This is a genomic window from Acinetobacter sp. UBA5984 (assembly GCF_002429925.1).
GTDB classification, from domain to species: Bacteria; Pseudomonadota; Gammaproteobacteria; order Pseudomonadales; family Moraxellaceae; genus Acinetobacter; species Acinetobacter variabilis.
The window spans coordinates 121,357-170,821 of sequence record NZ_DJBE01000083.1 but is presented as its reverse complement, the minus strand read 5'-3'; the positions used below and the strand labels follow the sequence as shown (position 1 = coordinate 170,821).

The window sequence follows — 49,465 nt, the reverse complement described above, 5'->3', positions numbered from 1 at the left end:
TTACCACTTGGCGATACCCCTATTGAACCTTGAAATGACGTAAGGGCGATTCTTGCAGACTGTTCACCAGATAAGATTTACATGGTGCATTCTCAAGAATGTCGGTCACATTCATATCATCAGTCACTTCGATAAAAACACAAGCACCTGTACCTGTAAGCTTTGCAACACCGAATTGATCGAGATATTGCATCGCCTCATCGACTTCTGGATATAGGCTTCGTGCCACTGGCTCAAAGTTATTTCCGAAATCAGATGGCTTTATCTGATAGGCGCAAAATTTAGAGGGCTTCGTGTCTCTTGTCAACGTTTTTTGTGAAAAAAGCTGTTGAGTGCTGATAAAACAGTCAGGTTTTAACACAATGAACTGTTTTTGATCTAAGCCTATGAATGTTAAGTGTTCACCAATACCTTCAGCCCAGGCATTGCGACCATGAACAAAAATGGGCACATCCGCGCCCAGTTTGACACCGAGCTCTGCCAGTTGCTCGGAATTTAAGCCACAATACCATAACTGATTCAGCACAATCAGGGTTGTTGCGGCATTGGATGAGCCACCACCAAGACCTGCACCCATAGGAATATTTTTCTCCAGTCGAATGATCAGACCAGAAGGCGCTTTGGCATAAGGCTGCAAAATCTGCGCTGCACGATAGATGAGATTCTGTTCCAGATCGACTGAGGACAAACCTTCAATCTGGATCTGCTGATCATCTGTTTGCTCAAACTCTAGCCAGTCACACAAATCTATCAACTGAAAGATACTTTGCAGCTCGTGATAACCATTCGGACGGCGACCGGTGATATGGAGAAACAAATTCAGTTTTGCAGGTGAAGGAACACGAATCATCATAGGCTTGCATCAGACCAGTTAACGGTTTTGAATTACCATTGTAATACGGTTTTCACCCCCATTCTCAAGTGACTGCTTTAAAATCAAGCGGTTTGGAAAAGTTGCCTGCTGGTTATAACTGAGATCTACCGTCCAGCCTTGTTCAATAATCTGGCTGATACGCTGTGAGCTGTCTTTCTGGATCTGGGCAGATTGTGTCGCGGGACGTGCCTGTACCCAATCGACTAAATGGCTAATCGGAGCTTGCCAGCCGGTTGCACGTTGCAGTAATTCTTCTGCTGTTGCTGCCTTGATCAGGCCGGTTTTGGCACTATTCAAAGTTACCTGACCAGGAGTACCTGAAATCTGGGTTTTTCCGGCACCTAAAATACCAGTCAGTTCAATATCAAACTCTTCCTGCTGCTGAACCCAGGTAAAAAAGGCACTGCCGCTTTGCTGAGGTGTTCGTACCCCGATTTTACCTTGCAGCTGGAACTGGTTTTTAGCCTGTACCGATGGCGTGACAGGAGCTTTTTGCTGAACCATCTGCTGACAGCCACTCATGAGTAGGGCAGTAGAAGTAAGGAAACAGCAGCCTAAAGTACTTATGTTGCGCATAAAAGAATGGACTCGTTCAGGATTGTGGTGCTAACAATAGCGAATTAAGTTGGTTTAATTCTGGGTCATTTGGATGGTTTTGTTGTAATTGTTGTAACACTTGATGGAATTGTTGTAGATCGCCTTTCATATAAAGCGAACGTGCATAACGGACACCAATTTTCGCACTTGGATTTAGTTCATAGGCTTTAAGCAGCACCTGGGCAGCTGTGGCAAAGTCATTCTGCAGGTAACAGATGTAGCCATAGGTATCCAGAATAGAAGCCTGTTCTGGTGCGTATTCCAGTGCCTGTTCAGCATAGCGCCGTGCTTCATCCAGACGACGATTTTGACGAGCCAGCGTATAGGCATAAGCATTCAGATAGGTTGGACTATTCGGCTCGATTTTAAGCAGGGTTTTTAACAGCTGATCCAGTTGATCACGATCTTCATGTGGATCTAACAATAAGACTTGAGCATAGACCAGTTCCGGATCATCCGGCAGGTTTTTGCTGGCTTCTTCCAGAATCCGGATCGCTGCGTTCTTATTATTCATGCGTTTCAAAATATCCGCCTGAGCCAGATACAGGAAACTGGCATGTTGCGGATAATTGACCCGTTCCTGAGTCAGAAAGCGCAGCGCATCATGCAGTTTATCCTGCTCGGCAAAGATAGCAATGATATTGCGTCGTGAGACCGTATACAGGCTGCCATCCACCAGGCGGTAATAAGCCTTGGCAGTTTCATAATGTTGTTTGCGTTCTGCATTGACCGCCAGATAGTAATAGGCTTCATTCTGGTACTGAGCCGAATAACGGAGCTCAACCAGATATTTTTCGGCCCGTTCATATTGCTGCAGGTCAATACTGGTTAAGCCGGCAATAAACAACGCTTCTTCGTGTTGTGGTGATTTTTTCAGGATCGCTTCTAGTTTTTGTAAGGCCTTTTCAGCTTCATTCAGCTTGATCAGGTATTTAACCTCAGCCAGACGAATATCCATGTTGTTGCGATGTTTGCGACTGGCTTTCTCGTACCATTTTAAAGTTTCCGCATCATCACCCAATGCCGCCAACAGATTGGCTTTCATCAGGATATAGCCAGTCGACTTTGGACGTTTTTTTAAGGCGCGGTTGATGGTATTGAGAGCCTGTTCTAGCTGACCTTTTTGTGCTTCCAGACCGGCGACCAGCACCAGAATCGAAGGATTGTCTTTGGCTTTGCTAGTACTTAGAGCCTGAATTAAATATTCACGGTCATCTGGCTCATCCGGGGCAATCCCGGCCAGAATTTCTTCCAGATCGGCGTTATCATCAATTTTCAGGATCTTCTCTAGCGTTTCTGCCGCCAGTTCGTACTCATGCGCTTTTAAAGCAATATGTGCCAGATAGAATAATGCCGGAACATCTTGCGGTTCTTGGACGACCCAGTGGGTAGAAATATCCAGCGCTGCATTCAGGTCTTCATGTTCGAGGGCGATATTGAGTGCGCGCTGTTTAACCGCGGTGGAATTGCTTTTAATGGCCAGCACAGTATAGTTGTGTAAAGCGTTTGGAATATCGCGATAGGCGAGTGCGAACTCGGCTATCATACTTTGTTTTATCGCATCATAATTTTGATTTGCATGGTAAACTGCTTCTGCTGCATAAAGATGAGCAGTTGAAGCCATGCTAACCACCAGCAAGAATGTGGTAGAATATTGCTTAATGGTAGGGCCGTTTATACGGCTAGTTGTTAGACGCAATTTTTCTTTATCCAAGTAATGCTTTTTATGACACCGATGTTGCACAATAGCATAAATTTAGTGAAATGATGACCTGATATGTCTTTCTTTGCATTGGGTGTCAACCATCAAACTGCCTCTGTAGAGCTGCGCGAAAAGATTGCTTTTAACCCTGAAAAGTTAAGCATTTTACTTGCCGAGCAAAGCCAGCACCCTGTACTGAATGATATGGTGGTGGTGTCTACATGTAACCGGACCGAAGTTTACGCTATGTCGGACAATGTCGACATGGTGCTGAACTGGCTCGCCCAGACCAATAGTATTGATCCCAAGCAATTGCAGAATCACGTTTATCGCTATGAGAATGCGCAAGCCGTCACTCATCTGATGCGTGTCGCCAGTGGTCTCGACTCCCTGATGCTTGGTGAACCGCAGATTCTGGGACAGGTCAAGACTGCACTTTCCCTTGCCAAAGAATCCAAGACCGTTTCGCAAAACCTGAATCGTATCTTTGAATATGCCTTTTATGCGGCCAAGCGTGTGCGCTCGGAAACAGCGGTCGGCAGTCATGCAGTATCAATGGGTTATGCAGTCGCACAATTAGCATTGCAAGTATTTAGCCGACCTGAGCAATTGACTGTGATGGTGGTAGCCGCCGGGGAAATGAACACTCTGGTGGCCAAACATCTGGCAGAAATGGGCGTTGGAAAAATCATTATCTGTAACCGGACTCGTGCTCGTGCAGAGAATCTGGCGCAGGAAATCGCGCATCGTGCAGATGTAGAAATTATTGATTTTGATCAGCTGGCAGCAAACCTGCATCGTGCAGATGTGATTTCTAGTTGTACTGGTAGTTTGCATCAAGTCATTCACTATCCGGATGTTAAAGCCGCTTTAAAGAAGCGCCGTTACCAGCAAATGCTGTTGGTCGATCTGGCTGTCCCACGTGATATTGATCCAAAAGTTGAAAAGCTGGATGGAGTTTATCTCTACGGCGTAGACGATCTGCAAAGCGTGATCGATGAAAACCTGGCGCAGCGTCGTCAGGCAGCGGTCGAAGCGGAAGTCATGGTTAATCAACTGGCGACCGAGTTGATCACCCAGCAGAAGCTGCGTAAGGCGGGTAGTACGATTCATGCTTATCGGGATTATGGGGAAAGCCTGTGTCAGGAAGAACTGGCAACTGCTATGCAACGTATTGCCAAAGGTGAAAGTGCTGAAACAGTATTGGCCGAATTTTCGCATCGTTTGACCCGAAAACTTCTGCATCCCACCTCAATCATGCTGCGTGAAGCTGCCAAAGCTGAAGATCCAAGCTATTTTGAAATGCTACAGAACAGTTTACAGGACGTGGTACAGCATCGCCGTAAGGTTAAACATTAAGATGATCTTGAGTTAACTTCCCGATATTTAAAAGGCGTTTAAAATAAACGCCTTTTTTATTTCTTGGTTTTTAATCTTCGAGCAAGGTCATGGAACGTTTTTTATCAATTTCATAAATCCGCATCTTGAGATTTTTCATCTCCGCAATACTACTAAACTTTTTCGATTTTAATTTGTGTTGTAGACACTGATATTGCAGCTTGATCGAGAAGTCTGCCGCCAGTTTGTCTGCCTGCTCGGGAGAAGAGGTGTAATCGCTGACATTGGCGTGTTGCAAGATATGCTGTAACTCATGATGATGTGCAGCACAGGCACCGAGTACATAATAGGTCGACAGTTCCGGATCATCCGGCAATTCATCGAAAATCACATTAAATATATTCAGGATCTTGAATAGCAATTGATCTTCACTGACTAATGCGCGTAATGGTTCAAAATGGATATACAGATATGGATGATTCAACAGAATCGCAATGACATATTCTTCGGCATCAATTTTAGTACTGAAGCTTAGAGATGCATCATTATTGACTTTGGGTTGCCATTTGCGGCTAAAACCGAGTTTTTCCCGAAAGAACTGTTGCAGCAGATAACGAAATGAGCCAGCTTTGGGTAACAATTCGGTTAGCTGACGTAGTTCTCCCATCACCTGACTTTTACCTTCAGGCGTTGCAATATCGTGATTTTGGGTGAGATGGGCAAAGACAAAGTCAGAGAGCAACGGTGCCTGATCCAGCAGACGTCGGAAATTTTCAATGCCTTCACGACGGATTAGGGAGTCTGGATCATGATCATTCGGCAGGATAAAGAATTTTAACTCACGTCCATCGTTCAGTAAGGGTAGAGCAATTTCTAAAGTACGGCGTGCCGCTTTTTGTCCAGCCGCATCACCATCAAAAGCAATGGTAATCCGGTGATTCTGCTTGAATAGAATATTTAGGTGATCAGTATTACTTGCTGTTCCCAAGGTGGCCACTGCACCATGAATGCCGTATTGCTGCAAGGCAATGACATCCATATAGCCTTCCACCATCAGCCAGTCTTGAGCTTTCTGCTTGCGACCTTCATACAGGCCATACAATAACTGGTTTTTATGGAAAACTTCTGAATCGGGTGAGTTGATGTATTTCGGTTTGATCTCGTCATTCAGTGCACGACCACCAAAACCAACCACGCGACCTTTGCTATCACGAATCGGGAAGATGACCCGATCACGGAGCAGGTCAAAATCCCGGCCACTATCGCTAGTACGAATCAGGCCTAAAAGTTTGAGACCTTCAATATCCTGCGGAAAGGCTTTTTCCAGATGTTGCCAGTCTTCCGGTGCATACCCGAGTCGCCAGTAGGCAATCGTTTCTGCGGTCAGACCACGCTGTTTAAAATACTGCTGGGCACTTGGACTATTGGGTAATTGGCGCTCATAAAACTGCGCGATATTCTCCAGCAGGTCGTATAAGTTGCCATCTGCTTGTGCATCTGCTGCAGGCATTTGCTCAAAAGCAGCAAAAGGGTCATCTGTATAAAATTCAGCTTCAGGTGCCTGAATTTCAGCAAATGGATCAAAATAAGCAGACTGTTCAGGCGTCGGATTTGTAGATGTATCCGCAGTTTTTGCTGGTGGTGCTGCAACCGGTTTCGGTTTGGCTTCGCGTTTGTATTTTAAGCGGTTGGAATCTTTATTATCTTTAGGCAGTTCAATTCCGGTCTGGCTAGACAGGTCTTTCATCACTTCAATGAAATTGCGGCTGCCAATATCCATTAAAAAGCGGATAGCATTACCATTGGCCTGACAGCCAAAGCAGTGGAAATACTGCTTGTCACGATAGACGTGAAAAGAAGGCGATTTTTCCTGATGGAAAGGGCAACAACCCGAATAGGTACGGCCAGTTTTTTTTAGTTTCACGTATTGACCAATCACATCGACAATATCGGTGCGATCGAGAATCTGATCAATCGTATGCTGAGGAATGGCCATGGTTTGCTAAGCTTCTCGTGCTGCGTTATTTAGGTGTTAAATCATTGAAAATTAAGAGTAGGATGATTCATCCAACACTATAAATGAATTAATTGGTATAACCTGTTTGCACAATTTGTTCAAGCATTGCTCAGAAAATGCAAAAGGGCAAGTATGATAACTTGCCCTTTGCAAAAATGCACCTGTAACAGTTGGCTTATTCAGCAGTCGGTTCAGGTAGCTCAGTTTCATTAGTTTTAGGACGATCGAGTAGGCCAAACGTCATACGATTGGTCAGACTGCGTTTTTCTGCCTGGGCTTCAGACGACTGGCTAGACGTATCGGTCACGGTTTTGGCTTCTTTACCGAAAATACCCAAAGTTGCACGGTTGAAGAAGCTGCCTTCACTACGTGCTGCACGCAGGTTCACAGTACCATCAGCATTCACCAGACCTGGATAGTTTAGTTTCAGTACTTCGATATATTGCTGTGCTGTGGCTTTGTCACCTAGCTTGTCATAGCCGTAAGCAACGGTTGCCAGCGCTTCTGGAATCTGTGGCGTTTGTGGATAGTGTTCAATCACCCATAAGCCACGTTCAACAGCAGCCAGATATGCTTTACGCTTAATATTGAAACGGGCTGCATTCATTTCGCTTTCTGCCAGTTCCTGACCGATAAACTTCATGCGCTGTGCAGCGTCTACAGCATAGGTACTTGATGGATAGCGGCGAATGAAATCGACAAAATTCTGGTAAGCCACTTTCAGGTAGCTGACATCACGGTGTGACTGTTTTAGTGAGGTATAACGCAGCAGGCCATTATAGTTCTGCTCCATATTCGCTACACCACGAACATAGTAGGCATAGTCGACATTTGGATGTTGTGGATTCAGACGGATAAAGCGTTCTGCCAGTGCAACTGCACCTTCATAATCTTTTTGCTGGAATTTGACATATAGCAGTTCCAGTTGCGCCTGCGGTGCATACTGGCTGGTTGGATAATAGGTTTCCAGTGCTTCGAGCTGTTTTGCTGCATCAGTATATTGTTTGCGATCTAGCGCGTTCTGTGCTTTTTGGATATAAACCTGTTCGCTAGATTCTGGACCTTTGTCCACGACTTCTTTTTTTGGATTACTGCTACAGCCTACCATTGCCGATGCAATGCCTAACGTCACAGCAAGCATTGTCATTTTATAATGTGGTAGCGACATAAAAATTCCTCTGTTAATACGGGCAATGAGCTACAATTGCACTATTAAACCACTTTTGTCTGAATGAGCAAATGAGTCAAGCACAATCTTCCAATTCTAATATCCCTGATACTGATTTCAATTTACTTGAAGATTCTGAGGATGCAGATAACCATACTTCAGACGCAACTGCAACACGTTTATCGTTGCAATTTCAATTGGATGAAAGTTATATCGGGCAACGTATCGACCAGATTGCGGCCATGGTCTGGAGCGATTTTTCTCGAGAAAAGCTCAAGCAATGGATCAAAGACGGCAATTTATTAGTGAATGGTCAACCAGTTAAGCCAAAATTTAAAAGTGACGGTTTTGAAACCCTGACTTTAAACGTTGAACTGGAGGCACAAACCCGTAGTCTGCCTGAAGATATTCCACTGGATATCGTCTATGAAGATGATGACATTATTGTCATTAACAAACCAGTGGGCATGGTGGTGCATCCGGGTGCAGGTAATATGACTGGTACACTGGTTAATGCTTTGCTGCATCATTATCCGAAATCTTCTGAACTGGCGCGTGCAGGTTTAGTGCACCGGATCGATAAAGACACCAGTGGTCTATTGGTGGTTGCAAAAAATCTGGAAGCGCAGTTTGCGCTTAGTAAGCAGCTTGAGAAAAAGACCGTTTACCGTGTGTATGACCTGATCGTCTACGGCAACATCATTGCCGGCGGTACCATTGATGAACCAATCAAACGCCATCCGGTCGATCGGGTGAAAATGGCAGTCCTGCCAGGCGGTAAAGAAGCAGTTACACACTACAATGTGAAAGAACGCTTTCAACATTTCACCCGTATTCAGGCACGTCTAGAAACCGGTCGTACGCACCAGATTCGTGTGCACTTTAGCTACCTGGGCTATGGTCTGGTGGGTGATCAGGTCTATATGCCACGTGTACGTATGCCAGCGGGTGCTTCGCAATTGCTAGATGACACCTTGCGCGGTTTTAAACGTCAGGCATTGCATGCAGCTACTCTAGGTCTGAAACATCCACGTACCAAAGAAGAAATGACCTTTAATGCGCCATGGCCAGAAGACTTCGCCAATCTGGTTGAAGTGCTGCGTAGCGAAAACAAAGCCTATTAATTTTCATTCTATTAGCAGTCATTAAAAGGGAAGCGACATGCAATTTGTACAAGGTTTGCCTCAAGGCGTTTATGTGGGTCAGACCCGTGTTCATCATGAACAGGTACAGCCTTCAGCCCAGCCAGAACTGGCCGGCTTTAACCTGGCTTTGCATGTCAAGGACGATCCGGTGCGAGTGCAGAAGCACCGCATCCAGCTGTTGAAAGACTTCGAGCCTTTTGGTGTGGACAAAATTACCTGGATGACACAGACGCATAGCACCATTTGTCATACCATCAATGAGCAGATGCTTTTCGAGGCATTGGTCGGCGATGGTCTGGTCACACAGCGCAAGGCCCATGCCTTGATGATGATGACGGCAGACTGCTTGCCAGTGATGCTGGGTAATACGGAAGGCACTGAAGTGGCTAATCTGCATGCGGGTTGGCGTGGGCTGGCAGGCGGTATCGTTGAAAATACTATTGCCGCGATGCAAACCAAGCCTACCTGGGCGTGGCTTGGTGCAGCGATTAGCCAGCCTTGTTTTGAAATTGGCACAGAAGTCAAAGAAGCTTTCTGTTCCAAATATCCTGAACTGGACAGTGCATTTCAGGCAGGGGAACAGGCCGGAAAATACTATGCGGATCTGTATGCGATAGCGCGTTACATCTTGCAGCAGCAGGGTGTTGAGACTGTTTTAGGTGGCGATCAGTGTTCATATCGTCAGGCGGATGAATACTTTTCTTATCGCCGTGAAGCCAAAACCGGACGCATGGCAACATTCGTGTTTATGGCATGAAAATGTTAAACTTGATTGAAATTCTTGGTTTTTGATTGTTATGTCCCTATCTTCCCAATCTGTTGCGATTGTTTATCACAGTCCTTATGGACACACGGCTAAAGTGGCAAATTTTATTGCTGATGGTGCACGGGAAACCGGTGTTCAGGTGCATATGATGAATGTCGAACATATAGACTGGGAGGTGCTGGACGCTGCCGATGCGATTATTTTTGGCTGTCCAACTTATATGGGCAGTCTGACTTCTGCCATGAAGTTATTTATGGAGCAGTCGTCCAAGCGCTGGCTGGCACGTAGCTGGCAAGGCAAGCTGGCAGCAGCCTTCACCAATGGTGGTGGCTTAAGTGGGGACAAGCTGGCTGTCTTGCAGCAGATTAATCTGTTTGCGATGCAACATGGCATGTTGTGGTCAGGTCTACCGTTAATGCCGACAGGTCGTTCCACTACAGATCTGAATCGCATGTCGAGCTTTCTGGGCCTCATGACCCAATCTGACAATGCACCTGTTGAAGTGACACCACCGGAAGGAGATTTACAAACCGCGATCTGGTTTGGTGAATATATTGCCTTGACACTGGCCCGTCTGAACCTGAAAGTCTAATTCGATCCGTAAAAAAAACCTCCATTCATTGGAGGTTTTTTATTGCTGGCATTATTTATGGAAAATACGCGCTTTATCACGTTGCCAGTCACGGTCTTTTTCAGATGCACGTTTATCATGTAACTGTTTACCTTTTACCAACGCAATTTCCAGCTTGGCATGCGGGCCTTTCCAGTAACAGGCCAGTGGTACACAGGAATAACCTTTCTGGTTGATCGCACCCATGAGTTTTTCAATTTCACGGCGTTTCAGCAGCAGTTTACGGGTACGCGTCGCTTCAGGGACAACATGGGTAGATGCACTCAGTAAAGGCTGAATCTGTGCGCCGAACAGGAAGGCTTCACCATTTTTAAAGGTGATATAGCTCTCCACAATACTGATACGACCGGCACGCAGGGATTTTACTTCCCAGCCTTGCAAGGAAAGTCCAGCTTCAAATTTTTCTTCAATAAAATAATCGTGACGGGCACGTTTGTTCAGAGCAATCGTTCCGCCGTTATTTTTTTTAACTACAGTTGCTTTCGCCATAATCAGACACTTCCAAAGTTACAGCTATTGTACCGTAACTTTTATTGAGTTGAAGTGTTTAAATTGATGGAGTTTCTTCACTAAAAAATGAAGATTTTGTTAAAATGGAAACTTACACAATAAACAGAGTACAAATGGATGACTAAAACTCGTGTAATTTATCCGGGAACTTTTGATCCGATCACCAATGGCCACATTGATTTGGTGACCCGCGCAGCAAAGATGTTTGATGAAGTTGTAGTTGCGATTGCAATCGGACATCACAAAAACCCGGTATTTAGTCTGGAAGAACGAGTTGAACTGGCCCAAACGTCATTAAGCCATTTGAACAATGTTGAATTTGTAGGATTTGATGGCCTGCTGGTGAACTTCTTCCGCGAGCAGAATGCTACCGCGGTATTGCGTGGTTTACGTGCAGTGTCCGATTTTGAGTATGAATTTCAGTTGGCCAATATGAACCGTCAGCTGGATTCACATTTTGAAGCGGTATTTTTAACCCCTTCAGAACAGTATTCCTTTATTTCATCCACTCTGGTGCGTGAAATTGCCCGCTTGAGAGGGGATGTAACCAAGTTTGTTCCGCCAAACGTGGTTGCTGCCTTCGAGCGTAAACTTCAACAAGGTTGGTAGCGTGTCTTTATATATCACCGATGAATGCATCAACTGTGATGTCTGTGAACCTGTATGCCCGAATGAGGCAATTTATATGGGGGAGCTCATTTACGAGATCAATCCTGATCTGTGTACCGAGTGCGTCGGACATCATGATAAACCGCAGTGTCAGTTATTCTGTCCTGTAGACTGTATCCCGCTTGATCCAAACCATGCAGAGACGCAGGAACAGCTTCAAGCCAAGTATGAAAAACTGACTGCTCAAAAAACATCAAGCAATTAGTTGCCAGATTTGATACTATGCGGCTCGAAGTGAGCCAGACGATCGCTGCTGTGGAGATCTCCGTGATTGAAGCAGGGGAGGAAAGTCCGGGCTTCATAGGGCAAGGTGCCAGGTAACGCCTGGGCGGCGTGAGCCGACGGAAAGTGCAGCAGAGAGTAGACCGCCTTCATTATGGTGCTGAGCAATCGGAATCGGAGGTAAGGGTGAAAGGGTGCGGTAAGAGCGCACCGCATGACTGGTAACAGTTCATGGCATGGTAAACCCCACCGGAAGCAAGACCAAATAGGGATCCTTTAGGCATGGCCCATGCTGGATCCGGGTAGGTCGCTTGAGCGTATGAGTGATTGTACGCCTAGAGGAATGATCGTTCTCGACAGAACCCGGCTTATCGGCTCACTTCACCAAATTTTGATCAATCAGTGCATTATGGGGTTGACGTTTTTTTTAGAAAAACTCATAATGCGCGCACAGTTTAAGGCTATGTAGCTCAGTTGGTTAGAGCACCGCACTCATAATGCGGGGGTCACAAGTTCAAGTCTCGTCATAGCCACCATATTCAAAAAAACCCACTCCGATTGAGTGGGTTTTTTTATGCCTTTAAAAATTAAAATGATAAGATGAGTGGAAAATAAGTAACTGAATTTTAAAAATAATGAATCAAAATTTTATTAAGTGGATTAAAGAAAATATTGGAAGTTGTTTGTCATGGGCAATAACTTTTGGTTGGTTAATCTTTATCTATTTTAAAATTCATAATGGTTTGCTGCCTAAAGATCTAAATGAGTTTGGAAATTTTATAGCAGGTGCTTTTGCGCCACTTGCATTTTTTGGTTGGTAAGGGGGTTTTATCAGCAAGGCGAGGGCTTAAAGCAAAATTCTGAAGCTTTGAAGATGCAAGCGATTGAATTACAGAAAACTAGTGTTGCACTAAACTTACAGATAGAAGAAATGCAAAAAACAGTTGAACAGCAAAAATTATTAGCAGAATATCAACGTCTTGAAATTGAGGATAAACATCAGTCAATAAATCCAATTCTTACAATAACTTTTACTGTGCAAGAACAATCACATAAATACTACTTAGACTTTAGAGTTAATAATGTTACAGATAATCCAGCTAAAAATTTAACATTATTTCCTGATTTAGAAAACAATATTAATTATTCATCAATAATCAAATCTTACTTTGAAAAAAAATATATGCACATTACTGATGAATTGAGTGAGACTGAGGAGGAATTATTTGATCAAGGTGCTGTATGTGTTAGAAATATACTTCTAACCTATGAAAATATATATTCAAGAAAGTTTAGTGAAAAATTTAAAATTACTTTCCGTAAGGATGTAGACTCAAAGATATTGACAGAGGTTTGTATTGTTGAGTAAATTATTTTCTTAAACTTTATTTATGAATTTTATCAATAATTCAACATCATTCGTCTGCAATTGTTCACGCATCTTTAAAAACTGCTTTTCATCTAAGTCATAGAGCTTAAGTGAAAGCAGTTTTTCTATATCTTCTTCAGGGAAACGATATTTAATAATTTTCGCAGGTACGCCACCGACAACAGCATAAGGTGGCACATCTTTCGTTACTACAGCACCTGTTGCCACCACAGCACCTTCGCCAAGCGTTACACCTTGCATGATCATGGCACGAGAGCCAATCCAGCAACCATCACCAATAACAGTATCACCCGCAGGCACAAAACTGCGTGTATCGAATGGAAACGCAGAAATCCAGTCGGTACGGTGTAACTGGTTGCCACCCATCATAATCACGCATTCTGCACCAAAGCAGACAAAATTACCGATATAAAGCTGGTCAATCGGTTTCTCTGGTGTGGCTGGCTTGTCATGCAGATAACGCACCACACAACGCTCAAAACCTTGATCCCAATAGGCTGAGTAATAACTGTAATTGCCCTTAATATGAATATTTGGATTCTTCACCGTTTTTGATATGAACTCAAATTCACACCAGTGATTCACAGGAGAATTAATTAACTTTTCAGCCATAAGGGGGATACAAAAAATAGTGAATAAGAAATTATACCTAATCGGCGTTTAAACTTGCTGAATAATATCTAAAAGACGCTCAAGCGACTGCGAATAACGCAAATGATTAGACTGGTGTGGATGCTGTAGGAATACGAGCAATCACTTTAATTTCAAAATCAAAACCTGCTAACCACGTGACACCTACTGCTGTCCAGTTAGGATAAGGCTTCTCTGTAAATATCCGACTTTTCACTTTCATGATGCTTTCGAACTGCCGTTCCAGATCAGTATGAAAAGTTGTGACATCGACAATATCATCGAAAGTACAGCCAGCTGCAGCCAATGTAGCAGCCAAGTTTTCAAAGGCTCGTTTTACCTGTTTCTCAAAGTTAGGTTCAGGACTACCATCTTCACGGCTACCAACCTGACCGGATACAAATAATAAATCTTCTGATTTGATGGCAGCAGAATAACCATGCTGTTCATACAGGGCATGGCGATCTTGGGGAAATATTGCAGTTCTAGTCATGATAATCCTCGCTCAATTTTAATTTATACGTATTTTAGGAAGCAATTCAAATCTTCACATACGCCTCGTATGTTAAAATAATTGACATACGAGGCGTATGTCAATTAAAATTTTTCACAATGCTGGTGGAAACAACATATGTCTGTACGTGAACAAAAAATGGCGGAAACCCGCAAAAAACTCATAGAAGTCGCACGATGTGCATTTGCTGAATACGGTTATGCGGATACTTCAATGGATAAGCTCACGGCAGAAGCAGGGCTGACCCGGGGTGCGCTATACCATCATTTTGGAGATAAAAAAGGCTTGTTTGCCGCCGTGGTCGATCAGATTGATTCAGAAATGGCTGAATATGCCGGGCAACATCTGGAGCAGCCTAATGATCTATGGGAAGGATTGATGCTTGAAGGGCGTACTTATATTGAAAATGCTTTGAATGCTGAGTTTCAACAGATTGTGCTACGTGATGGTCCGGCAGTATTAGGGGATCCCGCACATTGGCCAAGTCAAAGTAAATGCCTGCAGTCGACACGTGAATGTGTAGAACAGTTACTGGCTGAAGATAGATTGAAACCAGTTGATGCACTTGCTGCGGCAGTCTTGCTAAATGGTGCAGCAATGAATGCAGCACTATGGGTTGCTTCAAGTGAGGATCCTGCACAGGTCTTATCTCAGGCTTTACAGGCATTTGAAGCCTTGGCGTCTGGCTTCTTAAAATAAAGCCGATAGAAATTTCTAGACTCAATAAAAAAACCCCTCATCTGAGGGGTCTTACAGCCTAAAATATCTATTTAAAAATTAGATATATTCAACGCTTACGATTTCGTATTCAACTTCACCTTGTGGAGTTACGATTTTCACATCGTCGCCTTCGTTTTTACCCAGCAGGCCACGCGCAATCGGAGAGTTCACAGAGATCTTGTTAATCTTAAAGTCTGCTTCGTCATCGCCCACGATTTTGTAAGTTTTGCGCTCTTCAGTGTCCAGATTCTCAATAGTCACAGTGACACCAAAAACTACACGACCATTTTGCTCCAGTTCTTTAACATCAATCACCTGGCAAGCGCCCAGTTTACCTTCGATGTCCTGAATACGGCCTTCACAGAAACCTTGCTGCTCACGCGCAGCATGATATTCCGCGTTTTCTTTTAAATCCCCATGCTCACGTGCCTCTGCAATCGCTGCAGTAATACGTGGACGATCCACAGTTTTCAGTTGGTGTAATTCTTTCTCTAAGGCAAGTTTGCCTTCGGGAGTCATAGGATAACGTTGCATAGTTGTCCCTCAGTAATAAAAATGAAAGTCTATAAATGAAAAAAAGCCCGCCACCGAGAAGGTGACGGGACTTCTCAGTAACGAATTAACCTACTGTTAAATCTTGCAAACGATATACATCCATTGGCAATTTAATTGCTAAAGCTTGGCATACAGCATCAGCACCATTCAAGGTAGTTGTGTTATACACTTTACCTTGTAGCGCTGAACGACGGATCGAGAATGAATCTTCCTGCGCTTTTTTACCTTCAGTCGTATTGATTACAAGGTGGATTTCGCCGTTTTTAATACGGTCCACAATGTTTGGACGACCTTCAGTTACTTTGTTTACGCGTTCACATTCAAGACCAGCTTCGCTAATCACTTTAAATGTACCATCAGTTGCAAGAATCTTGAAGCCTAGGTCAATCAATTGTTTCGCAATGCCTGCTGCACGAGGTTTATCTGAGTCACGTACAGAAATAAATGCGTGTTTCACTTCACCTTCTGTCGGAAGACCAGGTAGACGTTCGTTCGCACCTAGAACAGCTTTATAAAATGCTTCACCGAATGTTTTACCAACTCCCATCACTTCGCCAGTCGATTTCATCTCAGGGCCAAGGATCGGATCAACACCAGGGAATTTGTTGAATGGGAACACTGCTTCTTTTACAGAGAAGTGTTCAGGGATAATCTCTGAAGTGAATCCTTGAGATTCTAGAGATTGACCCGCCATACAACGTGCAGCCACTTTCGCTAAAGATTCGCCGATACACTTAGAAACGAACGGCACAGTACGTGATGCACGTGGGTTCACTTCCAGGATGTAAACGTCTTTGCCTTTAACTGCAAACTGAACGTTCATCAAACCGATTACGCCAAGTTCTTTTGCCATTGCAATTGTCTGACGACGCATTTCGTCCTGAATCTCTTTAGACAAAGAATAAGGAGGAATCGAACATGCTGAGTCACCTGAGTGAATACCTGCTTGTTCAATGTGCTGCATGATGCCGCCAATTACTACGTCTTTACCGTCAGATACGCAGTCTACGTCAACTTCAATTGCATCATCCAGGAAGCGGTCAAGCAGAACAGGTGCTTCGTTTGATGCTTGAACCGCATCACGTAAGTAACGTTTGAGTTCTTCGTCGTTGTACACGATTTCCATCGCACGACCACCAAGGACGTAAGAAGGACGTACAACAAGTGGATAGCCTACTTTAGATGCTTCAGCCATACCTTCTTCAGCAGATTTTACGATGCTGTTATTTGGTTGACGAAGTTGCAGACGTTGAATCATTTGCTGGAAACGTTCACGGTCTTCTGCGCGGTCAATCGCATCAGGAGATGTACCAATGATTGGCGCACCCGCTTCTTCTAAAGCACGAGCCAGTTTCAAAGGTGTTTGACCACCGTACTGTACGATAATGCCTTTTGGCTTCTCGATACGTACGATTTCAAGAACGTCTTCAAGTGTAATTGGTTCGAAGTACAAACGGTCAGATGTGTCGTAATCCGTAGAAACAGTTTCAGGGTTACAGTTCACCATGATGGTTTCATAGCCGTCTTCACGCATTGCAAGGGCAGCGTGTACACAGCAGTAATCGAATTCGATCCCTTGACCGATACGGTTAGGGCCGCCACCAATCACAATGATCTTGTCGCGGTTAGACGGATTAGATTCACACTCTTCATCATAAGTTGAGTACATATAAGCAGTATCAGATTCGAATTCTGCAGCACATGTATCCACACGTTTGTAGACTGGAGTGACGCCCAGGTTCCAACGGTGTTTACGGAATTGTTTTTGTGAAATGCCCATCAAGTCCGCAATGCGAAGATCTGATAAGCCTTTACGTTTGAATGCACGGATGTTGTCTGCGTTCAAGTCGCCAAAACCTAAAGTTTTGATCTGGTTTTCAGTTTTGATGATGTCTTCGATTTGAATCAAGAACCAGCGGTCAATGTTCGTTGCAGCGAATACTTCGTCTAAAGTAAAGCCGTGACGGAATGCGTCGCCCACGTACCAAATACGCTCAGGACCTGGCACTTTAAGCTCTTGCAAGATTTTGTCGCGCGCGCCTTCAGCACCCACTTCAATTTTTTCGTCAAAACCAGAAGCGCCCACTTCAAGACCACGAAGCGCTTTTTGCATAGACTCCTGGAAGTTACGACCAATGGCCATCACTTCACCCACAGATTTCATCTGTGTTGTCAAAGTTGCATCAGCTTGTGGGAATTTTTCAAAGTTGAAACGAGGAATTTTGGTTACAACGTAGTCGATTGCAGGTTCGAATGATGCAGGTGTTGTACCGCCAGTGATGTCGTTTTTCAACTCATCAAGCGTATAACCCACAGCCAGTTTCGCTGCGATTTTCGCAATCGGGAAACCTGTTGCTTTAGATGCAAGAGCAGATGAACGAGAAACACGCGGGTTCATCTCGATCACAACCATACGGCCGTCTTTCGGGTTAATACCGAACTGAACGTTAGAACCACCTGTTTCTACACCAATTTCACGAAGTACAGCTAGAGAAGCGTTACGTAGTAACTGGAATTCTTTATCTGTAAGCGTTTGCGCAGGCGCAACAGTGATCGAGTCACCTGTGTGCACGCCCATTGGGTCGAAGTTTTCAATGGTACATACAATGATACAGTTGTCGTTTTTGTCACGAACAACTTCCATTTCGTATTCTTTCCAGCCAATCAATGATTCATCGATCAATAACTGGTGAGTAGGAGAGAGGTCGAAACCGCGTTCACAGATTTCCAGGAATTCTTCACGGTTGTAAGCAATACCACCGCCTGAACCACCCATAGTGAATGATGGACGGATAATCACAGGGAAGCCGAAGCGCGCTTGAATCTCAAGTGCTTCTTCCATAGATTCAGCAATAGCCGCTTTTGGACACTCGAGACCAATTTTACGCATTGCTTCGTCAAACAGTTTACGGTCTTCTGCTTTTTCGATCGCTTCTTTGGTCGCGCCGATCAGCTCAACGTTGTATTTTTCAAGAATACCGTTGGCATCCAGTGCAAGGGCACAGTTCAGTGCAGTCTGGCCACCCATCGTTGGAAGGACAGCATCTGGACGTTCTTTTTCAATGATTGCTGCAACAGTCTGCCAGGTAATCGGTTCGATATACGTCGCATCTGCCATTGCAGGGTCGGTCATAATGGTGGCTGGGTTAGAGTTCACCAGAATAACGCGGTAGCCTTCTTCACGAAGCGCTTTACATGCTTGAGCACCTGAGTAGTCAAACTCACATGCTTGACCGATGACGATCGGACCAGCACCAATGATCAAGATGCTTTTAATGTCAGTACGTTTAGCCATGATGCTTCCTTAGTTACTTCTTAGATGCTTCGATAAGTTCGATGAAATGATCGAACAATGGTGCGCAGTCATGTGGACCAGGGCTTGCTTCAGGGTGACCCTGGAAGCTGAACGCAGGTTTGTCTGTACGATGGATACCTTGGTTTGTACCATCAAACAGTGAGCGATGAGTCACACGCAATACCGCAGGCAAGGTGCTTTCATCCACTGCGAAGCCGTGGTTTTGAGAAGTAATCATCACTGTACCAGTTTCGATGTTCTGTACAGGATGGTTAGCGCCATGGTGACCGTGCGGCATTTTTACCGTTTTAGCACCCGATGCAAGAGCAAGAATCTGGTGACCCAAGCAGATACCAAATACTGGAATTTCAGTTGTTTCAACAATTGTTTTTACAGCTTCAATTGCGTAGTCACATGCAGCTGGATCGCCAGGACCATTTGACAGGAATACGCCATCTGGATTTAACGCAAGTACTTTTTCAGCAGGAGTTTGTGCAGGCACCACAGTCAATTTACAGCCGCGGTCTGCGAGCATACGCAAGATGTTGGTTTTGACACCGTAGTCGTATGCAACCACATGGAATTTAAGTTCAGGTTGAGTAAAGCCTTTGCCAAGTGCCCATGAGCCTTCAGTCCATTCGAAACCGCTCGGATCACAGCATTCTTTCGCAAGGTCTAAACCACTTAAACCACCGAATGCACGTGCTTTTTCGACTGCTTCTTCTTCAGTGATGTTTTCACCCGCAAGGATACAACCGTTTTGTGCACCTTTATCACGCAAAATTCGAGTTAATCGTCGCGTGTCGATGTCAGCAATGGCAACTACATTGTGCTGTTTTAAATAATCACCAAGTGATTGATTCGCACGGAAGTTACTATGTAGTAAAGGAAGGTCGCGGATAATTAAACCGTTTGCCCATACTTTATGAATACGACCTGATTCAGCGTCTTCTTCGTTGCAACCTGTGTTACCGATATGTGGGTAAGTCAGCGTTACAAGCTGCTGTGCATAACTAGGATCAGTCAAAATTTCTTGATAGCCAGTCATGGCAGTGTTGAAAACGACTTCACCAGTCGTACAACCCGATGCGCCAATTGAAGTACCTTTAAAGATAGTTCCGTCGGCAAGGGCTAAAATTGCTGGGGTGCTCAAACCAAAGCTCCTGAAATTTAGGCTGTAAAAAAGCGAGTAGACGAAAAAAAAGGAAGGTTAATTTTTAAACCTACCCTCCTATGTCTGCTCGCTTGAACTTAACACGGCATTATACGCAGAACCACCCCCCAAGTCCAATAGCTTTGCAGCAAAAGTATGAGATAAATGGCTTGCTTTTTGCTTGAAAGTCTGTTTTACGAACAACGTAAAAAAATGTAAGCAATTAAGAATTGTCTAACAAATCAAATCTTAATTTTTATCAAAACTACTAATATGGATGAGTCGTAATATAATTATAGGAATAAGACACATGACTACAGCAGCGAAATCTTCCCAATCCAAGAAAAAGATCAATACCGTGGTTTCAGAAACGACTGAACAGCTTGAAAAAGTAGCAGCTGAGGCCAAAGAACAGGTGGTAGAAACTATCGAAGAAAGCAAAGAGAAACTTGAAGTCGAAGCGAAACAGCTGGGTGATACTGTGCAGGAACAGTTACGCCAGTTAAAACAGGATCTGTTACAACGGATCGATACTCTGAAAGAGCAGTTTTTTGGTTCGCAAAAAGAACTGACTGAATTAACCAGTTTTATCAAAACCGAATTTACCGCAGTGATTGAAGACTTATCCAATATGGGTAAAGAACTGAAAGAAGATGTCAGCCAGATCTCGACCAAACATAAAGAGCATCTGACTGGTACATTCAAGCGCTCAAAAGACAGCACCATTGAAGTCCTGAAAAAGGTCAAACCCATGGTAAAAGCTGAAAGTTCAGAAAAAAGCCTTGAGCTGAAGAGTTAAGGGAATACGCTGACTAAAATTGCATGAAAGGAGAACTAGATATGTTCTCCTTTGTCTTTTTGAGGCAAACGGACTCACAATAATAATGAAAGGGGGTCACGATGCAGCAGCATTATTTTGCAGGTGTACTTGGTTTACTGACGCTGATTATGATGCTTAATCTGGAAAGTTGGTTGATGCGTGCACTTTATCTGGGTGTGATGATGTTATGCTTGGGATTCTTTGGACTAACTTTTGGAACGATTATCCTGATCATCTTCACGTTAACTATAATTTTTTATGCCGCGGTAAAATCAGTGCAGGACAATTACCGCTTACATCACTAAAATGTCGAAAACAATTAAAACGAACTCTTAGTCTATCAGCTTAAATATCGTTTAAATTATTATTAAAGTAGCCAACCCTAAGTATAGAGAGCAGGCTAGTTGTATCAATTTAATTTTGACCTGAATCCATGTAATGAAAATACAGGTAAATATTTTCCTCAAGCTATAACAGCGAGCTTTGAACGGATGAGCCGGAAAAGCCCATAAAAAAACGTGAGACTTTAATGCTCACGTTTTTTAATATCTTTTTTATCCAGTAAATGCTTTTAATCTGCATTAAAAGACATGCAGCCAATCCCGTTTATTGTGGAAGTCTGCTTCTGGACTGCTGTGCTGCATTGCAAAGTATTGATCACCTTGTGAGGTTTTTAATACTGCTGTCAGACCAATAAACAGGTCTGCCCATTTAAGTTTGTGCTCAACCATAAACTCGGTCAGATCCAGACTGACATTAAGGCCATAATGGGTGCGTTTAAGCTGATTCAGTTCGATATCGTATGCAGCAGGTGGCGGCATATCTTCCGGATAGCGATATTCCTCAAACTGATAGGCTTGCCAGGCCTGAGAAGGGGAGAGATTGATTTCGCGATAATAATCTTCACCCTGAACCCCGATAAAGATTTCAAAGCAGGTCTGTTCCCACAAAAAATCACGACGGGGATGTGCAGTAACCATTTCTGGCCACAGCACGTACTGGTTGGGATCGCGCAACCAAAATCCGACATTCAAGCTGCATGGATTTTGCTGTTCGATGGCACCGACCAATGAGATTGCCTGAAAACGGCGATCAAATGCGCTGAGTTCGTAACTGGCCATAAATCCTGTACTTAGTTAGAAAGATGGGCAAAACGGACAAGATTGGATAACTTCTGGTTTTGCTTTGGAGCTTTCTTGTAAAGCAGCGCAATTTTACCAATAGTTTGTACCACTTCAGCACCTGTAGTTTCTGAAAGTTCAGCAATGAGTGCTGCACGTGCTTCACGGTCTTCAGCCACCACTTTTACTTTAATGAGTTCGTGATCATTAAGGGCACGATTTAGCTCTTCAACTACAGATTCAGTTAAGCCTTTGTCACCAAGCATTACAACCGGGTTTAATGCATGTCCAATTTGACGTAAACGCTTACGTTCCTGAATAGATAAAGACGCCATGAGAGATAACCTAATTTTTAAAACGGCTTAGTATAGCAAAAGCGAAAAACAAACGCTGTAAATTCTCAGGAAATAATCACTTGTAAATAATCGCAAATCACACCGGAATACTCAGATTTAGATACACATGTATACTGCAAAAAATGTGTTTTTCACGTACAATGAATCATTAGAAGTTTTTTTTATTTAGAGAGTTATGGCAACACGCATTACCAACCAAAAGTTATCTAAAAGTAGTCGTGCGTGGATGAGAGAGCATCTTGATGACTTTTATGTGAAAAAAGCACAAAAAGAAGGTTATCGTGCCCGTGCTGCGTACAAGTTGCTAGAAATTCAGGAAAAATACGGCATTATCAAACCCGGCATGACTGTAGTGGACTTAGGTGCTGCCCCAGGAAGCTGGTCCCAGATTGCCGGAAAACTGGTCGGTGATAAAGGTCTGGTGATTGCATCAGACATCTTAGAAATGGATGCGCTACCTGATGTGACTTTCTTGCAGGGCGATTTCCGTGAACAAGAAGTATTCGATAAATTGTTAAATATTTTAAACGGACGCACAGTAGACGTTGTAATTTCAGATATGGCCCCCAATACATCAGGTAATAGAGCTGTAGATCAACCACGTCAGATTTATTTATGTGAACTTGCTCTGGATTTTGCCAACAAGGTACTCGGTCCGAAAGGACAGTTTGTAGTGAAAGTATTCCAGGGTTCAGGTTTTGATGAATTTCGTAAAGAAGTCGTTAACAGTTTTGATGTATTGAAGACGATTAAACCTGCTGCATCACGTGCCCGTTCGAAAGAAGTGTTTTTGGTCGGACAGGGACGCAAGAAGGCTTTGAAATAAAGTTTACTTGCCAACACGTTAAAAATTGTGCATTTTGTAGGTTTTTACATTATTGCAAATTGATTTGCAGCTTATTGATTTGCAGCTTATTGATTAAGGTCACCCTTCGAGGGCATGATCAAATTAGATTGGAATGGGAAATAAAGCTTTGAGCGATCTTTTTAAGAATGCCGTATTGTGGCTCGTGATACTGGGTGTGCTGGTGTTAATCTTCAGCAACGTCAGTGACCGCAATCAACCGACTACAATGAACTATTCGGAGTTTGTTGCCGCGGTCAATGCTGGCCAAATTAAACAAGTTACAATTGATGGCGAAAGAATTCGCGGTGAAAAATCAAACGGTTCAGAGTTTGAAAGCATTCGCCCGGCAGTTCAAGACCCAGAACTGATGCCAAGCCTGATTAAAAATAATGTAGTCGTTGAAGGTGAAGCGCCTCAACGTCAAGGCTTGCTCATGCAATTGCTGATTGCAAGTTTCCCTGTGCTTCTAATCATTTTGTTATTCATGTTCTTTATGCGCAACATGGGTGGCGGTGCAGGCGGCAAGAATGGCCCAATGAGCTTTGGTAAATCTAAAGCGAAAATGCTATCTGAAGACCAGATCAAAGTAACATTTACTGATGTGGCGGGTTGTGATGAAGCAAAACAGGAAGTGGTCGAAATCGTTGACTTCCTGAAAGATCCTGCAAAATTCAAACGTCTGGGTGCGACTATTCCTAAAGGCGTCCTGATGGTGGGTCCTCCAGGTACAGGTAAAACCCTGCTGGCTAAAGCCATTGCAGGTGAAGCAAAAGTTCCATTCTTTAGTATCTCAGGTTCTGACTTCGTTGAAATGTTTGTCGGTGTCGGTGCATCTCGTGTACGTGACATGTTCGAACAGGCAAAACGCCATGCACCATGTATCATCTTCATTGATGAGATTGATGCAGTCGGTCGTCATCGTGGTTCAGGTACAGGTGGCGGTCATGATGAACGTGAACAGACTCTGAACCAGATGCTGGTAGAGATGGACGGTTTTGAAGGCAATGAAGGCATTATCGTGATCGCTGCAACTAACCGTGCTGATGTACTGGATAAAGCTTTACTTCGTCCAGGCCGTTTCGACCGTCAAGTCATGGTAGGTCTGCCAGATATTAAAGGTCGTGAGCAAATCCTGAATGTACATTTGAAGAAATTGCCTTCTACTACGGGTGTAGATGTCAAAGTGCTTGCTCGTGGTACACCAGGCTTCTCAGGTGCACAGTTGGCCAACCTTGTAAACGAAGCGGCATTATTTGCTGCACGTCGTAACAAGAACACCGTCGATATGCATGACTTTGAAGATGCGAAAGACAAACTGTACATGGGCCCTGAACGTAAATCGATGGTACTTCGTGAAGAAGAGCGTCGTGCTACGGCTTACCATGAAGCAGGTCATGCGATTGTGGCAGAAATGCTTCCAGGTACAGATCCTGTGCATAAAGTCACCATCATGCCGCGTGGCTGGGCATTGGGTGTCACCTGGCAGTTGCCTGAGTTTGACCAGACTAGCCATTATAAAGACAAGATGTTGAATGAACTTTCAATCCTGTTTGGTGGTCGTATCGCAGAAGAAGTATTTATTAACCAGATGTCGACTGGTGCTTCGAATGACTTTGAACGTGCAACTAAAATGGCACGTGCAATGGTGACCAAATATGGTATGTCGGACAAGTTAGGCGTCATGGTCTATGAAGATGACTCTCAACAGTCATTTATGGGTAGCATTGGTACCCGTACGATTTCTGAGGCCACCCAACAACAGGTAGATGCGGAAGTTCGTCGCATCATCGATGAGCAATACAAGGTTGCACGCGATATCCTTGAAAATAACAAAGATATTGCCCATGCCATGGTGGAAGCGCTACTTGAGTGGGAAACAATTGATCGTGAACAGATTCGTGACATTATGGAAGGTCGTGAGCCAAAACCACCTAAAGTTTATGTTTCAGATAATCCAGTGATTGATGTAACACCGACTGATGGTCCAATGACTCCTCCGCCATTACCAGCGAACTAAGTTAACAATTAAAACCACCTTCGGGTGGTTTTTTTATGGCTATTATTTTGTCATATCTAGTTGAATGCTATAGTCAACTCATAAAAATCAATGAGTAAAAATAAGAATGAATTTACCTGTTCTGGAATCCGATATTTATCAGCTACGTTTGGAGCCACTGAGCTGGGAACATTTTGCAGACTTAGAAACTGCATGTGCCGAAGGGGACTTAGGGGAAGTGTTATATAACTCGGTGCCTTACCTACATAAACTTAAACACTACTTTATCCAAGCTTTTGAACAGCAGTCCAAAGGTGAAAGAATGGCTTTTGCCGTGATTGATTTGAATTCGGGCCGCGCCATTGGCACCACCAGTTATCATGATATCAAGCCAGAAATTCCACGCGTTGAAATTGGCTTTACCTGGTATGCCAAACCTTATCAACGAACCTATGTAAACCGGGTCTGTAAATATCTTTTGTTGCAGCATGCATTTGAAGAGCTGAATGCTCAAGTGGTAGGCTTTCGGACTGATCATCTGAATCTCAAAAGTCAAAAAGCTATTGAAGCTCTGGGTGCCAAACAGGATGGCAGCATTAGATGTCATATGCTGCGTAAAGATGGCGTGACACTCAGAGATAGTTATATCTATAGTATTTTAAAAAGCGAATGGGTTGATGTAAAAGCGTTACTGCAAGCCAAGCTGATGCAATATTCCAATAAGAACCACTTTGAAATCTAAGCCTTGATTAGATTGAGCTTTGCTTTATTGACCTTTCCATAAGACAATACCGGGGTTATTGTGAACTAGGAGTGAACCATGCAGCTGAAGCCATTACTACCACAGATCTGGACTTTCGGTCATTTGAAACTGGATTTGTCTCAGCCGCATGTGATGGGAATTTTAAATGTGACTCCGGATTCCTTTAGCGATGGAGGGCTACATAATCAGAAAGATCAGGCAGTAGTAAAAGCCTTGGAAATGATCGCTGATGGTGCCACTGTGATTGATATCGGGGGGGAATCTACACGTCCGGGTGCATCAGTCGTGGACGTTGAAGAAGAACTTCGTCGTGTGGTTCCAGTTGTAGAAGAACTATCTAAACATGATGTGATCATCTCGATTGATACCTCACAGCCGGAAGTCATCAAAGCAGCCGTCAAGGCTGGTGCACATATCTGGAATGATGTACGCGCGCTCACTCGTCCACAAGCGTTAGAAACGGCAGCAGAACTGAATATTCCGGTGATCATCATGCATATGCGTGGTGAGCCGACTACGATGAATAATCTGGATCAGTATGATGATGTGACTCAGGATGTGATTCGGGAACTGACACAACGGGTTCAAGATGCTTTAGATATCGGCGTTAAAGCTGAAAATATCATGATTGATCCTGGTTTTGGTTTTGCCAAAAATGCCCAGCAAAATCTTAAATTGCTTCAGGAATTTTATAAACTGACTGAAATGGGCTATCCAGTTCTTTCTGCCTTATCCCGCAAACGTTTTATTGGTGCTGCACTAGATGGTGCAGAACCTCAAGCACGTGCAGTAGGTTCGGCTGCGGCGCATTTGCTGAGCATTCAGCAAGGTGCCTGTATGGTTCGTGCACATGATGTCAAGGCAACAGCAGACGCCATAAAAATCTGGAAAGCTATGCAAAATGCCTAAATCTGGGCTGAAAGACATCTAAGGGCACAAGCTGTTTGGCTTTTAAACAGCAATGTGCTATACAGGCACGCTTAAGTTAGATTGTCATCTTTTAGAGTGCCTGTAATGTTTGCAGATTTACTTCTCCCCATGTTCGATGATGAATATTATCCCGATATTCTGGTTGCAGAAATCAAGCAACACATCGAACGCTTTGCTTCTAAAGTATCTAAATCCAGTTTATCAGATCAGGACGTGTACCAGCTAGCGCATGAGACTGTGGCAGACATCAATGCCATGAAGCCGCAGTTTGAAGATCTGGACTCTTCTCTGGATAATACTGCCGCAGACTATATTGCCGAGGCCATGATGATGGTCGTGCAAGAACAGGGTCTGTTTGATATTGAAATGGAAGAACTGGTCGTTAACCGCGAATGGTAAAAAAAGCCCTGTTAAACAGGGCTTTTTTTTAATGATCTGAAAATACGTCTTTTAAATTTTTATAATGAATTTCATCTAATAGTTTCTGTTCTTCCAGCATGCAGCTATGATGTAAATCCAGATAATACTGTTTTAAATCTTTGTGATAAGGCACTGGTTCCGGCTCTTTGCTTTGCGACTGCTGATAAGACCAGTAAGCCAGTTGACGGATTTTCTGCAAACGTACCAGAAGGGTGCTGCGAGTCGAAACTCTAAAACAAGGCTCGACTAAAACTGGTACAAGGCTACTGAAAGCAAGCAGGGCCAAGCAAGGCAAGGTAACAAATGCTGAGTGAAAATACTGATAATTTATAAATGACAGAATCGCAATCAGGGTTTGCATATACAGGCAGAGTTGCAAACGCTTGGCATAGCGGGCAGAACTGTATTTCGCCTGAAACTGGGCACGCCAGATATAAGGATAAAGCATGCCAATCATGACAATGGTACCTGCACTGAGCGCCTGATATTTTGAAGTGACAAAGTCAGGATAAAACGGCAGCGAAAAGCACAGGCAGCAAAAACCTGTGATCATGACCAGAATACCGATACGTAAATACAGATATAGATCAGTGGTCTGGTTCAAATATTTATAACGGCCATAGCTGAGGCTACAAAAGAATGCATCAGGATGGCGTAATTGCAATCTGGCTAGATCAAAAGAACGGGATGCAGACATGGGGAGGGCACATTCTATTGGTGATAATCACGCATAAAAAAACCAGCTGAATGCTGGAGATTTTTCATTGCACCATTCTAATCAGAATTAAAATGGTGCCCGAGGCCAGACTCGAACTGGCACGCTTTGTGGGCGGGGGATTTTAAATCCCCTGTGTCTACCGATTTCACCACTCGGGCATGTGCGCAATAATAGAGGACGAAATAAAGCTTGGCAAGTAAATTTCAATATGTTTGCTTTATTTTAAAGCAATTCAGTAGCTTAAATTTAAAAATTAATTCCATAGTGCTGGATAATAAGCGTGAGAAGTCATGTAATTTTCTATTTCAGGACGTGTTTAAAAAAACTTTTCACAGGTGCTCATCCAGATAAGTATCGATATCGATGTATTTAATCTTCTTGCACTGCTCATGTTCCAGTTTAAACAAACGGGTATGCAAATCCGCATAGTGCTGAAGCTGATTTTTCAATTCTTCATTTGGGGAGGTCGGCTTGGAATGAAAAAATAATTTCAGACGCAGTTTCCAGGTTTGTTGATAAGCCCAGAAACAGATGCGGCGTAACTGCTGCAGTTGATATTGTTCAGTTGTATTAGTAGTAGGGCGGAACATATTTTCTTTATAGAACCGTACAAAACCAAAACTGATCCCGAAAAAGAATAGAATCCACATGACCGTACTGCTTTGTAGAAAAACCAGATTCAGCGCTTCCAGTACAATGACTACAGTGAGTTTAATCGGTGTATGTCTTAAAAACTGATAGAGGGAATGGGAAGAGTGCCGGATCTGCTTGATCACCAGTGGAACCACCAGCATCAGAAATAACAGAATAGTCAGAATCGCATAACTTTGCGCCTGAAAGTTTTGGGCAGTTGACAGCTTAGAGGAATAAACATCTTTGAGAGCCAGGCTAATCGGTACAAAGATCATGGCAGCCAGCACCCAGGGAATCAGTTCCTTGAGATCACTTAAAATACCTTTAGTTTTGATCTGACCATAAAACAGATAATTTCTTTTAAAGGCAGCCGGATAAAGCAGTTTAAGTTGCTGCAATAAAAGATCAATCTGTTTGGTTTGCATAATAAAGAAGTAAATCAGAAACTTGCCGCCTACTATAGCCAATTTACGCCAGAATGATAGAGATGATCCGGATTTTGCAATTATTAGAGTTGAAGCTAAAGATTTTAATTTTTTAGTAAGGATTTATGCGAAAATAGTCCATTGCATATTTATTTTTTAGGGACAGTTTATGACTGATCAATCTCCTGCGACGCTAAGCGACATCGAAATTTTAGACATCCTTCAAACCATGAAGAATGATGAGCTAGATACGGAAGCAAAAGAAGTCATTCGTCAGGGTGGTAAAGCGGGTCGTCAGGAAGCGCATAAACAGGCGCTGGTTGTATTGAATCAGTCATTTGAAGAAAAATTTGTTGAAGCAGTTTCTCTGGCCCTGAATCTGAATGAAGCGCAAATCAAAAAAATCCGTTATAAGAAAGACCGTATCCGTATTTTAAAAGCCCGTGGTATTGATTACCTGGCGATTGATGGCGCGGAAACTGCCTTTGTACTGGCGCAGATTGCGCAGGCCATTCTGCGTGAAGATGCAGTCGTCACTCATGACCTGCATAATATTTTCCCATTCTGGAAAGAAGGCTGGCCAATGGTGCAATTTGATAATGCCTACAAAATCTTGCAGGAAGATATCCAGATCCATTATCAGGCAGTCCTTAAAGCACTTTTATCAAAAATCTAAATTGAATTGAATGTAAAAAAGCACCTTCGGGTGCTTTTTTAATGAGAATAAAATAGGGAAAGCAGCCAGCGTACAGGAAGGATAAACAGCCGCCACCAGGTGATGAGTGGATAATAAAAATATTTACCTATTCTTAAAGTCGAATCAAATCCTTGCCGATGCCGCTCATAAGGATAGGGAGTCAGCCAGATTGAAAGTAAAATGAGTACAATTGCTAGGATCAGAAATATAGGCTGTTGATCTTGCATAAAGAAGAAATAGATTAAATATAAGGCCGAATAAAAACTCAGACAGGCGAGTAGCGCAGCAATATTCATAAAAGTCTCATTATTATTGTTTTTGGAATTTTAAAAAAATTGAAGAAGAACCAGATTATTCTGATTCTTCTGTCGGTGGCTTTTTCACTTCTAGCATACGTGTAACCAGTAACTGGTCAATCTTGAAATGATCAACATCGACAACTTCAAACTTATAACCCGCATGTAGCACAATATCTGCTGGACGTGGAATTTTACGCAGCTTGAACATCATAAAACCAGCCAGAGTTTCATAATTCTCTTCATCCGGCATTTCATCAATTTCCAGCGCATGTTTGATGTCTTCAATAGGCGTACTGCCATCAATCAGCCATGAATTGCTGTCACGCTTAATGATCTGCTGGTCTTCTTCCAAGGGAGTAACCCAGTCGCCCATCACGGTAATCATGATGTCGGAAAGGGTAATGACACCTACGACCAAGGCATATTCATTAATAACGACTGCAAACTTTTCCTTGGTTGAACGGAAGCGATCCAGTAATTCAGATAGAGTCAGTGTATCTGGAATGGTCAGAACCGTACGGATGGTATTTTCATTCAACTGAAGTAAAGACTGATTATTCAGAATACGAACCAGAATATCTTTGGAGTCGACATATCCAATCACATCATCGATATTTTCATTACAGACCAGGAACTTGGAGTAAGGAAATTCAGCCAATTTCTGGCGAATACTGGCTTCAGATTCTTTCAAGGTAAAGAACACCACATTTTCACGAGTGGTCATACTGGAAGGAACATTACGTTCTTCAAGCTCAAACACGTTCTCAATAAAGTGATGTTCCTGTTTCTGTAACACCCCTGCCTGAGCACCCGCATCCATTACCGCAGAAATATCAGCAAAGGTAATATTGTCATCTCGAATGGTATTCACTTTAAATAAACGGAATAACAGGTTCGCAATGGCATTGATGAACCAGGCCAATGGTTTACAGATTTTGATAAATACCTGAATCGGATTAATCACCGAGACAGAAATTTTTTCTGGAGCGATCATGGCCAGACGTTTTGGCATCAAGTCCGCAAACAGAATAAATAATGAAGTAACTGCAGTGAAGGACAAGCTGAACGCAATCGTTTCAGTCCAGGGACCTTGATAAAATCTGGAAAGTAAATTGATGATATAAGGGCGGAAGGCGCCTTCACCTAAAATACCGCCTAAAATGGCAACAGCGTTTAAGCCGATTTGGGAAGCTGCAAAAAAGTCAGCAGAATTTTCTTGTAAATCTAAAACTTTTTGAGCGCGAATATCTCCCGATTCAGCCAAAATTTTTAATTTGACCTTACGAGCACCTGCAAGCGCGATTTCTGTTAATGATAAAAAACCGGCCCCCGCGATGAGTAATAAGATAATCACGATGTTTTGAAAGAGGCTCACGAATCCACCTGTGGATTAATATGATCTAGCTAAAAATATTTTTAACACAAAAAAAGACTTGAGGTACAAATAAAGCAACTCAAGTCTCTAGAGTATAAGCTTAAAAATGAGCAATTTAGCTAATATTCGATTTAATAATGCGAAAATTGCGAATTATTCATTAAAAATTCACGATTTTCTTCTTCGATCATCTGACGCGCTACATATAGAATCAGCTGACGTAACCAGCGATGGGCGGGATGATGATGCAATAAAGGACACCACGCCATCTTCAATTCAAACTCGGGAATATAAAATGGTGGGTCTTTAATGAGTAAGTTCTGGTTTTTGGCTTGCAGACGTGCAATACGGGTCGGTAATGTTGCTACAAGATCTACATTGGCCGCCAAAAGACCGGGCATTTGATAGTGACGGGTAAATACCGAAATCTTACGTTTTTGGCCAATACGTTCAAGAGCCTGATCAATCCAGCCGAGACCCGCTTGTTTCTCAGGATTTACCCCAAAGCCGACGCCCATGCCAGTTTTTGATACCCAGATATGCTGTGCATCCAGATAACTTTTCAGATTCAGGTTACCTGCAGCCGGATGCTTGTTATTTAACAGGCAAGAAAAGCTGTCACGCCAAACCAGTACCTGATGGAAGCTTTGTGGAATTTCATTAAAACGGTTAATTGCCAGATCAACTTTACCTTGTTCCATGTCACGATAGGACACATCACTTGGCGTTAAGAAGTCGAGAACCACATTTGGTGCTTCTGAACGTAATGCTTTCACCAAGCGTGGTACCAGTGTGGCTTCAGCATAATCTGAAGTCATGATACGGAAGACACGATTTGAGGTATAAGGACGGAACTCGGTACGCGGTTCCAGAATCATGGAAAGATCCGCTAAGGCGTCGCGGATACGAGGTTGGAGTTCTAGTGCACGTTCTGTTGGAGTCATACCTTCAGAAGAGCGAATCAAGAGGGGATCATTAAATAAATTTCGTAAGCGACGTAAAATGTTACTCATCGCAGGTTGGGTTACCCCAAGTTGTTCTGCTGCACGCGTGACATTTTTTTCACGTAAAAGTACGTCAAGATAAATGAGGAGATTAAGATCGACCCGCTCCAGATTCATAAAAAAAATACCGAAAATAAAATTATGAAATTATATGGATTATGCCATAACTACTATAGCTTGTGTACGCAACTGATGAAAAAAAGCCCAGCTGATTGTACTGAAATACCTTTTTAGAGTCTCTTTCACTGTAGATTTTGCCAGCCTGAATCCTTCTCTATTTTTTAAGAGCAGAAAAGAAATCTGGCTGCATCCAAAAACGAAAGAAGGTATTTCTGAAAAACAGACGGAATTAGCAAATAATGTGCCAGATTTGACTAAAAATATTTCCACAAATAAATGAAAAATAATTCCTTCGAAATAAGTGTTCCAAGTTTTAAGGCTTAGAAAATAGACAAAAATTGCTGAAATTAAGCGCTGCTAAAGTCCTGCAAGACTTAAGTCTAATGAATATTTTTTACCCATATTGCTGATGTTTTAGACAAAATCTAATTTTAAAAATTAAAAAATAAAATATTAAATACAATAACTTATAAGGAGCTGATCAATATATAATTAGACTTTCATCTACATATTTTTTAAATAAATAATGATAATTCTTGCAGAATATTGGATTAATTTTTCGAAGCCCACTAATCTTTAGCTATCCCAACGGATCGTCGAAAATCTGAACAAGTCATTGAGGGTGTGATTTGAGCGGTTCGTTGCAGAAAAATCCTAATATTAATACAGGAATATATCATGACTACATACCAAACAGCGATTGATGCAATCCGCGAATTAAAAGCGAAATTCGGTAACACTTGGGCAGACATCAGTCCTGAAGATGCTGCGCGTATGCAAATGCAAAACCGTTTCAAAACTGGTTTAGACATTGCTAAATATACAGCGGCGATTATGCGTCGTGATATGGCTGCTTATGATGCCGACTCTAGCAAATACACTCAATCACTAGGCTGCTGGCACGGTTTCATCGCTCAGCAAAAAATGATTGCGAACAAAAAATACTTCGGTACAACTGAACGTCGCTATATCTACCTTTCTGGCTGGATGGTTGCTGCACTTCGTTCAGAATTCGGTCCTCTTCCTGACCAATCTATGCACGAAAAAACTTCTGTTCCTGCATTGATCGAAGAAATCTACACATTCTTACGTCAAGCTGATGCGAAAGAACTGAACGACCTGTTCCGCGCACTTAAAAAAGCTCAAGATGCTGGTGATACAGCTAAAGCTGCTGAAATCACTTCACAAATCGACAACTTCCAAACTCACGTTGTGCCAATCATTGCGGACATCGACGCTGGTTTCGGTAACGAAGAAGCAACTTACTTATTAGCTAAGAAAATGATCGAAGCGGGTGCTTGTGCACTTCAAATCGAAAACCAGGTTTCTGACGCGAAACAATGTGGTCACCAAGCTGGTAAAGTAACAGTTCCACACGAAGACTTCATCGCTAAAATCCATGCTCTTCGCTATGCATTCCTTGAAATGGGTCTTGACGACGGTATTATCGTTGCACGTACTGACTCTGAAGGCGCTGACTTGACTCAAAAAATCCCAGTGGTTAAAGAGCCAGGCGACATCGCTTCTCAATACATCAGCTACTTAGACACTCAAGAAATTGACATCTCTGAAGCACAAGAAGATGAAATTCTGATCAAACGTGATGGTAAACTTCACCGTCCTAAACGTCTTGCTTCTGGCTTGTACCAGTTCCGTGAAGGCACTCAGATCGACCGCGTTGTACTTGACTGTATCACTAGCTTACAAAACGGTGCTGACCTTCTTTGGATCGAAACTGCGACTCCAAACGTAGCTGAAATCGCTCACATGGTTAACCGTGTACGTGAAGTTGTGCCAAATGCGAAACTTGTTTACAACAACTCTCCATCATTCAACTGGACACTGAACTTCCGTCAACAAGCGTACGACCGTTGGGTTGCTGAAGGTAAAGACGTATCTGCATACGACCGCGCTAAATTAATGAGCGCTGAGTACGACGATTCTGAATTGGCTGCTGAAGCTGACGAAAAAGTACGTACATTCCAAGCAGACGCTTCTCGTGAAGCAGGCGTGTTCCACCACTTGATCACTCTGCCTACTTACCACACAGCTGCTCTTTCTACTCACGAGCTTGCTCAAGGTTACTTCGGTTCTGAAGGTATGTTGGCTTATGTTGCTGGCGTACAACGTAAAGAAATCCGCGGTGGTATCGCTTGTGTGAAACACCAAGCAATGGCTGGTTCTGACATCGGTGACGACCACAAAGAAATCTTCGCTGGTGACAACGCGCTTAAAGCGGGTGACGATGCGAAAAACACAATGAACCAATTCTCTGCTTAATCAGCTCTGAATCGATTCTAAAAAAACCCTGCGCAAGCAGGGTTTTTTTATGCCTAACATAAAATGAATAACTCTATAAATTGTTGAAACAGCTAGATGAAAGGCAAAATCTTCATATTTTCTTCATGATTCAATTTTATACATATTTTTCTGTGATCAAGCCTTGCATTCTCCAAGCCTCTGCCTGAATATCCTTAAGCTGACTCAATAATGCAACGTCTTCCATAATTCATTAAATTCAAAGTGATTCAGACTTATGCTGTCTAAGTTTTTCATTCATCGTCCTATTTTTGCAGGTGTACTGGCCATTGTGGTCATGGCCATTGGACTTTTTGCGGTGATGAACTTACCTGTCGAACGTTATCCGGATATTGCACCGCCACGCATTACTGTGGCAACAACTTATACTGGTGCATCTGCAGAAACGGTAGAAGAGAGCGTGACCCAGGTGCTGGAACAGCAAATTAAAGGTATCGACCGCTTGCTGTATTTCAGCTCCAGCAGTGATTCTTCAGGTCGAAGCCGGATCAGCATCAGTTTTGAAAATGGCACCGATCCAGATACAGCACAAGTACAGGTTCAAAATGCGATTAACGGGGTTCTCAATCGTTTGCCTGACGATGTCCAGCGACAGGGCGTGAATGTCTTCAAATCTCTTGGCGATACCCATATGGTCATCGGTCTGTATGATGAATCACGGCGTAGTAGCAATATTGAACTATCTGATTATTTGACCACACATCTGGAACAGGATATTTCCCGAATTGATGGCATTGGGGAACTGGATGTTTTTGGTTCACAGTTCGCGATGCGCATCTGGCTGAATCCAGCAAAATTAAAACAATATAACTTGATGCCAAGTGATGTGCGGGCAGCGATTGAATCACAGAATACTCAGGTGGCAGCCGGCGCAATTGGGGACTTGCCGACAGTCGATGATCAGTATCTGAATGCCAAAGTCACATCAGGCAGCCGTTTAAAAACAGTCGAAGAATTTGAAAATATTATTGTGAAGTCTGCCCGGGACGGGAGCTTTATCTATTTAAAAGATGTTGCACGTGTAGAATTGGGTGCGGAAAATTATCAGTCATATAGCACTACCAATGGCTATCCTTCTGCCGGTCTGGGCATTTCACTAGCCTCCGGTGCCAATGCAATTGCGACGTCGAGTCTGATCAAGGCTGAAATCGAGCGACTTTCCCAGCAGTTGCCGGAAGGCTATAAAATTGCTTATCCGCGTGACAATACCCCGTTTGTCAAAGAATCGATTAAAGAAGTTGTTAAAACGCTGTTCGAGGCGGTCATTCTGGTCGTCATCGTGATGTTTATCTTCCTGCAAAACTGGCGTGCGACCTTAATTCCGACTGTAACTGTGCCTGTAGTTTTACTCGGAACCATGGCGGTACTTTATGTTTTGGGACTGAGTATTAATACGCTGACTTTGTTTGCCTTAGTACTGGCGATTGGCTTGCTAGTCGATGATGCTATTGTGGTGGTAGAGAACGTTGAACGTCTGATGCATGAGCAGCAACTTACAGCCAAAGAAGCAGCACTGGAATCCATGCAGGAAATCAGCGGAGCACTGATCGGGATTACCCTGGTTTTAACCGCGGTCTTTATTCCCATGGCGTTCTTTGGTGGCTCAACCGGGGTGATCTATCGTCAGTTCTCGATTACGCTCGTGGCAGCGATGTCTCTGTCGCTGATGGTCGCACTGATTCTGACACCTGCACTTTGTGCGCTGATTTTGAAACCGAATCCAAAACCTGCCAAGTGGGCGAGTTGGTTTAACCAGAAACTGGATGGTTTGAAGCATCGTTATCTGAAAGTTTCTAATGTCACTCTACAACATAAGGCCATTAGCCTGGTGCTTTTTGCCGGGTTGATCTGTGTATTTGCTTTATTCTACCGCGCCTTACCTACCAGCTTCTTGCCGAGCGAAGATCAGGGTATTCTGAATCTGCAGATCCGACTACAGGAAGGTGCCCCAATGAAAAACACCATTCAGGTCGGTGAACAGATTCGTCAGTATTTTCTGGAAGAAGAAAAGGACAATATCGACTTGGTCATGTTACGTTATGGCCGTAACTTCTCAGGTACCGGTCAGAACCTGGCGACTGGTTTTGTAGCCTTAAAGCATTGGGATGACCGTTCAGGAGAAGAAAATACTGCGCAGGCGATTCGTGAACGTGCTATGAAGCATTTCCGTAGTAACCGCGATGCCCAAGTCAATATCAGTATGCCGGCTTCAGTGAATGGTTTAGGTCAAACCGACGGCCTGGATTTCTGGATTCGTGATATTAACGGTAATGGCCGTGAGTATCTGGAAGAACAGTTCCAGAATATGCAGGCTGGCGCAGCTCAATATAGTAGCTTTGAAAATCTGGATAAGCGCTCTAATCCGGAAAAAGCCGAACTGAAAGTCAATATTGACCAGAAACAGGCCATGGCCAATGGTCTGAGTCAATCCGCAATTAACAGTACGCTTTCAGCGGCTTGGGGCGGTAATTATATTAATGACTTTATTGATCGTGGCCGGATTAAACGGGTGATTATGCAGGGTGATGCAGAATTCCGTTCCAAACCTGAAGATCTGACACAATGGCATGTACGTAATGACCTGAACGAGATGGTGCCTTTTAGTAATTTCGCTCAGGTGGACTGGAGTGGTGGTCCCGAGGTAGTCAACCGTTTTATGGGCTATACCTCGCTACAAATGCAAGCGGATATGGTCAAAGGTTCCAGTTCTGGTGAAGCGATGCAAGATGTTGAAAATCTGGTGGCAGAACAGGATGGCATTGACGTGGTCTGGAGCGGTTTATCCTTTGAGGAAAAACAATCCAGTAATCAGGCAATCTGGCTTTATTTGGTGTCGATCGGTTTTATTTTCCTGTGTTTGGCTGCTTTATATGAAAGCTGGACGATTCCGACTGCGGTCATGTCCGCGATTCCTTTAGGGATTGGTGGGAATATCATTTTTAGTTTTCTGGCAGATTTTCCGAATGATATTTACTTCCAGATTGCTTTGCTGACCACGATTGGTCTGTCCTGTAAGAATGCAATTTTAATTGTAGAGTTTGCGGCATTGGCTCAGGAAAAAGGTAAATCGGTAGTTGAAGCTGCACTTGAGGGTGCGTCATTACGCTTGCGTCCAATCTTAATGACCTCTCTGGCCTTTGGTGCTGGTATTTTGCCACTGGTCTTTGCTTTTGGTGCAGGTGCAGCCAGTCGTCGTGAGATTGGAATCAGTGTTTTTGGTGGAGTGATCTTCGGAACAATACTGGTACTGATTTTTATTCCATTTATGTACGTTTTAATTCGCCAAATGACGANNGTGTGCATTCTAAAGATGCATTTGATGGGGATTTCTAATTTATGTTGTCGCGCTTTTTTATTTATCGTCCCAAGTTTGCAGCAGTCATTACAATTTTAATAATGGCCCTTGGGGTATTTGCACTTCAAAAAATTCCCATTGAACATATGCCAAATATGGATACGCCAGCTTTAGGTGTTTCCGCTGGTTATCGTGGTGCATCGGCTGAAACAGTTGAGCAATCGGTAACCCAGATTCTGGAACAGGCGGTAAAAGGCATTGAAGGTCTGGAAACCTTTCATTCCAGCAGTTCGGTTGGACGGGCCCAACTTACACTGCAATTTGAGCAAGGGGCCGATCTTGATCAAGCTCAGTTACAGGTTCAAAACACCGTGAATGGTGTATTGAGCCGCTTACCTGAAGAGACGCAACAAGGCGGAGTCAATGTTTATAAATCAGGGTATGACCAGTTTGCACTGTTAAGCTTATATGATGAGAGTGGGCAAAGTAGCGTCACCGAACTTTCAGATTATTTAATGGTGCATGTCGAACCGCGTTTGTCACGTATTGAAGGTGTAGGGGAAATTGACCTGTACGGTGCAGGTTATGCCATGCGGATCTGGCTAAATCCGCATAAGTTGCATCAGTTTAACCTGATGCCAAATGATATTCGTAATGCTATTGAAACCCAGAACGCACCATTGGCTTCAGGCGCAATTGGCGGTTTGCCAACCATGCAGGATCAATATCTCAATGCCAAAGTCAGTGCGGGTTCACGTTTAAGCAGCGTGAAAGAATTTGAGAATATTATTGTTAAAACTACGGATTCTGGTTCATTGCTGTACTTAAAAGATGTGGCACGGGTAGAACTAGGTGCAGAAAGTTATAACCACATTAACTATACCAACGGACAGCTCTCTTCAGCTTTATCGATTACTTTAGCGCCACGGAGTAATGCCATTGCAGTTTCCAAACAGATTCAAGACGTATTAAAAAACGCTCAGGCTAATTTGCCACCGCACTATCAGTTGCAAATGACCATGGACAAAACTCCATTTATCACCAGCTCAATTGAACAGGTAGCTAAAACTCTAGTTGAAGCCATTATTCTGGTCATTGTGGTGATATTTATCTTCCTGCAAAACTGGCGTGCCACGATTATTCCGGCCGTTACGATTCCGATTGTGGTTTTGGCAACCTTTGCGGTGCTGTATGTCTTGGGTATGACTCTGAATAGCTTTACCTTGTTTGCCCTGATCTTGGCCATCGGTCTGCTAGTCGATGATGCCATTGTAGTGGTGGAAAACATTGAACGCCTGATGCAGGACGAATATCTGGATGCCAAGGCGGCTGCCTTAAAATCCATGCAGGAAATGAGCGGGGCACTGGTTGGTATTACGCTGGTACTTACTGCAGTATTTATCCCGATGGCTTTTTTTGGCAGTATCACTGGAGTGATTTATCGTCAATTTTCTATCACTTTGGTAGTGGTCATGTTGCTGTCTTTATTCGTGGCTTTGGTGATTACCCCGACATTTGCGGCACAGTTATTGAAACGCAAAAATCATCAGGCTCGCTGGGCACAGCGCTTTAACCATGGCATGGATCAGCTCAATGCCAGTTACCAAAAAGTTTCAGCTCGAAGCATGCAATTGAAATTCACGATGTTGGCACTTTTTGGTGTGTGCATAATGGGCTTCGGCTGGGTATATAAGTATTTGCCGGAAGGATTGATGCCCACTGAAGACATGGGTTTTGTTATGGGGCAGATTGTCATGCCTGGCAATGCACCGCGTACAGAAGTCGAACAAGTCGGGCGTGAAGTACAAGATTATTTGATGAAACATGAATCGGGACGCATTCAGAGTGTAGGCGTCTGGTATAGCGGCAACAACGTCGGTGTAGGTCCGTATCGTGGGCAGCTTTTTGTAGTATTAAAAGACTGGGCTGAGCGCAAAAATCCTGAAGATTCGGTTTTCGCTATTGTCGATCGAGCACAGAAACACTTTGCCAATCATGCCAATGCCCAAATTTTCTTTATGGCACCTTCCATGTCAAGTAATGGTCGTATGGTCGATTTCTGGTTGCAAGACCTGGATTATAAAGGGGCTGAATTTTTACAGGAGGCATTTGGCCAGATTGAAGCGCGTGCCCAAGGCAAATCATCGATTGAATTTCTACAGCTGGATCAACCTAAAGAAAGTGCTGAGCTGAATATCAAACTTGATGCAGAGCGTGTGTTAAAGCATTCCATTCCTCAGCAAAATGTAAACAGTACTTTGGCTGCAGCGTGGGGGGGAACTTACATCAATGACTTTATTGATCGCGGGCAGATTAAACGTGTGATTATGCAGGGTGAGGCAGAATACCGTTCCAAACCTGAAGATCTGGCCTTCTGGCATGTACGCAATCAAAAAGGTGAAATGCTGTCATTTAACCAGTTCAGCAGTCTGAATTGGCAGGGCGGGCCGAACAGTATTAACCGTTATATGGGCTATAACGCTGTTCCAGTCTATGCAGGGATTCCAAAGGACAAGTTTTCCAGTCAGACCATGCAGGATGTTGAAGCATTGGTAGATGCCCAGGAAGGTGTGAATCTGGCTTGGAGCGGAGCCGCATTGGAAGAAAAGCGCAGCAGCGGTCAGGCGATTTTTCTTTATGTGATTTCGATTGCCTTTATTTTCCTGTGCTTAACCGCTTTATATGAAAGTTGGACCATTCCTGCGGCCGTGATCAGTGCCATTCCATTGGGGGTAGGCGGCAGTATCTTATTTTGCTGGGTCTTTGGTTTCGCCAATGATATCTTTTTTCATATTGCCTTGCTGACGACGATTGGTCTGTCCTGTAAAAATGCCATTCTGATTGTGGAGTTTGCTGCACAGGCAGAGAAAGCAGGAAAAACAGCTATAGCTGCAGCTTTAGAGGGAGCAAGTTTACGCTTGCGGCCTATTCTCATGACTTCTATTGCTTTTGCTGCGGGAGTAATCCCTTTGATTTTCGCTTCTGGGGTCAGTGCGATCAGCCGTCAGGAAATTGGTGCCAGCGTTTTGGGCGGGGTCATTTTTGCGACTATTTTGGTGTTATTCTTTATCCCGTTTATGTATGTGTTAATCCGAAACCTGTTTCGTGTCAAAGCAACAAATAAAGTTATACAAATCAATTAGGAAAATGAGGAATACTCACTCTAGGGCGGGTATGTTTCATACCTGCATGGAATGATGGTATGGGAATGCAGCACCAAGAAAAAATACAGCAACTACATGAGACTCTGCTAACAGGGGAAAATAATATTCATCAGCTTCTGCAAAAGCTGAATATTGCCGATCAGGCCAGAATTTTGTCTGAACTTGGACCAGCGGAACGCTGTCACCATTTCAAGCAGCTGGAACGTCAGGCAGAAGTACTGGAGTACTTGCCACTGGCCATGCAAATCCAGCTGGCCTATCAATTTCCTCTGGAGCAACTGGCCAGCCTGATGGATGCCATGCATTCCGATGACTTCATTGATTTATACAAGCAGATGCCCTGTGAAGTGCAGCAGCAGTTACTTGGCAAATTATCTACCCAGTCGCTACAAACCCTGCGAGAGCTGCATGCTTATCCGGAAGAAACAGCCGGTGCATTAATGAGTTCGGACTTCGTCACGCTTGCTCCCGAGCTTAGCATGACTGAGGCAATTGAAACGCTACGTGATATTGCGGGGAATCATGACACTTTATATCTGATCTATATCGTGGATGAGAAACAGCATCTGCTTGGTGTGATTTCCTTGCGACAAATTATTCAGGCACGGCCGGATGCCACTATTAATGAGGTCATGACCACAGATGTAGTCTATGCCACGGTGGATGAGGATCAGGAGCAGGTCGCCCGTACCTTGGCCTATTATGATTTTATCGCCTTGCCTGTGGTCGACGCGACCCAGAAGCTGGTCGGGATTATTACCTATGATGATGCCATGGATATTGCTGAGGCAGAAAGCACCGAGGATATTTTAAAATCCGGTGCAGTGACGCCTTTGAATGAATTGAGTCTGAAAACTGCACCGATTCTCAGACTATATCAGAAACGGGTATTCTGGCTGGTTATCCTGGTGTTTGGCAGTCTGCTCTCCGGAATCGGGATTGCCCATTTTGAAGATATTATTTCCACCCATATTGTGCTGGTATTTTTCTTGCCATTATTGGTGGGAAGTGGGGGGAATGCTGGCTCACAATCTGCCACCCTAATGGTGCGTGCCTTGGCAACAGGCGATGTGCAGTTTAAGGACTGGTTCAGCCTGCTGGGTCGTGAGTCCCTGGTTGCTTTATGTCTGGGTGGAACGATGGCCATTGCAGTATCAATTCTGGGTTATATTCGAGGCGACTGGATGGTCGCCGTTGTACTCGCTTTAAGTATGTTAGGTATTGTGCTGATGGGATGTCTAATCGGCATGAGTTTACCCTTTATTCTCAATAAATTGAAAATGGACCCAGCCAGTGCATCAGCACCTCTGGTGACTTCAATTTGTGATGCCACCGGGGTGATTATTTACTTGTTTATTGCCTCTCAATTATTGTTTTAAATACTTAGCAATTACAGCTTAAATAGAAAAAATACTTTATGCTCAATTACATCAGTCTCATTTCTGGAAGAACCTATGCCTGATCCCGGACAAAAAAATAAACTGAGCCAACAGGATGTCATTCGGCTGGAGCGGGATCTGGCCAAGTTCGCCAATATGATGGATTCGGTGGTACGGATTCCATTTACCAAGCAGGGCGTCGGGGCAGATGCTGCTTTGAGTACCATTCCGGTAGCTGGAGATATCGCAGGTTTTGTATTGACCAGTTATGCGATTTATAAAGCCCGTCAGATCGGGGTGCCGAGTGAAAAATTAAAGCCAGTCCTGAAAATGGCCGTCATGGATGCTGTGGTCGGCTTTATTCCTGTAGCGGGAACAATATTTGATATTTTTATTCGTCCTAGCCGTAAGGCACTGGGTATTGTGCATCAACATATCCGGGACGAATACCAGATTCGTACCGATCATCATGTGGTGCATCCATTTCTGCATGAAAGTCTGGAACGCAGACAACAGCAATCCGCTTTCTGGCGTAATCCTGTAGTGGCCTGGTTCTGGATTCATCTACCAGATCTTTTAGGAACTTTCTTTTTGATTCTGTTAATTATGGCCATTGGCTGGGGCACAATGCAGCTCTTTCAATGGTTTAAAGCCTGAAGGTTTATCAATATAAACTTAATAAAAAAGCCTGCATTCGCAGGCTTTTTTCTATCAAGCAATTAATATATTGCTTAAGGGCAATCGAGTTGTTGCAAAGCAGCAACACGTTGTTCAATCGTTGGGTGAGTCTGGAACAGAGCTGCCAGACTAAAACCTTGTTCCTGACCAGCAGAAATCGCAAAGGCTTTCATTTCTTTCGGCATAGCATCCGGCATTTCTGATTCAGCCTGTAAACGTAATAACGCTGAAATCATGGCCTGTTTGCCTGCCAAACGTGCACCTGCCTCATCAGCACGGTATTCACGGTAGCGTGAGAACCACATCACGATCGCTGAAGCCATAATACCAAATACGATATCCAGCACAATGGTAATCACAAAATAGCCAATACCCGGTGCTTCACCTTCTTCACGGCCGAAGATTGTACGGTCTACGAAATCACCAACTACACGGGCAAAGAACATGACAAATGCGTTGACCACACCTTGAATCAAAGCCAGTGTCACCATATCGCCATTGGCAACGTGACCGATCTCATGCGCCAGTACCGCGCGAAGTTCATCTTTATTCATGCGTTCAAGCAGACCTGTAGAAACAGACACGAGCGCATCGTTCTTGTTCCATCCTGTTGCAAAGGCATTTGACTGATAAGATGGGAAAATACCCACTTCCGGCATTTTAATGCCAGCGCGCTGAGAAAGTTGCGCAACTTCTTGTAATAACCATGCTTCTGCCTGGTTACGAGGGGCATTTGGGTCAATCAGTTCAGTACCGGTTGTTTTTTTCGCCATCCATTTAGACATGAACAGGGAAATCAGTGATCCCACCATACCGAACACAAAACAGATCACCAACAGGTTGCCTAGATTCAAGCCACCCGCGCCATGGTAACTACCGACACCGAAGAGTGACAGGATAATGCCAGCTACAACCAGTACCGCGAGGTTGGTTAGCAAGAACAAACCAATCCGCATCATTGAGAAATCCTCTTATTATAAAAAAATAATCTGATTAGAAAATGAAAATCATTGAAATCAATATGGGGTGAAATGACTAAAAATTCAAGAAAAAAATGGCCCTAGATCACAAAACACAGCTTTATTTTTTGCTGCATTTTCGCTAAGGCCATTCAGAATCAAATAATTTTGATTTGTTTATTCACTTAAATAAATTTTAGCTGCTGCTGTTGCATTCGCCGTTGCATAAGAGCCCATCGGTGCATCGGTATAACTACCATCAGCATTCATAATAATCTGACGCTGATACTTGGCTGCCTGAATGTGCGAAGTGCTGCTGCTATCATTGGAGTAGTTCGCTGAACTGGCAAGGATGCGGCCTTCACTGGATGGTGTGTTAGACGTGGTTGTACTTGCACTCAGGCCATGAGTATACAGGTTTTGAAAACGGCTGGTCACACGGCGCACATAATCCTGGGTTTCCCGGAAAGGCGGGATTCCACCGTATTTACTGACATTGCCTTCACCGGCATTATAGCCCGCCAGTGCCAGGCTGGTATTGCCATTAAAACGCTTTAATAACCAGGCCAGATATTTAGCACCCGCCATAATATTCTGATGCGGATCATAAGCATTACTAACATTAAAGCGACGTGCTGTGGCTGGCATCAGCTGCATCAAACCTTGTGCACCCACAGGGGAGCGGGCATGGGTATTAAAACCGGATTCAGTATGCATGACTGCTTTAATTAAACCTTCAGACACACCATAAGTCTGTGCGGCCTGACGAATGATCGAATCAAAAGCATTCTTATTCTTGCTATAGCTAGGCAAAACCGACGACTCGCTGCTGCCCCAGTTACTATAGCTATGAATATTGCTATCCGGATAATAAGTCTTCTTTTCGACCTGAAGATGATTATAACGGCTCTTCTTATTGGTCAATAAGGTACTGCCGTTTTTATCACGCAACTGATAGATGGTTTCACCGGCATACACCAAATGACTACAGCTCAGCATAACCAAGCTACCCATCAGTTGACACCCCAAGAAATACGTCTTTATTTTCATTGTTTATATTTGATAAATAATAAGCTAGAAAAATTCATGGATGAGTTTAACAAAAAATTACGTAATGCACAGCCTTATACGCTGCATTTATAAACGAGTATGTAAACAGGAACGCCTGTCAATATTTTGAACACTAAAATATTTTTTTTATTTAATTTAAAACCTTAGGGTTGACAGGTTTAAGTTATTGATTTTAATAATAAAATAAATTGATCAAAAAATGATCAATTTAAAGAAAAGCCTTAAATTTTGAGGTGAACAAGTTGTCAAGTCCATTTCAATCCACAAAGTTATCCACAGCTTTTGTGGACAACTGTGGAAAAGTCCAAAAGATAAGCATCTCGCCTAAAAATTGAACTAAATCGTTCAATATATCAATCAAAATAAAACATGAAAATGAAACTAATATGGCATTTGTATGAAAATAAATTCTTTTGATGCGATACGGAACCGAATCAGCTAAAATTGCGCGGTATTTTTATTTATGGGTTATTCTCGTCTATGTACTCGCCAGTTGAATCCGAGCAAGGATTTAATTTCAAACCTGAACTGCCAACAAGCTCTGCCTACTACCGTTTGTTGAAGAAGCTTCGCCGCCAGGTCGGACATGCCATTCGCGACTTCAAGATGATTGAAGATGGCGACAAGGTCATGGTGTGTATTTCTGGTGGTAAAGACAGTTATACCTTGCTTGATATCCTGCTTCAGTTTAAACGCATTGCACCGATCAATTTTGATGTAGTGGCAGTTAACCTGGACCAGAAACAGCCCGGTTTCCCGGAAGATGTATTACCGCGTTATTTAGAAGAAAATAACATTCCGTATTACATCTTGGAAAAAGATACCTACAGCATTACCAAAAAACTGACACCGGAAGGTAAGACTTACTGTGCAGTATGTTCACGTCTGCGCCGTGGTTCTTTGTACGGTTTTGCTCAGGAAATTGGGGCGACTAAAGTGGCATTGGGTCATCACCGTGATGATATTCTGGCAACATTCTTTCTGAACCTATTCCATGGGGGCAGCTTGAAAGCCATGCCGCCAAAACTGCTGTCTTCTGACAAAAAGAACATTCTGATTCGTCCATTGGCCTATGTGGAAGAAAAAGACATCATCAAATATGCACAGATGCGTCAATTTCCAATTATTCCATGTAATCTATGTGGCTCTCAGGAAAATCTTCAACGTGCCATTATCAATGACATGTTACGTGAATGGGACAATGCGCATCCAAAACGTCTGCACAGCATCTTTGGTGCCTTGCAAAATGTTTCACCATCTCAGTTAGTTGACCGCGAATTATTCGACTTTGAAATTCTGGACAGTCAGCGCGAATTCGATTTCAAAGGCAGCTGTTCAACTGAAGAGGCGGTAGAAGGTGAGAACCGCCGCATCAATATGGTCAATCTGGGCTTTGCAGCAGACTAATCAACCTATATAAAGTTAAGCCGATACAGGCATGGGCTACGGCCGATGCCTGAATCAAAAATAACGCAAGATAAGAACTACAAAAATTGAACGGTGCGTACAAAATTCGTTAGCCTTTGCCATAATGATCATGTTATAACAAGTCACAAGCATAATAGCTTCAACCTGATGTCGCCTGGATAGTCGACACAAATGAATAAATAAATTGAGGAAAGATCATGCCTGCTTTTTTAACTGATGATTGGTTTTCGACTGTAGACACGCTCACTGCACAAGCTGGTGATTTGGATTTGCCACCTGCTTTGGCGAATCTGGCAATTAATTTGGTCGTTGCAGACACTACAGGTAATACAGAATTATCTTTGGAAGGTGGCGCGATTAAAAAAGGTTTATCTCCAAATGCAAAAACAACATTGAACATGGATGGCGAAACCTTACGTAAAGTTTTCCTTGAGTTTGATATGGCGGCTGCAATGCAAGCCTTCATGACAGGTAAAATCAAGGTGCAAGGCGATATGTCTCAATTGATGGCATTGCAAACAGCGAAGCCAAGCCAAGCACAAAAAGACCTGTTCAAGAAAGTACTTGAAAATACCACAGCTTAATAGTCTTGATCTAAAAAGCTGAAGTAACAAAAAAGCTTACCCTGAAGTAAGCTTTTTTTATGGCTGAATAACTAGATTTAAATTGATCAGGCTTAAATATTCACCAGCTGTGGAGTAGTCTTGATGTGTTCCAGATAGGCACGGATACGGGTCACGTATTGAAGGGCCTGACGATAACGACCATTGTTAGCTTTATTCTGTTCCAGATAAGCATACATGTTTACCCAGTTGTTCGGATTCTTTCCTTGGGCCTGAATCCGTTTTTGCAGCTGATTCACAGCACCTGGACCCATGTTATAGGCAACCAGAGCAAACCAGTTACGATCCGGATAAGGGATATGTTCATAACGGCTCAGCATCTGGTCATAGTATTTGGCACCCCCATCAATACTTTCGCCTGGATCTGTCCGGTTGCTAACCCCCATCGCTTTTGCGGTAGAGCTTGTTAGCATCATCAGACCGCGGACACCGGTGGGAGATACGGAGTTTGGCTTTAGATAGGATTCTTGGTAACCGATCGCGGCGAGCAGGTGCCAGTCCAGATCGTACTGCTGAGCAGATTTCTGAAAGCTCGCCTTGTATGTGGGGAGGCGCTGGTTCAGATCCTGTTGAATTTCATCCCAAGAATGCTCTTCTACTACATTCTGATTGTAGAAGGAAGCAAGTTGCTTGATCGCACCGCTTTGTTTGCCTTGACAGACAAAAGCACTAGCGGTTTGACTCAAGGGATCACTAGCTGATTTAAATACCAGATTCAGATTGGCATTCAGTCCATTACTGGCCAGTGAAGACTCATCACCACAAGTGGCAGAAAAAGCCGTTAAACGCTGTTGTTCAATCGTACCCAGATCAGTGGTGGTCATGGCCAGATTGGCTTTGCCCTGCGCTACCCATTTCAGGGCCGTGGCATTATCCGGAACAGTTTTAAAATCCAGCTTAACATTCAGGCTGTTGGCATAGTTGCGAACCAGGTCGTAACCAAAACCATGCTGATGTTGTCCATCCTGAAACACAGTCGTTGGACTTTGAACTGCGACGACGGTGAGTTTGTTGCTATTTACCACATGATCATATTGAAGTGTGGTTTTAGTGGCATTGATACTATGAAAGGGGATAAGTGCCGTACTCAGTACCAGTGCTTTTACAGGGAGAGAAGAGATAAAAGAGCTAAGGCAAAGCCTCGACCCAGTGGTTGAACTACTGTGCATGTTGTCTCCGCTACAAGTAATTTATGCCCTAAAAATCACAGCCAATACTAGCCAGAAACTTTTAAAAGTTTGATAAATTCAATAAGGGTTGGGCAGTCATGACGTCATTCAAAAATGACTAAATTGATCGGGAAATATGTAGAAAAACTACATAGATTAAAAAATAAGCGATTCCAAAAGTAGGGTGCATATTAAAGATCAAAAAATGAATTGTCAAATTTTGTACATAATTTATTTTTTAAATGTAATTTAAGTTGTTAAATTTATTGAAGAAAAAAATGCATATTCTGGCTTGTCCTAAAACTCCAAATAAAATAAGCTCTTAATGTCTAAAAACTGGTTCAAAATTGGCAATTAAAACACATGAAATCTAACCTGATTACCCGTGGTGGATACGACAAATTGGTGGCAGAACTTAAAAATCTCTGGCATGAAGAACGTCCTGAAATTACCAAAAAAGTGAACTGGGCAGCTAGTCTCGGCGACCGTTCGGAAAACGCAGATTACCAGTATAACAAACAGCTTTTACGTAAAATTGATCGTCGGGTTCGTTATCTGGGCAAGCGGCTGGAAGAGCTGAGAATTGTTGATTTTTCTCCTGAACAGGAAGGCAAAGTTTATTTTGGTGCCTGGGTCGAAATTGAAAATGAACAGGGTGAGCAGAAGAGCCTTCGGATTGTAGGTGTCGATGAAATTTATGATCATCATCCGCAGCATATCTCGATTGATTCCCCAATGGCGCGTGCCCTGTTAGGCAAGTCAGTGGATGATGAAGCTGAGGTGATAACGCCAACCGGCAAGAAACTCTGGTTTATTAATTCAATTCGCTATGAAAAGCCAGAAAATTCAGAAGATTAATTAAATTGATTTTATTTTGTGCAGTTGATGCGGAGAAATTGGAAAAATATTTGCCAAGCGCAATTTTTATTTATATGATTGCGGCCATGGAAGCGTGGCAGA

The 49,465-nt window shown here is 43.3% G+C and carries 45 protein-coding genes, 2 tRNA genes, 1 other RNA gene and 1 pseudogene; 27 read left to right on the top strand and 22 right to left on the bottom strand.

From position 1 onward, the window contains the following. Window positions 1–19 precede the first annotated feature (19 nt). Genes ispE through B3J29_RS15210 form a run of 3 tightly spaced genes read right to left on the bottom strand, consistent with a single transcriptional unit; the run spans window position 20 to window position 3,170 of the window. Window positions 20–850, bottom strand: a complete 831-nt coding sequence (gene ispE / locus B3J29_RS15220; protein WP_034701742.1) for a 4-(cytidine 5'-diphospho)-2-C-methyl-D-erythritol kinase — start codon at window positions 848–850, stop codon at window positions 20–22. Between the two features lie 21 nt (window positions 851–871). After that, a complete protein-coding gene (lolB, locus tag B3J29_RS15215) occupies window positions 872–1,450 on the bottom strand; it encodes a lipoprotein insertase outer membrane protein LolB (protein WP_034170164.1) in 579 nt (192 codons plus the stop codon). Window positions 1,451–1,466: 16 nt separating this feature from the next. Continuing rightward, window positions 1,467–3,170: a tetratricopeptide repeat protein gene (locus tag B3J29_RS15210; RefSeq protein WP_034170204.1), complete on the bottom strand. Its 1,704-nt coding sequence runs from the start codon at window positions 3,168–3,170 to the stop codon at window positions 1,467–1,469. Between the two features lie 78 nt (window positions 3,171–3,248). Between B3J29_RS15210 and hemA the strand changes: the two genes are divergently transcribed. Then, entirely contained in the window at window positions 3,249–4,532 is a 1,284-nt protein-coding gene (hemA, locus tag B3J29_RS15205; RefSeq protein WP_034701660.1) for a glutamyl-tRNA reductase, read from the top strand. A gap of 70 nt (window positions 4,533–4,602) precedes the next feature. Here the strand turns inward: hemA and B3J29_RS15200 are convergent, their stop codons facing one another. Together B3J29_RS15200 and B3J29_RS15195 are read right to left on the bottom strand one after the other, a co-directional pair. After that, the gene (locus B3J29_RS15200; protein ID WP_034701656.1) at window positions 4,603–6,507 is read right to left on the bottom strand and encodes a DNA primase; all 1,905 of its coding nucleotides are present in this window, start codon (window positions 6,505–6,507) and stop codon (window positions 4,603–4,605) included. 196 nt (window positions 6,508–6,703) lie between these two features. Beyond that, window positions 6,704–7,696: an outer membrane protein assembly factor BamD gene (locus B3J29_RS15195; protein WP_034170167.1), complete on the bottom strand. Its 993-nt coding sequence runs from the start codon at window positions 7,694–7,696 to the stop codon at window positions 6,704–6,706. 71 nt (window positions 7,697–7,767) lie between these two features. Between B3J29_RS15195 and rluD the strand changes: the two genes are divergently transcribed. The 3 genes from rluD to B3J29_RS15180 are packed head-to-tail and all read left to right on the top strand — an operon-like array spanning window position 7,768 to window position 10,199. Further along, the gene (gene rluD, locus B3J29_RS15190) at window positions 7,768–8,820 is read left to right on the top strand and encodes a 23S rRNA pseudouridine(1911/1915/1917) synthase RluD (RefSeq protein WP_004784827.1); all 1,053 of its coding nucleotides are present in this window, start codon (window positions 7,768–7,770) and stop codon (window positions 8,818–8,820) included. Between the two features lie 37 nt (window positions 8,821–8,857). Then, window positions 8,858–9,598 carry a peptidoglycan editing factor PgeF gene (pgeF, locus tag B3J29_RS15185; RefSeq protein WP_034701653.1) on the top strand — a complete coding sequence of 247 codons (741 nt, stop codon included), beginning with the start codon at window positions 8,858–8,860 and terminating at the stop codon, window positions 9,596–9,598. Between the two features lie 40 nt (window positions 9,599–9,638). Beyond that, the gene (locus B3J29_RS15180; RefSeq protein ID WP_034701650.1) at window positions 9,639–10,199 is read left to right on the top strand and encodes a flavodoxin family protein; all 561 of its coding nucleotides are present in this window, start codon (window positions 9,639–9,641) and stop codon (window positions 10,197–10,199) included. 51 nt (window positions 10,200–10,250) lie between these two features. On the opposite strand, the gene smpB is transcribed toward B3J29_RS15180, so the two are convergent. Further along, window positions 10,251–10,727 (bottom strand): SsrA-binding protein SmpB, encoded by a 477-nt coding sequence (smpB, locus tag B3J29_RS15175; protein WP_034701647.1) that lies wholly within the window; start codon window positions 10,725–10,727, stop codon window positions 10,251–10,253. A 138-nt stretch (window positions 10,728–10,865) separates the two neighbouring features. Between smpB and coaD the strand changes: the two genes are divergently transcribed. From coaD to B3J29_RS15145, 6 genes are all read left to right on the top strand, one after another. Continuing rightward, window positions 10,866–11,357, top strand: a complete 492-nt coding sequence (gene coaD / locus B3J29_RS15170; protein WP_034701644.1) for a pantetheine-phosphate adenylyltransferase — start codon at window positions 10,866–10,868, stop codon at window positions 11,355–11,357. 1 nt (window position 11,358) lies between these two features. Then, window positions 11,359–11,622: a YfhL family 4Fe-4S dicluster ferredoxin gene (locus B3J29_RS15165; protein ID WP_034434081.1), complete on the top strand. Its 264-nt coding sequence runs from the start codon at window positions 11,359–11,361 to the stop codon at window positions 11,620–11,622. A gap of 26 nt (window positions 11,623–11,648) precedes the next feature. Beyond that, window positions 11,649–12,026: RNase P RNA component class A (gene rnpB, locus B3J29_RS15160), an RNA gene on the top strand. Between the two features lie 72 nt (window positions 12,027–12,098). Beyond that, window positions 12,099–12,175 (top strand) — tRNA-Met (locus tag B3J29_RS15155). 99 nt (window positions 12,176–12,274) lie between these two features. Then, entirely contained in the window at window positions 12,275–12,460 is a 186-nt protein-coding gene (locus B3J29_RS15150; RefSeq protein WP_227504403.1) for a hypothetical protein, read from the top strand. 53 nt (window positions 12,461–12,513) lie between these two features. Then, window positions 12,514–13,008, top strand: coding sequence for a hypothetical protein (locus tag B3J29_RS15145; RefSeq protein ID WP_227504404.1), 495 nt, complete (start codon window positions 12,514–12,516; stop codon window positions 13,006–13,008). 9 nt (window positions 13,009–13,017) lie between these two features. On the opposite strand, the gene B3J29_RS15140 is transcribed toward B3J29_RS15145, so the two are convergent. Further along, window positions 13,018–13,641: a CatB-related O-acetyltransferase gene (locus B3J29_RS15140; RefSeq protein ID WP_034170171.1), complete on the bottom strand. Its 624-nt coding sequence runs from the start codon at window positions 13,639–13,641 to the stop codon at window positions 13,018–13,020. A gap of 106 nt (window positions 13,642–13,747) precedes the next feature. After that, on the bottom strand, window positions 13,748–14,152 hold the full coding sequence (locus B3J29_RS15135) for a RidA family protein (RefSeq protein WP_034701376.1): 405 nt from the start codon (window positions 14,150–14,152) through the stop codon (window positions 13,748–13,750). A 138-nt stretch (window positions 14,153–14,290) separates the two neighbouring features. On the opposite strand from B3J29_RS15135, the gene B3J29_RS15130 reads away from it, so the two are divergent. Further along, window positions 14,291–14,872, top strand: a complete 582-nt coding sequence (locus tag B3J29_RS15130) for a TetR/AcrR family transcriptional regulator (protein ID WP_034170173.1) — start codon at window positions 14,291–14,293, stop codon at window positions 14,870–14,872. A gap of 78 nt (window positions 14,873–14,950) precedes the next feature. Here B3J29_RS15130 and greA read toward each other — a convergent pair whose 3' ends face one another. The 3 genes from greA to carA form a co-directional block, all read right to left on the bottom strand. Then, window positions 14,951–15,427 carry a transcription elongation factor GreA gene (gene greA, locus B3J29_RS15125; RefSeq protein ID WP_005236827.1) on the bottom strand — a complete coding sequence of 159 codons (477 nt, stop codon included), beginning with the start codon at window positions 15,425–15,427 and terminating at the stop codon, window positions 14,951–14,953. Window positions 15,428–15,512: 85 nt separating this feature from the next. Further along, on the bottom strand, window positions 15,513–18,743 hold the full coding sequence (carB, locus tag B3J29_RS15120) for a carbamoyl-phosphate synthase large subunit (protein ID WP_034701372.1): 3,231 nt from the start codon (window positions 18,741–18,743) through the stop codon (window positions 15,513–15,515). 13 nt (window positions 18,744–18,756) lie between these two features. Continuing rightward, window positions 18,757–19,896, bottom strand: coding sequence for a glutamine-hydrolyzing carbamoyl-phosphate synthase small subunit (gene carA, locus B3J29_RS15115; protein WP_034170175.1), 1,140 nt, complete (start codon window positions 19,894–19,896; stop codon window positions 18,757–18,759). Window positions 19,897–20,206: 310 nt separating this feature from the next. Between carA and B3J29_RS15110 the strand changes: the two genes are divergently transcribed. Next, window positions 20,207–20,695 (top strand): hypothetical protein, encoded by a 489-nt coding sequence (locus B3J29_RS15110; protein WP_034170176.1) that lies wholly within the window; start codon window positions 20,207–20,209, stop codon window positions 20,693–20,695. 101 nt (window positions 20,696–20,796) lie between these two features. Continuing rightward, window positions 20,797–21,021 (top strand): hypothetical protein, encoded by a 225-nt coding sequence (locus B3J29_RS15105; RefSeq protein WP_004784802.1) that lies wholly within the window; start codon window positions 20,797–20,799, stop codon window positions 21,019–21,021. Between the two features lie 276 nt (window positions 21,022–21,297). Here the strand turns inward: B3J29_RS15105 and B3J29_RS15100 are convergent, their stop codons facing one another. Then, window positions 21,298–21,837 (bottom strand): DOMON-like domain-containing protein, encoded by a 540-nt coding sequence (locus tag B3J29_RS15100; protein WP_034170177.1) that lies wholly within the window; start codon window positions 21,835–21,837, stop codon window positions 21,298–21,300. An 11-nt stretch (window positions 21,838–21,848) separates the two neighbouring features. Continuing rightward, window positions 21,849–22,172: a ribosome assembly RNA-binding protein YhbY gene (gene yhbY, locus B3J29_RS15095; protein WP_004784797.1), complete on the bottom strand. Its 324-nt coding sequence runs from the start codon at window positions 22,170–22,172 to the stop codon at window positions 21,849–21,851. A gap of 196 nt (window positions 22,173–22,368) precedes the next feature. Between yhbY and rlmE the strand changes: the two genes are divergently transcribed. The 5 genes from rlmE (at window position 22,369) to B3J29_RS15070 (ending at window position 27,128) form a co-directional block, all read left to right on the top strand. After that, window positions 22,369–23,019 (top strand): 23S rRNA (uridine(2552)-2'-O)-methyltransferase RlmE, encoded by a 651-nt coding sequence (gene rlmE, locus B3J29_RS15090; RefSeq protein ID WP_004784794.1) that lies wholly within the window; start codon window positions 22,369–22,371, stop codon window positions 23,017–23,019. Between the two features lie 148 nt (window positions 23,020–23,167). Beyond that, window positions 23,168–25,057, top strand: coding sequence for an ATP-dependent zinc metalloprotease FtsH (ftsH, locus tag B3J29_RS15085; RefSeq protein ID WP_034701384.1), 1,890 nt, complete (start codon window positions 23,168–23,170; stop codon window positions 25,055–25,057). A 106-nt stretch (window positions 25,058–25,163) separates the two neighbouring features. Further along, window positions 25,164–25,778 (top strand): GNAT family N-acetyltransferase, encoded by a 615-nt coding sequence (locus B3J29_RS15080; RefSeq protein ID WP_034701369.1) that lies wholly within the window; start codon window positions 25,164–25,166, stop codon window positions 25,776–25,778. Between the two features lie 78 nt (window positions 25,779–25,856). After that, complete coding sequence (gene folP, locus B3J29_RS15075; RefSeq protein ID WP_034170180.1) at window positions 25,857–26,708, top strand: dihydropteroate synthase; 852 nt, start codon at window positions 25,857–25,859, stop codon at window positions 26,706–26,708. Window positions 26,709–26,813: 105 nt separating this feature from the next. Beyond that, the gene (locus B3J29_RS15070) at window positions 26,814–27,128 is read left to right on the top strand and encodes a DUF5713 family protein (RefSeq protein WP_034170181.1); all 315 of its coding nucleotides are present in this window, start codon (window positions 26,814–26,816) and stop codon (window positions 27,126–27,128) included. A 28-nt stretch (window positions 27,129–27,156) separates the two neighbouring features. Here the strand turns inward: B3J29_RS15070 and B3J29_RS15065 are convergent, their stop codons facing one another. The 3 genes from B3J29_RS15065 to B3J29_RS15055 form a co-directional block, all read right to left on the bottom strand. After that, on the bottom strand, window positions 27,157–27,846 hold the full coding sequence (locus tag B3J29_RS15065) for a hypothetical protein (RefSeq protein WP_104425872.1): 690 nt from the start codon (window positions 27,844–27,846) through the stop codon (window positions 27,157–27,159). A 93-nt stretch (window positions 27,847–27,939) separates the two neighbouring features. Then, window positions 27,940–28,025: transfer RNA gene (locus B3J29_RS15060), tRNA-Leu, on the bottom strand. Window positions 28,026–28,196: 171 nt separating this feature from the next. After that, entirely contained in the window at window positions 28,197–28,925 is a 729-nt protein-coding gene (locus B3J29_RS15055) for a hypothetical protein (RefSeq protein ID WP_034170183.1), read from the bottom strand. Window positions 28,926–29,094: 169 nt separating this feature from the next. On the opposite strand from B3J29_RS15055, the gene B3J29_RS15050 reads away from it, so the two are divergent. Continuing rightward, window positions 29,095–29,601 (top strand): hypothetical protein, encoded by a 507-nt coding sequence (locus B3J29_RS15050; RefSeq protein ID WP_034170184.1) that lies wholly within the window; start codon window positions 29,095–29,097, stop codon window positions 29,599–29,601. 38 nt (window positions 29,602–29,639) lie between these two features. Here B3J29_RS15050 and B3J29_RS15045 read toward each other — a convergent pair whose 3' ends face one another. The 3 genes from B3J29_RS15045 to B3J29_RS15035 form a co-directional block, all read right to left on the bottom strand. Further along, window positions 29,640–29,918, bottom strand: coding sequence for a hypothetical protein (locus B3J29_RS15045; protein ID WP_079280994.1), 279 nt, complete (start codon window positions 29,916–29,918; stop codon window positions 29,640–29,642). A gap of 55 nt (window positions 29,919–29,973) precedes the next feature. Then, a complete protein-coding gene (locus tag B3J29_RS15040) occupies window positions 29,974–31,296 on the bottom strand; it encodes a hemolysin family protein (protein ID WP_004784777.1) in 1,323 nt (440 codons plus the stop codon). Window positions 31,297–31,427: 131 nt separating this feature from the next. Beyond that, window positions 31,428–32,417, bottom strand: coding sequence for a LysR family transcriptional regulator (locus tag B3J29_RS15035; RefSeq protein ID WP_004784775.1), 990 nt, complete (start codon window positions 32,415–32,417; stop codon window positions 31,428–31,430). A 681-nt stretch (window positions 32,418–33,098) separates the two neighbouring features. On the opposite strand from B3J29_RS15035, the gene B3J29_RS15030 reads away from it, so the two are divergent. The 5 genes and pseudogenes from B3J29_RS15030 (at window position 33,099) to B3J29_RS15010 (ending at window position 43,234) form a co-directional block, all read left to right on the top strand. Continuing rightward, window positions 33,099–34,700: an isocitrate lyase gene (locus tag B3J29_RS15030; protein WP_034170185.1), complete on the top strand. Its 1,602-nt coding sequence runs from the start codon at window positions 33,099–33,101 to the stop codon at window positions 34,698–34,700. A gap of 256 nt (window positions 34,701–34,956) precedes the next feature. Further along, window positions 34,957–38,028, top strand: a pseudogene (locus B3J29_RS15025) (multidrug efflux RND transporter permease subunit); the annotation flags it as partial. A gap of 47 nt (window positions 38,029–38,075) precedes the next feature. Beyond that, window positions 38,076–41,177: an efflux RND transporter permease subunit gene (locus B3J29_RS15020; RefSeq protein WP_262477426.1), complete on the top strand. Its 3,102-nt coding sequence runs from the start codon at window positions 38,076–38,078 to the stop codon at window positions 41,175–41,177. Between the two features lie 65 nt (window positions 41,178–41,242). Then, window positions 41,243–42,577: a magnesium transporter gene (gene mgtE, locus B3J29_RS15015; RefSeq protein ID WP_034701382.1), complete on the top strand. Its 1,335-nt coding sequence runs from the start codon at window positions 41,243–41,245 to the stop codon at window positions 42,575–42,577. 75 nt (window positions 42,578–42,652) lie between these two features. Then, window positions 42,653–43,234 carry a DUF4112 domain-containing protein gene (locus B3J29_RS15010; protein WP_034701358.1) on the top strand — a complete coding sequence of 194 codons (582 nt, stop codon included), beginning with the start codon at window positions 42,653–42,655 and terminating at the stop codon, window positions 43,232–43,234. Window positions 43,235–43,308: 74 nt separating this feature from the next. Here B3J29_RS15010 and htpX read toward each other — a convergent pair whose 3' ends face one another. After that, complete coding sequence (htpX, locus tag B3J29_RS15005; protein ID WP_034170190.1) at window positions 43,309–44,214, bottom strand: protease HtpX; 906 nt, start codon at window positions 44,212–44,214, stop codon at window positions 43,309–43,311. Window positions 44,215–44,391: 177 nt separating this feature from the next. Then, the gene (locus tag B3J29_RS15000; RefSeq protein ID WP_376748792.1) at window positions 44,392–45,264 is read right to left on the bottom strand and encodes a lytic transglycosylase domain-containing protein; all 873 of its coding nucleotides are present in this window, start codon (window positions 45,262–45,264) and stop codon (window positions 44,392–44,394) included. Between the two features lie 501 nt (window positions 45,265–45,765). Between B3J29_RS15000 and ttcA the strand changes: the two genes are divergently transcribed. Next, the gene (gene ttcA / locus B3J29_RS14995; RefSeq protein ID WP_005236792.1) at window positions 45,766–46,692 is read left to right on the top strand and encodes a tRNA 2-thiocytidine(32) synthetase TtcA; all 927 of its coding nucleotides are present in this window, start codon (window positions 45,766–45,768) and stop codon (window positions 46,690–46,692) included. Window positions 46,693–46,910: 218 nt separating this feature from the next. After that, complete coding sequence (locus B3J29_RS14990; RefSeq protein WP_004784757.1) at window positions 46,911–47,297, top strand: SCP2 sterol-binding domain-containing protein; 387 nt, start codon at window positions 46,911–46,913, stop codon at window positions 47,295–47,297. A gap of 92 nt (window positions 47,298–47,389) precedes the next feature. On the opposite strand, the gene B3J29_RS14985 is transcribed toward B3J29_RS14990, so the two are convergent. Further along, window positions 47,390–48,505, bottom strand: coding sequence for a transglycosylase SLT domain-containing protein (locus B3J29_RS14985; RefSeq protein WP_034701349.1), 1,116 nt, complete (start codon window positions 48,503–48,505; stop codon window positions 47,390–47,392). A gap of 363 nt (window positions 48,506–48,868) precedes the next feature. Between B3J29_RS14985 and greB the strand changes: the two genes are divergently transcribed. Beyond that, on the top strand, window positions 48,869–49,363 hold the full coding sequence (gene greB / locus B3J29_RS14980; RefSeq protein ID WP_034701347.1) for a transcription elongation factor GreB: 495 nt from the start codon (window positions 48,869–48,871) through the stop codon (window positions 49,361–49,363). Window positions 49,364–49,465 lie beyond the last annotated feature (102 nt).

What these genes read in the sequence shown, in the direction of transcription:
- ispE (WP_034701742.1), bottom strand. Translation starts at nt 850, where the DNA reads ATGATTCGTGTTCCTTCACCTGCAAAACTGAATTTGTTTCTCCATATC.
- lolB (WP_034170164.1), bottom strand. Translation starts at nt 1,450, where the DNA reads ATGCGCAACATAAGTACTTTAGGCTGCTGTTTCCTTACTTCTACTGCC.
- hemA (WP_034701660.1), top strand. Translation starts at nt 3,249, where the DNA reads ATGTCTTTCTTTGCATTGGGTGTCAACCATCAAACTGCCTCTGTAGAG.
- B3J29_RS15200 (WP_034701656.1), bottom strand. Translation starts at nt 6,507, where the DNA reads ATGGCCATTCCTCAGCATACGATTGATCAGATTCTCGATCGCACCGAT.
- B3J29_RS15195 (WP_034170167.1), bottom strand. Translation starts at nt 7,696, where the DNA reads ATGTCGCTACCACATTATAAAATGACAATGCTTGCTGTGACGTTAGGC.
- rluD (WP_004784827.1), top strand. Translation starts at nt 7,768, where the DNA reads ATGAGTCAAGCACAATCTTCCAATTCTAATATCCCTGATACTGATTTC.
- pgeF (WP_034701653.1), top strand. Translation starts at nt 8,858, where the DNA reads ATGCAATTTGTACAAGGTTTGCCTCAAGGCGTTTATGTGGGTCAGACC.
- B3J29_RS15180 (WP_034701650.1), top strand. Translation starts at nt 9,639, where the DNA reads ATGTCCCTATCTTCCCAATCTGTTGCGATTGTTTATCACAGTCCTTAT.
- smpB (WP_034701647.1), bottom strand. Translation starts at nt 10,727, where the DNA reads ATGGCGAAAGCAACTGTAGTTAAAAAAAATAACGGCGGAACGATTGCT.
- coaD (WP_034701644.1), top strand. Translation starts at nt 10,866, where the DNA reads ATGACTAAAACTCGTGTAATTTATCCGGGAACTTTTGATCCGATCACC.
- B3J29_RS15150 (WP_227504403.1), top strand. Translation starts at nt 12,275, where the DNA reads ATGAATCAAAATTTTATTAAGTGGATTAAAGAAAATATTGGAAGTTGT.
- B3J29_RS15145 (WP_227504404.1), top strand. Translation starts at nt 12,514, where the DNA reads ATGCAAGCGATTGAATTACAGAAAACTAGTGTTGCACTAAACTTACAG.
- B3J29_RS15140 (WP_034170171.1), bottom strand. Translation starts at nt 13,641, where the DNA reads ATGGCTGAAAAGTTAATTAATTCTCCTGTGAATCACTGGTGTGAATTT.
- B3J29_RS15135 (WP_034701376.1), bottom strand. Translation starts at nt 14,152, where the DNA reads ATGACTAGAACTGCAATATTTCCCCAAGATCGCCATGCCCTGTATGAA.
- B3J29_RS15130 (WP_034170173.1), top strand. Translation starts at nt 14,291, where the DNA reads ATGTCTGTACGTGAACAAAAAATGGCGGAAACCCGCAAAAAACTCATA.
- greA (WP_005236827.1), bottom strand. Translation starts at nt 15,427, where the DNA reads ATGCAACGTTATCCTATGACTCCCGAAGGCAAACTTGCCTTAGAGAAA.
- carB (WP_034701372.1), bottom strand. Translation starts at nt 18,743, where the DNA reads ATGGCTAAACGTACTGACATTAAAAGCATCTTGATCATTGGTGCTGGT.
- B3J29_RS15110 (WP_034170176.1), top strand. Translation starts at nt 20,207, where the DNA reads ATGACTACAGCAGCGAAATCTTCCCAATCCAAGAAAAAGATCAATACC.
- B3J29_RS15105 (WP_004784802.1), top strand. Translation starts at nt 20,797, where the DNA reads ATGCAGCAGCATTATTTTGCAGGTGTACTTGGTTTACTGACGCTGATT.
- B3J29_RS15100 (WP_034170177.1), bottom strand. Translation starts at nt 21,837, where the DNA reads ATGGCCAGTTACGAACTCAGCGCATTTGATCGCCGTTTTCAGGCAATC.
- yhbY (WP_004784797.1), bottom strand. Translation starts at nt 22,172, where the DNA reads ATGGCGTCTTTATCTATTCAGGAACGTAAGCGTTTACGTCAAATTGGA.
- rlmE (WP_004784794.1), top strand. Translation starts at nt 22,369, where the DNA reads ATGGCAACACGCATTACCAACCAAAAGTTATCTAAAAGTAGTCGTGCG.
- B3J29_RS15080 (WP_034701369.1), top strand. Translation starts at nt 25,164, where the DNA reads ATGAATTTACCTGTTCTGGAATCCGATATTTATCAGCTACGTTTGGAG.
- folP (WP_034170180.1), top strand. Translation starts at nt 25,857, where the DNA reads ATGCAGCTGAAGCCATTACTACCACAGATCTGGACTTTCGGTCATTTG.
- B3J29_RS15070 (WP_034170181.1), top strand. Translation starts at nt 26,814, where the DNA reads ATGTTTGCAGATTTACTTCTCCCCATGTTCGATGATGAATATTATCCC.
- B3J29_RS15065 (WP_104425872.1), bottom strand. Translation starts at nt 27,846, where the DNA reads ATGTCTGCATCCCGTTCTTTTGATCTAGCCAGATTGCAATTACGCCAT.
- B3J29_RS15055 (WP_034170183.1), bottom strand. Translation starts at nt 28,925, where the DNA reads ATGCAAACCAAACAGATTGATCTTTTATTGCAGCAACTTAAACTGCTT.
- B3J29_RS15050 (WP_034170184.1), top strand. Translation starts at nt 29,095, where the DNA reads ATGACTGATCAATCTCCTGCGACGCTAAGCGACATCGAAATTTTAGAC.
- B3J29_RS15045 (WP_079280994.1), bottom strand. Translation starts at nt 29,918, where the DNA reads ATGAATATTGCTGCGCTACTCGCCTGTCTGAGTTTTTATTCGGCCTTA.
- B3J29_RS15035 (WP_004784775.1), bottom strand. Translation starts at nt 32,417, where the DNA reads ATGAATCTGGAGCGGGTCGATCTTAATCTCCTCATTTATCTTGACGTA.
- B3J29_RS15030 (WP_034170185.1), top strand. Translation starts at nt 33,099, where the DNA reads ATGACTACATACCAAACAGCGATTGATGCAATCCGCGAATTAAAAGCG.
- B3J29_RS15020 (WP_262477426.1), top strand. Translation starts at nt 38,076, where the DNA reads ATGTTGTCGCGCTTTTTTATTTATCGTCCCAAGTTTGCAGCAGTCATT.
- mgtE (WP_034701382.1), top strand. Translation starts at nt 41,243, where the DNA reads ATGCAGCACCAAGAAAAAATACAGCAACTACATGAGACTCTGCTAACA.
- B3J29_RS15010 (WP_034701358.1), top strand. Translation starts at nt 42,653, where the DNA reads ATGCCTGATCCCGGACAAAAAAATAAACTGAGCCAACAGGATGTCATT.
- htpX (WP_034170190.1), bottom strand. Translation starts at nt 44,214, where the DNA reads ATGATGCGGATTGGTTTGTTCTTGCTAACCAACCTCGCGGTACTGGTT.
- B3J29_RS15000 (WP_376748792.1), bottom strand. Translation starts at nt 45,264, where the DNA reads ATGAAAATAAAGACGTATTTCTTGGGGTGTCAACTGATGGGTAGCTTG.
- ttcA (WP_005236792.1), top strand. Translation starts at nt 45,766, where the DNA reads ATGTACTCGCCAGTTGAATCCGAGCAAGGATTTAATTTCAAACCTGAA.
- B3J29_RS14990 (WP_004784757.1), top strand. Translation starts at nt 46,911, where the DNA reads ATGCCTGCTTTTTTAACTGATGATTGGTTTTCGACTGTAGACACGCTC.
- B3J29_RS14985 (WP_034701349.1), bottom strand. Translation starts at nt 48,505, where the DNA reads ATGCACAGTAGTTCAACCACTGGGTCGAGGCTTTGCCTTAGCTCTTTT.
- greB (WP_034701347.1), top strand. Translation starts at nt 48,869, where the DNA reads ATGAAATCTAACCTGATTACCCGTGGTGGATACGACAAATTGGTGGCA.